54 protein-coding genes are annotated in these 50,264 nt (G+C 69.0%); 29 read left to right on the forward strand and 25 right to left on the reverse strand.

The features are described 5' to 3' along the window. Positions 1-321, reverse strand: a 321-nt coding sequence (locus ACRDSK_RS05715; RefSeq protein WP_431438874.1) for an AfsR/SARP family transcriptional regulator, incomplete at its 3' end; no start/stop codon positions are given. Positions 322-616: 295 nt separating this feature from the next. On the opposite strand from ACRDSK_RS05715, the gene ACRDSK_RS05720 reads away from it, so the two are divergent. Together ACRDSK_RS05720 and ACRDSK_RS05725 are read left to right on the forward strand one after the other, a co-directional pair. Next, positions 617-1,480 (forward strand): manganese catalase family protein, encoded by an 864-nt coding sequence (locus tag ACRDSK_RS05720; RefSeq protein ID WP_431438875.1) that lies wholly within the window; start codon positions 617-619, stop codon positions 1,478-1,480. Positions 1,481-1,546: 66 nt separating this feature from the next. Further along, positions 1,547-2,779, forward strand: a complete 1,233-nt coding sequence (locus ACRDSK_RS05725; protein ID WP_431438876.1) for an Nramp family divalent metal transporter — start codon at positions 1,547-1,549, stop codon at positions 2,777-2,779. An 11-nt stretch (positions 2,780-2,790) separates the two neighbouring features. Here ACRDSK_RS05725 and ACRDSK_RS05730 read toward each other — a convergent pair whose 3' ends face one another. Both ACRDSK_RS05730 and ACRDSK_RS05735 read right to left on the reverse strand, forming a co-directional pair. Beyond that, positions 2,791-3,210, reverse strand: coding sequence for an STAS domain-containing protein (locus ACRDSK_RS05730; protein ID WP_431438877.1), 420 nt, complete (start codon positions 3,208-3,210; stop codon positions 2,791-2,793). 188 nt (positions 3,211-3,398) lie between these two features. Further along, positions 3,399-3,887: a hypothetical protein gene (locus ACRDSK_RS05735; RefSeq protein ID WP_431438878.1), complete on the reverse strand. Its 489-nt coding sequence runs from the start codon at positions 3,885-3,887 to the stop codon at positions 3,399-3,401. Between the two features lie 247 nt (positions 3,888-4,134). On the opposite strand from ACRDSK_RS05735, the gene ACRDSK_RS05740 reads away from it, so the two are divergent. Further along, positions 4,135-5,346 (forward strand): low temperature requirement protein A, encoded by a 1,212-nt coding sequence (locus ACRDSK_RS05740; RefSeq protein WP_431438879.1) that lies wholly within the window; start codon positions 4,135-4,137, stop codon positions 5,344-5,346. Here ACRDSK_RS05740 and ACRDSK_RS05745 read toward each other — a convergent pair whose 3' ends face one another. Beyond that, positions 5,347-6,150: a GAF and ANTAR domain-containing protein gene (locus ACRDSK_RS05745; protein ID WP_431438880.1), complete on the reverse strand. Its 804-nt coding sequence runs from the start codon at positions 6,148-6,150 to the stop codon at positions 5,347-5,349. A gap of 365 nt (positions 6,151-6,515) precedes the next feature. Here ACRDSK_RS05745 and ACRDSK_RS05750 point away from each other — a divergent pair, with 365 nt between their 5' ends. The 3 genes from ACRDSK_RS05750 to ACRDSK_RS05760 all read left to right on the forward strand — a co-directional run bounded on the left by ACRDSK_RS05750 (position 6,516) and on the right by ACRDSK_RS05760 (position 8,735). Then, positions 6,516-7,343, forward strand: coding sequence for a YsnF/AvaK domain-containing protein (locus ACRDSK_RS05750; RefSeq protein ID WP_431438881.1), 828 nt, complete (start codon positions 6,516-6,518; stop codon positions 7,341-7,343). A 79-nt stretch (positions 7,344-7,422) separates the two neighbouring features. After that, complete coding sequence (locus tag ACRDSK_RS05755; RefSeq protein WP_431438882.1) at positions 7,423-7,992, forward strand: hypothetical protein; 570 nt, start codon at positions 7,423-7,425, stop codon at positions 7,990-7,992. A 302-nt stretch (positions 7,993-8,294) separates the two neighbouring features. Then, positions 8,295-8,735, forward strand: coding sequence for a hypothetical protein (locus tag ACRDSK_RS05760; RefSeq protein ID WP_431438883.1), 441 nt, complete (start codon positions 8,295-8,297; stop codon positions 8,733-8,735). 171 nt (positions 8,736-8,906) lie between these two features. Here ACRDSK_RS05760 and ACRDSK_RS05765 read toward each other — a convergent pair whose 3' ends face one another. From ACRDSK_RS05765 to ACRDSK_RS05775, 3 genes are all read right to left on the reverse strand, one after another. Next, the gene (locus ACRDSK_RS05765; RefSeq protein ID WP_431438884.1) at positions 8,907-9,425 is read right to left on the reverse strand and encodes a hypothetical protein; all 519 of its coding nucleotides are present in this window, start codon (positions 9,423-9,425) and stop codon (positions 8,907-8,909) included. 229 nt (positions 9,426-9,654) lie between these two features. Further along, complete coding sequence (locus ACRDSK_RS05770; protein ID WP_431438885.1) at positions 9,655-11,304, reverse strand: glycoside hydrolase family 43 protein; 1,650 nt, start codon at positions 11,302-11,304, stop codon at positions 9,655-9,657. Between the two features lie 114 nt (positions 11,305-11,418). Further along, entirely contained in the window at positions 11,419-11,865 is a 447-nt protein-coding gene (locus tag ACRDSK_RS05775) for a hypothetical protein (protein ID WP_431438886.1), read from the reverse strand. A 99-nt stretch (positions 11,866-11,964) separates the two neighbouring features. On the opposite strand from ACRDSK_RS05775, the gene ACRDSK_RS05780 reads away from it, so the two are divergent. Next, positions 11,965-12,357 (forward strand): MerR family transcriptional regulator, encoded by a 393-nt coding sequence (locus ACRDSK_RS05780; RefSeq protein ID WP_431438887.1) that lies wholly within the window; start codon positions 11,965-11,967, stop codon positions 12,355-12,357. Positions 12,358-12,427: 70 nt separating this feature from the next. Here the strand turns inward: ACRDSK_RS05780 and ACRDSK_RS05785 are convergent, their stop codons facing one another. The 3 genes from ACRDSK_RS05785 to ACRDSK_RS05795 all read right to left on the reverse strand — a co-directional run bounded on the left by ACRDSK_RS05785 (position 12,428) and on the right by ACRDSK_RS05795 (position 14,942). Beyond that, the gene (locus ACRDSK_RS05785; RefSeq protein WP_431438888.1) at positions 12,428-13,549 is read right to left on the reverse strand and encodes an MFS transporter; all 1,122 of its coding nucleotides are present in this window, start codon (positions 13,547-13,549) and stop codon (positions 12,428-12,430) included. Positions 13,550-13,612: 63 nt separating this feature from the next. Beyond that, positions 13,613-14,068 carry a GNAT family N-acetyltransferase gene (locus tag ACRDSK_RS05790; RefSeq protein WP_431438889.1) on the reverse strand — a complete coding sequence of 152 codons (456 nt, stop codon included), beginning with the start codon at positions 14,066-14,068 and terminating at the stop codon, positions 13,613-13,615. A gap of 16 nt (positions 14,069-14,084) precedes the next feature. Next, positions 14,085-14,942, reverse strand: coding sequence for a helix-turn-helix domain-containing GNAT family N-acetyltransferase (locus ACRDSK_RS05795; protein ID WP_431438890.1), 858 nt, complete (start codon positions 14,940-14,942; stop codon positions 14,085-14,087). Between the two features lie 540 nt (positions 14,943-15,482). On the opposite strand from ACRDSK_RS05795, the gene ACRDSK_RS05800 reads away from it, so the two are divergent. Both ACRDSK_RS05800 and ACRDSK_RS05805 read left to right on the forward strand, forming a co-directional pair. Then, entirely contained in the window at positions 15,483-16,838 is a 1,356-nt protein-coding gene (locus ACRDSK_RS05800) for an FAD-dependent oxidoreductase (RefSeq protein ID WP_431438891.1), read from the forward strand. Next, the gene (locus ACRDSK_RS05805; protein ID WP_431438892.1) at positions 16,835-18,061 is read left to right on the forward strand and encodes an MFS transporter; all 1,227 of its coding nucleotides are present in this window, start codon (positions 16,835-16,837) and stop codon (positions 18,059-18,061) included. The genes ACRDSK_RS05800 and ACRDSK_RS05805 overlap by 4 nt, the downstream gene beginning before the upstream one ends. 32 nt (positions 18,062-18,093) lie before the next feature. Here ACRDSK_RS05805 and ACRDSK_RS05810 read toward each other — a convergent pair whose 3' ends face one another. Both ACRDSK_RS05810 and arsM read right to left on the reverse strand, forming a co-directional pair. Continuing rightward, positions 18,094-18,822 (reverse strand): helix-turn-helix domain-containing protein, encoded by a 729-nt coding sequence (locus ACRDSK_RS05810; RefSeq protein WP_431438893.1) that lies wholly within the window; start codon positions 18,820-18,822, stop codon positions 18,094-18,096. 40 nt (positions 18,823-18,862) lie between these two features. After that, on the reverse strand, positions 18,863-19,612 hold the full coding sequence (arsM, locus tag ACRDSK_RS05815) for an arsenite methyltransferase (protein ID WP_431438894.1): 750 nt from the start codon (positions 19,610-19,612) through the stop codon (positions 18,863-18,865). Between the two features lie 70 nt (positions 19,613-19,682). Here arsM and ACRDSK_RS05820 point away from each other — a divergent pair, with 70 nt between their 5' ends. Further along, positions 19,683-20,045, forward strand: a complete 363-nt coding sequence (locus ACRDSK_RS05820) for an ArsR/SmtB family transcription factor (protein ID WP_431438895.1) — start codon at positions 19,683-19,685, stop codon at positions 20,043-20,045. Between the two features lie 45 nt (positions 20,046-20,090). On the opposite strand, the gene ACRDSK_RS05825 is transcribed toward ACRDSK_RS05820, so the two are convergent. Both ACRDSK_RS05825 and ACRDSK_RS05830 read right to left on the reverse strand, forming a co-directional pair. Next, positions 20,091-20,495, reverse strand: coding sequence for an arsenate reductase ArsC (locus ACRDSK_RS05825; protein WP_431438896.1), 405 nt, complete (start codon positions 20,493-20,495; stop codon positions 20,091-20,093). 129 nt (positions 20,496-20,624) lie between these two features. Beyond that, positions 20,625-21,266 (reverse strand): arsenate reductase ArsC, encoded by a 642-nt coding sequence (locus ACRDSK_RS05830; protein WP_431438897.1) that lies wholly within the window; start codon positions 21,264-21,266, stop codon positions 20,625-20,627. Positions 21,267-21,385: 119 nt separating this feature from the next. Here ACRDSK_RS05830 and ACRDSK_RS05835 point away from each other — a divergent pair, with 119 nt between their 5' ends. The 8 genes from ACRDSK_RS05835 (at position 21,386) to ACRDSK_RS05870 (ending at position 27,885) form a co-directional block, all read left to right on the forward strand. Then, positions 21,386-21,760: an ArsR/SmtB family transcription factor gene (locus tag ACRDSK_RS05835; protein WP_431438898.1), complete on the forward strand. Its 375-nt coding sequence runs from the start codon at positions 21,386-21,388 to the stop codon at positions 21,758-21,760. A 218-nt stretch (positions 21,761-21,978) separates the two neighbouring features. Further along, the gene (locus tag ACRDSK_RS05840) at positions 21,979-22,920 is read left to right on the forward strand and encodes a PstS family phosphate ABC transporter substrate-binding protein (protein ID WP_431438925.1); all 942 of its coding nucleotides are present in this window, start codon (positions 21,979-21,981) and stop codon (positions 22,918-22,920) included. After that, entirely contained in the window at positions 22,917-23,891 is a 975-nt protein-coding gene (gene pstC / locus ACRDSK_RS05845) for a phosphate ABC transporter permease subunit PstC (protein WP_431438899.1), read from the forward strand. Before ACRDSK_RS05840 ends, pstC begins: the two co-directional genes overlap by 4 nt. Continuing rightward, entirely contained in the window at positions 23,891-24,790 is a 900-nt protein-coding gene (gene pstA / locus ACRDSK_RS05850; protein ID WP_431438900.1) for a phosphate ABC transporter permease PstA, read from the forward strand. Before pstC ends, pstA begins: the two co-directional genes overlap by 1 nt. A 142-nt stretch (positions 24,791-24,932) precedes the next feature. Further along, positions 24,933-25,727: a phosphate ABC transporter ATP-binding protein PstB gene (gene pstB, locus ACRDSK_RS05855; protein ID WP_431438926.1), complete on the forward strand. Its 795-nt coding sequence runs from the start codon at positions 24,933-24,935 to the stop codon at positions 25,725-25,727. A gap of 75 nt (positions 25,728-25,802) precedes the next feature. After that, positions 25,803-26,600, forward strand: coding sequence for a response regulator transcription factor (locus ACRDSK_RS05860; protein ID WP_431438901.1), 798 nt, complete (start codon positions 25,803-25,805; stop codon positions 26,598-26,600). Positions 26,601-26,630: 30 nt separating this feature from the next. Further along, positions 26,631-27,020 (forward strand): ArsR/SmtB family transcription factor, encoded by a 390-nt coding sequence (locus ACRDSK_RS05865; protein ID WP_431438902.1) that lies wholly within the window; start codon positions 26,631-26,633, stop codon positions 27,018-27,020. 112 nt (positions 27,021-27,132) lie between these two features. Next, positions 27,133-27,885 carry an aquaporin gene (locus tag ACRDSK_RS05870; RefSeq protein WP_431438903.1) on the forward strand — a complete coding sequence of 251 codons (753 nt, stop codon included), beginning with the start codon at positions 27,133-27,135 and terminating at the stop codon, positions 27,883-27,885. An 81-nt stretch (positions 27,886-27,966) separates the two neighbouring features. Here ACRDSK_RS05870 and nhaA read toward each other — a convergent pair whose 3' ends face one another. The 5 genes from nhaA to ACRDSK_RS05895 form a co-directional block, all read right to left on the reverse strand. After that, positions 27,967-29,283, reverse strand: a complete 1,317-nt coding sequence (gene nhaA, locus ACRDSK_RS05875) for a Na+/H+ antiporter NhaA (protein WP_431438904.1) — start codon at positions 29,281-29,283, stop codon at positions 27,967-27,969. Between the two features lie 221 nt (positions 29,284-29,504). Continuing rightward, positions 29,505-30,461, reverse strand: a complete 957-nt coding sequence (locus tag ACRDSK_RS05880; protein WP_431438905.1) for an anti-sigma factor RsbA family regulatory protein — start codon at positions 30,459-30,461, stop codon at positions 29,505-29,507. Further along, positions 30,458-30,754 carry an STAS domain-containing protein gene (locus ACRDSK_RS05885; protein ID WP_431438906.1) on the reverse strand — a complete coding sequence of 99 codons (297 nt, stop codon included), beginning with the start codon at positions 30,752-30,754 and terminating at the stop codon, positions 30,458-30,460. Before ACRDSK_RS05885 ends, ACRDSK_RS05880 begins: the two co-directional genes overlap by 4 nt. Before the next feature lie 562 nt (positions 30,755-31,316). After that, positions 31,317-31,850 carry a hypothetical protein gene (locus ACRDSK_RS05890; protein ID WP_431438907.1) on the reverse strand — a complete coding sequence of 178 codons (534 nt, stop codon included), beginning with the start codon at positions 31,848-31,850 and terminating at the stop codon, positions 31,317-31,319. Further along, positions 31,847-33,265 carry a LuxR C-terminal-related transcriptional regulator gene (locus ACRDSK_RS05895; protein ID WP_431438908.1) on the reverse strand — a complete coding sequence of 473 codons (1,419 nt, stop codon included), beginning with the start codon at positions 33,263-33,265 and terminating at the stop codon, positions 31,847-31,849. The genes ACRDSK_RS05890 and ACRDSK_RS05895 overlap by 4 nt, the downstream gene beginning before the upstream one ends. A gap of 280 nt (positions 33,266-33,545) precedes the next feature. On the opposite strand from ACRDSK_RS05895, the gene ACRDSK_RS05900 reads away from it, so the two are divergent. Beyond that, a complete protein-coding gene (locus ACRDSK_RS05900; protein ID WP_431438909.1) occupies positions 33,546-35,156 on the forward strand; it encodes a peroxidase family protein in 1,611 nt (536 codons plus the stop codon). On the opposite strand, the gene ACRDSK_RS05905 is transcribed toward ACRDSK_RS05900, so the two are convergent. Next, positions 35,134-35,829 carry a hypothetical protein gene (locus ACRDSK_RS05905; RefSeq protein ID WP_431438910.1) on the reverse strand — a complete coding sequence of 232 codons (696 nt, stop codon included), beginning with the start codon at positions 35,827-35,829 and terminating at the stop codon, positions 35,134-35,136. The genes ACRDSK_RS05900 and ACRDSK_RS05905 overlap by 23 nt on opposite strands. Before the next feature lie 225 nt (positions 35,830-36,054). Between ACRDSK_RS05905 and ACRDSK_RS05910 the strand changes: the two genes are divergently transcribed. Both ACRDSK_RS05910 and ACRDSK_RS05915 read left to right on the forward strand, forming a co-directional pair. Then, complete coding sequence (locus ACRDSK_RS05910; protein WP_431438911.1) at positions 36,055-36,483, forward strand: GlcG/HbpS family heme-binding protein; 429 nt, start codon at positions 36,055-36,057, stop codon at positions 36,481-36,483. Between the two features lie 19 nt (positions 36,484-36,502). Further along, positions 36,503-37,081 carry a TetR/AcrR family transcriptional regulator gene (locus ACRDSK_RS05915; RefSeq protein WP_431438912.1) on the forward strand — a complete coding sequence of 193 codons (579 nt, stop codon included), beginning with the start codon at positions 36,503-36,505 and terminating at the stop codon, positions 37,079-37,081. A gap of 141 nt (positions 37,082-37,222) precedes the next feature. Here the strand turns inward: ACRDSK_RS05915 and ACRDSK_RS05920 are convergent, their stop codons facing one another. Further along, entirely contained in the window at positions 37,223-37,987 is a 765-nt protein-coding gene (locus ACRDSK_RS05920) for a hypothetical protein (protein WP_431438913.1), read from the reverse strand. Further along, complete coding sequence (locus ACRDSK_RS05925; RefSeq protein WP_431438914.1) at positions 37,984-38,895, reverse strand: ABC transporter ATP-binding protein; 912 nt, start codon at positions 38,893-38,895, stop codon at positions 37,984-37,986. The genes ACRDSK_RS05920 and ACRDSK_RS05925 overlap by 4 nt, the downstream gene beginning before the upstream one ends. A gap of 109 nt (positions 38,896-39,004) precedes the next feature. On the opposite strand from ACRDSK_RS05925, the gene ACRDSK_RS05930 reads away from it, so the two are divergent. The 4 genes from ACRDSK_RS05930 to ACRDSK_RS05945 all read left to right on the forward strand — a co-directional run bounded on the left by ACRDSK_RS05930 (position 39,005) and on the right by ACRDSK_RS05945 (position 42,150). Continuing rightward, positions 39,005-40,381: a sensor histidine kinase gene (locus tag ACRDSK_RS05930; RefSeq protein ID WP_431438915.1), complete on the forward strand. Its 1,377-nt coding sequence runs from the start codon at positions 39,005-39,007 to the stop codon at positions 40,379-40,381. 4 nt (positions 40,382-40,385) lie between these two features. Continuing rightward, positions 40,386-41,030, forward strand: coding sequence for a response regulator (locus ACRDSK_RS05935; protein WP_431438916.1), 645 nt, complete (start codon positions 40,386-40,388; stop codon positions 41,028-41,030). Between the two features lie 134 nt (positions 41,031-41,164). Then, complete coding sequence (locus tag ACRDSK_RS05940; protein ID WP_431438927.1) at positions 41,165-41,404, forward strand: D-arabinono-1,4-lactone oxidase; 240 nt, start codon at positions 41,165-41,167, stop codon at positions 41,402-41,404. A gap of 65 nt (positions 41,405-41,469) precedes the next feature. Next, on the forward strand, positions 41,470-42,150 hold the full coding sequence (locus ACRDSK_RS05945; protein WP_431438917.1) for an SGNH/GDSL hydrolase family protein: 681 nt from the start codon (positions 41,470-41,472) through the stop codon (positions 42,148-42,150). 16 nt (positions 42,151-42,166) lie between these two features. Here the strand turns inward: ACRDSK_RS05945 and ACRDSK_RS05950 are convergent, their stop codons facing one another. Continuing rightward, positions 42,167-42,889, reverse strand: a complete 723-nt coding sequence (locus ACRDSK_RS05950) for an AfsR/SARP family transcriptional regulator (RefSeq protein ID WP_431438918.1) — start codon at positions 42,887-42,889, stop codon at positions 42,167-42,169. 632 nt (positions 42,890-43,521) lie between these two features. Here ACRDSK_RS05950 and ACRDSK_RS05955 point away from each other — a divergent pair. Next, positions 43,522-44,184: a TetR/AcrR family transcriptional regulator gene (locus tag ACRDSK_RS05955; protein ID WP_431438919.1), complete on the forward strand. Its 663-nt coding sequence runs from the start codon at positions 43,522-43,524 to the stop codon at positions 44,182-44,184. Between the two features lie 6 nt (positions 44,185-44,190). On the opposite strand, the gene ACRDSK_RS05960 is transcribed toward ACRDSK_RS05955, so the two are convergent. Then, positions 44,191-45,546 carry an MFS transporter gene (locus ACRDSK_RS05960; RefSeq protein ID WP_431438920.1) on the reverse strand — a complete coding sequence of 452 codons (1,356 nt, stop codon included), beginning with the start codon at positions 45,544-45,546 and terminating at the stop codon, positions 44,191-44,193. 224 nt (positions 45,547-45,770) lie between these two features. Next, positions 45,771-47,276: a flavin-containing monooxygenase gene (locus ACRDSK_RS05965; protein WP_431438921.1), complete on the reverse strand. Its 1,506-nt coding sequence runs from the start codon at positions 47,274-47,276 to the stop codon at positions 45,771-45,773. A gap of 169 nt (positions 47,277-47,445) precedes the next feature. Between ACRDSK_RS05965 and ACRDSK_RS05970 the strand changes: the two genes are divergently transcribed. From ACRDSK_RS05970 to ACRDSK_RS05980, 3 genes are all read left to right on the forward strand, one after another. Beyond that, a complete protein-coding gene (locus ACRDSK_RS05970; protein ID WP_431438922.1) occupies positions 47,446-48,936 on the forward strand; it encodes a flavin-containing monooxygenase in 1,491 nt (496 codons plus the stop codon). Beyond that, on the forward strand, positions 48,933-49,778 hold the full coding sequence (locus ACRDSK_RS05975; protein ID WP_431438923.1) for an SDR family NAD(P)-dependent oxidoreductase: 846 nt from the start codon (positions 48,933-48,935) through the stop codon (positions 49,776-49,778). The genes ACRDSK_RS05970 and ACRDSK_RS05975 overlap by 4 nt, the downstream gene beginning before the upstream one ends. After that, on the forward strand, positions 49,775-50,264 hold a 490-nt coding region (locus ACRDSK_RS05980; RefSeq protein ID WP_431438924.1), incomplete at its 3' end, for an alpha/beta hydrolase fold domain-containing protein. The genes ACRDSK_RS05975 and ACRDSK_RS05980, both read left to right, overlap by 4 nt.

Here is a 50,264-nt window from a genome sequence, read left to right on the forward strand (position 1 = left end):
GAGCTCGGCCGCGTATCGGTGCACCGACACGACGTCTACGTGCACCGTCGTCGCGATGCGCAGCAGGCCCTGGCCGGCTTCGACGAGCGCGTGCGGCGGCTTCACCAGCCGCCACAACGACGAGCGCAAGCATGCCGCTGCCCGCCGGTCCGGGGTATCGGGCCACAGCGCCGCGGCGAGCGTGTTACGGGTCACCGGCCCGTTGTGCAGCGCGAGATAGGCGAGCAGACGCTGTGAACCAGGCGGGACGGGCACGCCCCGGTCGTCGACCAGGAGCTCGAAACCGGCCAACAGCCGGACGGAGATCAACGGCGCGGTCATGTGCGGTCCCCCCGCAGTTCAGTGATGTCGGAACGCCAACAGGCGTATTCCCCGATAACGCGAGCCCCAACGTGCCCGGCCAAGGTTTTCTGGGACGGTTCCACTATCGGGTTCCGAGCACGGCTGCCTGCAGCGGTAACCCGGCGGTCACGCGGCCGTGACACACCCCTTGCACGAATTCGTGATCGCGGTACGCGCGTGGTGGCAGTCCCCTCACAGCCTGTTCCTAGCGTTCCCGTCACCGCGTCGGGGCCGGCCCGAACCAGCCCCGACCCAGACCGAACGGGAGGCGTGGATGTTCACCCACACGAGCCGGCTGCAGTTCGAGGCGAAACCCGAGAAGCCGGACGCGCACTACGCGCGCAAGCTTCAGGAGCTGATCGGCGGCGCCTGGGGCGAGATGACCGTGACGATGCAGTACCTGTTCCAGGGCTGGAACTGCCGTATGGAGGGCAAGTACAAGGACCTGATCATGGACGTGGCGACCGAGGAGATCGGCCACGTGGAGATGCTCGCGACGATGGTGGCGCGGTTGCTGGAGGGGGCGCCCGCGCAGACGACGGCGGCGATGGTCGACAACGACCCGGTGATCGCCGCGGTGATCGGGGGGATGGATCCGCAGCAGGCGATCGTCAGCGGTGGCGGGCCGACCCTGTCGGACGCCAACGGGGTGCCGTGGAACGGCCGCTACATCGTGGCGAGCGGGAACCTGCTGGCCGACTTCCGGGCGAACGTGGCGGCCGAGGCGCAGGGTCGACTGCAGACGGCGCGGTTGTACAACATGACCGACGACCCGGGCGTACGGGACATGCTGAAGTTCAACCTCGCCCGCGACACGGTGCACCAGAACATGTGGCTCGCGGCGATCGAGGAGTTGCAGGAGGACGGTCTGGAGAGCGCGATCGCGCCGAGCGCGCTGTTCGACGAGGAGTACGCCGAGCACGCGGGCACGATCTGGCACCTGTCGGACGGTAAGGCCGGCGCGGAGGGGCGATGGGCGTCGGGCCCGGCACCGGACGGTATGCACGAGTTCGAGTATGTGCAGAAGCCGAAGCCGTTGGGCGGCAAGGCTTCCGCGCCCAAGCCAGACCCGATGCTGTACGCGACCAGCCCGGCGAACCTCGGGCTGATCGAGAAGGCGATCAAGAAGCTCACCTGATTCCCTCGTGCCCGCCGGCCACCGAGTGGCCGGCGGGCACATCCGTTTCGCCCCGGGAGATTCTTCATGGTCAGCTCCGTCGCCCTGCGCCCGCCGCTGCGGATGCCGCGACTGCGCGCGCTGGCCGGGCTCATGGGCCCGGCGTTCGTGGTCGCCGTCGCCTACGTCGACCCCGGCAACTTCGCCACCAACATGGCCGGCGGCGCCGGCTACGGCTACCTGCTGCTGTGGGTGATCGTCGCCGCCAGCCTGATGGCCATGTTCATCCAGTACCTGTCCGCCAAGCTCGGCATCGCGACCGGGCAGAACCTGCCGCAGCTGTGCCGCGAGCACTACTCCCGGCCGGCCACCGCCATGCTCTGGGTCCAGGCGGAGCTCGTCACGATGGCCACCGACCTCGCCGAGTTCGTCGGCGCCGCGGTCGCGCTGAACCTGCTGTTCGGCATCCCGCTGCTGCCCGCCGCGGGCATCACCGCCGTCGTCTCGTTCGGCATCCTGCTGTTGGCCCCGTTGCGCCGCAGGCGCTTCGAGAGCGTCATCGTCGGCCTGCTCGCCATCATCCTGCTCGGCTTCCTCTACCAGACCCTCCAGGTCGGCCCGCTCACCGGCGCGGGCGCGGGCCTCGTACCCGGCTTCGCCGGCACCGACAGCGTGCTGCTGGCGACCGGCATGCTCGGCGCGACCGTCATGCCGCACGTGATCTACCTGCACTCGGCACTCAGCCGCCGCCACGGCGACATCGCCGAGCGCCGGCGTGCGCTGCGGAGCACGCGCGTGGACATCGGTGTCGCGCTCGGCGTGGCCGGGTTGGTCAACGTCAGCATGCTCGTCGTCGCGGCGGGCGCCCTGCACGGCACCGCCGCGCCGGCGGAGTCGCTCGAGGACATGCACGGCAGCCTGGGCGCGCTGCTCGGTCCGGGCGCGGCGCTCGCATTCGCGCTCGCACTGCTCGCGTCCGGGTTAGCCGCGTCCAGCGTCGGGACGATGTCCGGGCAGGTCGTCATGGAGGGGTTTCTGCGCCGCCGGATCCCGCTGACGCTGCGCCGGCTCGTCACGATGGTGCCCGCGCTGGCGATTCTCGCCACCGGCGTCGACCCCACCCGGGCACTCGTGCTGTCCCAGGTGGTGCTCTCTTTCGGCATCCCGTTCGCGCTCGTGCCGCTCGTCCTGCTGTCCCGGCGCCGCGCTGTCATGGGCACATTCGTCAACCGTCGCGCCACTACCGTCGCGGGCGCCGTGATCGCCCTGCTGGTGTCGGGGCTCAACGTGTTCCTGCTGGCGCGCACACTGATGGGCTGACGGCGCGTGACTCATGCGCTGTCGTCTCCCGGAGTCGCCATGGTGACCGCGGCGAGCGCCGAAGCGACGGTGCCGAAGACGTGGAGATGGTCGGTGAGCCCGGACACGTCGAGTGACCGGGCGGTGGCCATCGAGTTGGAGACAACCCTCACCGAGGTCTTGCCCGCGGACTGGTGGGCCATGAGCAGCGCCTCGAGGCCACGCGAGGCGATGAACTCGACGGCGGACAGGTCGATCACCAGGACGGTGGGCTCTGCTCGCATCGCGCCCGTGATGGCATCGGTCAGCGTTGGCGTGGTGAGCAGGTCCAGCTCCCCGCTCACGTGAAGCACCACGCCGTCCCCGTGATGCTCGACTCCTACGGCGGCGCGGCCGGATGGTTCGTCGACGGTCTCATCGCGGGTCTCGTCGACGGTCTCATCGTGGGTCATGACCACAATCCTGCCCACCTCGGCACGACTTGAACAGAGCACTCCCACCCAGGTCACAGATGCCTCGGTCGGTCTCGCAGCGCATCCAGGTCACCGACGACGAGCTCGCCGCGCCCGACGAGTTCGGCCACGAGGGCCGGCGCGCGGACCACGTTCGCCGAGGTGTTGGCCCTGGCCCGCCTGTGATGTCAATCCGCTGTGGCGGCGAAGGCTTCGGTGCCGGCGCGGACGCGGAGGGGCTCGACCTCGGCACGCTGTAGCTCGGCGCGACCGATGAGCTCGTCGAAGTCGATGTCGGGCAGGCGGGCGGCGAGGCCGGCGAGATCGCGCAGAGTCGTCCAGAGCTGCTTCTTGCCGTCGATGCCCATGGCGAGGAACTCGAGTTCTTCGAACCGGCTCAGCGGCGAGTAGGACCGCAGGTTCCCGTTGGGCTTGAGCCGTCCGATGCGCTCGGCGCCCCACGCGAGAACCGGCTTGACCGGACTGATCCGCACGCCCAGCCCCCGCATGATGTCGCGGAAGGTTTCGACATCCTCGGTGATGCCGTTGGCTACCCGCTCGAGCGCGACGCCGAGCTCCGTGCCGCGGTTGCTGCCTGCCGACCGCCGCGCCAGCTCGCGCCAGCCGACGCCGAGTGCGAGCTGATCGTTGAGATAGATGTCCAGGAACTTCTTCATGCCCCGGAGGTACCCCTGCGGCGCAGGAGTATCCCCGCTCCGTGCGTGGTCAACCGACCCCGCGCGACCAGCTGACCGGTCCACCGCGCACGCTCGGCACTAGGTTGGCGACGGTGGCGCTGGGTATGCCTGGGTCGGCAAGTGGAGCGCGCCCGTCAGGCCGCGCAGCAGCTTCGCCGCAAGCGTCGATAGGTCATCACCGCGAACACAGCCGAAGGATTCGGGCCGGTCAATGACAGGAGCTCTCGTGAGTGCGGGCACTGAACGCGAGCCGATGATCCGCCCACCCGCCCTACGTACCGGTTGGGCGGCGTCGGCCAGCAGACTCGAGCTGTTCTTCGACCTCGCCTACGTCCTGGTCGTCTACGAGCTCGCCGCCACCTTCCTCAAGGATATGACTTGGTCCGGGTTCGGGACGTTCGTGTCCCTGTTCGTCGCCATCTGGATGTCCTGGGTCGGGTACACCCTCTACGCCAACCGATTCGACACCGACGACGTCGTGTTCCGAATCGCCAAGCTGGCCGCGACTCTGTCCATCGCCGGATGCGCCGCGGCCGCTTCGGCTGCGACTTCGTCGTTCTCGACGCCGTTCGCCATGAGCTTTCTCGCCGGCCGGCTGATCCTGCTGCTGCTCCACGCTCGCGCATGGCGGCACATTCCCGATGCCCGCCCGACCATCGGCGTCTACCTCACCACCATCGCGGTGAGTTCGGTGCTGTGGGCGGTGTCGTTGGCCGTCGTTGGACCCGCCCGGTACTGGTTGTGGGCCGTCGCTGTCGCCGCCGATGCGGCCGGACCCGTCATCGCCACCTGGCGCGACAATCATCTCCCGTTGCATATGGAACATCTCCCGGAGCGGTTCGGGCTTCTCGTCATCCTGGTTCTCGGGGAGGCCGTGGGTGGCGCGGCGACTGGCGTGCACGACACCATGTGGGTCGCTCCCGCGGTCGCCGTCGGCGTTGCGGGGTTCGTCATCGCCGCCGCGATGTGGTGGAACTACTTCGACGTCACCGCCGCCAGCAGCGCCGCTTCCCTGCAGCGGCGCGACGACGATGAGCGAGGCGGGAAAGCTGCCGACGAACGGCACGATCTGTTCGTTTACGGCCACCTGCCCCTCGCCCTGGGCATCGTCATGGCCGGAGTCGGCGTTGAGGACCTCGTCCTGCACCCGGATGCGCTTCCCTCAGCTGGCGGCTGGACCCTCGCCGCTGGTCTCGTCTTGTTCCTGGCAGGGTGCGCGCTCATCCTCGGCGGCAGCAGGCGCTCCTGGCGGGCGACCTGGCCGTGGCCCACCGCCGCGATCCCGATCGTGCTGGCCGTTGCCGCGGTCGGGCAATGGAACGCGCTGTTGCTCGTCGCGGGATTCGCGCTGTTGTGCCTCGCCCTGGCCGTGCGAGGAACTCTCAGCCGTCGCAGCGACACGGAGGGTCGCGCGTCCTGTGAGGACGGGGCGCGCTAGCTAGCTGGTGCCGTGTGTGGTGATGGCGGCGATGTCGGCGGTACCGTCGATGACCTTGCGGGCCAGGGCGGACAGACGTTCGTGGTTGGCGCGGGCGTAGTTGCGGAGCGCGGTGAAGGCGGCTTCTGGGGTGAGGGTGCCGCTGTGGGCGGCGAGCATGCCCTTGGCCTGTTCGATGACGACTCGAGCGGTGAGGGCGGCCTGCAGTTGTTCGGCGAGGGTTTCGCGCTGGACGATGCTGCGTCGCTGCAGGATGCCGATGGTGGCTACGTCGGCGAGTGACTGACCGAGTTCGGTGGACTTGGAGTCCGCACGGGCGGGCCCGGTGTTGAGCAGTGACAGTGCTCCGATCACGCTGCGGCGCAGCCGCAGCGGCAGTGCGTGTACGGCGCGGTAGCCGCAGAGTTCGGCCGCGGCGGCGTACCTCGGCCACCTGTCGGTGTCGGCGGCCAGGTCGTGGCTGAACACGGGTTGCGCGGTGAGCACGCATTCCACGCATGGCCCGCCCTCGGTGTCGGCGGCGAACAGCTCCAGCAGTTCGGCTCTCTCCGACGAAGCGGCCGCCATCCGCACGCCGCCGCGTTGATCGGCGAGCAGGACCCCGGCGGCGTCCACCTCGAGTAGGTCCACGCAGTGGTCGACGAGCATGTGCAGGAAGTCGGTGAGGTCGAATTCGTCGATCATCGTGTCCGCGAGGCTCACGAACGCCCGGGCTACCCGACGCTCGCGCAACGCTCCCACGCCGTCGGCGGGTGCGCTCGACGCGGCCGTGTGGATGGACGTTTCTCGTGGCTGGTGTTTCATCCTGGTCACTCCCCGTGTCCGCGGATGCGGTTCACCGACGCCAGTTACCCCCCGAACTCCTCTCGACACCTCCGCGATCCCCGTCGACGCGTCGCAGCGCGTCACCTCGATAACCGGTATTCCGCGGGTGTGTAAGCCGAGTTGGGGAGGGTAGTCCGAGCGAACGGAGCTGCCGAGCTCCCACGGCCGCGACGCAGCGGCCGTTTCCGGCAAGTTTGTCGCCCCAGATCCCGGTGACACTTTGTGAGAGCACCATCACCAAAGTATGTCGCTGACTTGAATTGCCGCCACGTCAAGAACTTCGCAGCGAAATCCGATAACGCACGCCTGCTCGGGCGTGCATGCACGTCGAAGGAAAGAACATCATGACTCTCGCGAACATGAGTAACCCGGACGAGATGACCGGCGCTTCGGTAAACGGCCGAGACGGCTCGTCGCTCGGCAAGGTCGACGCCATCTACTACGCCAACGACACGAACAAGCCTGAATGGGCGGCGGTGAAGAGCGGTCTCTTCGGCGGACACGTCTCTCTCGTTCCGCTCCAGGACGGTAGCTGGGACGGCAACGCGTTGACCGTGCCGTTCGACAAGGAAGCCTTGAAGTCGGCGCCACACCGTGATCCGGACTCGGAGTTGTCGCCGACCGACGAGGAGGAGCTCTACAGCCACTACGGCATGTCGAGTTCCGGCGGCTCACCGACCTCGGCCGACGACGCGCAAAACGCCTCCGGGGACCGCCGGCGCGACCGGGCCGGTGAGCCCGGCGTTCGGGGCCATGACACCTCGGGTCCGACCACCGACGACGCGATGACCCGTTCTGAGGAGCGGCTGCGGGTCGGCACCGAAGAACGTGAGGCCGGCCGGGCAAGGCTGCGCAAGCACATCGTGACCGAGAACGTCACCACGACGATCCCTGTGTCGCGCGAGGAAGTCACCCTCGAGCGGGAGCCGATCACCGAGACCAATCGTGGTGCCGCGCTCACGGGGGAGGATCTGTCCGAAGAGACCCACGAGGTCACCCTTACCGAACAGCGACCCGTGGTCGAAAAGCAGACCGTCCCGGTCGAGCGTGTCCGGTTGGGCACCGAGACCGTCACTGACGACCAGCAGGTCGATGAGACCGTGCGCAAGGAAGTCATCGACACCGAGGGCGCCCACCCCGCCGGCAGGCGTCGCCGCGGCAAGAAGAACTAGTCGCCGCGAAGAAACTCGGACGTCGACAACTGGAACCGCGAACATCACTCGCCATTCGACACGAACGGGAGTACATCCAATGTCTGATCGCAACACGACTATCCGCACGATGCATGACCTCGGGCTCGCCGCCTGGTTCGGCGGCTCGCTCGCCGGAGCGGTCGCCGTGAACGGCGCAGCCGCTGACGTTCCCGACCCGAAACAGCGGCTCATCGTGGCCAACGCGGGCTGGGCGCGCTGGGCTCCGGTCAACGCGGCGGCGATCGGCGCCCACCTCCTCGGCGGCGCCGGGCTGCTTCGTGCCAACCGGGACCGGGTGGCGGGACAGCGTGGTGTCGCCGCCATGACGGCCGCCAAGCTCACGCTTACCGGGGCCGCACTCGCGATCACCGCCTACAGCGGCGCGCTGGGTAGGAAGCTGCGCGCGGCGGGCGGAGTCGTGGTCGAAGGTGGTACCGACCCGGCTCCGAGCACCCCGGACGAGGTTGCGCGTGTGCAGCAACAGCTTGGTCTCTGCCAGTGGCTCATCCCGGCGCTGACTGGGGGGATCTCGGTACTCACCGCCTTGGCGGGCGAACAGCAACGTCCTGCCCAGCAGTTTGTCGGAATCGTGACAAGACCAGTGAAGTGGTTGCGTTCCGCCGGCTGAGGTAACTCACGAAACACACCCCAACAGGAGTCAACATGAACGGCACACCAAGTGGCGCCCATCGTGGCCGGTCGGACACCACAACCGACGACCGTCCCTCCCGCGAGCAGACACCTCAGACGCCGGCGCCTCCGACGTCGGCGCCGGACACCCTCCCAGAGCGTGGACCCGACCACGGGGAGGTCACCGACCGGCAGAAGGAGCGATTCGGCGGAATCAAGTGGGGATCCGCGTTCTTCGGCTGGCTGACCGCGATCGGCACCGCGGTCCTGCTGACCGCGCTCGTCGCTGCCGCGGCCGCCGTGTTCGGACTGTCGTGGGCCGGTGGCCCAGGACAGACCGCGGAGCAACTCGACCAGGCCGGCGAGACCGTTGGCATCACCGGCGCGATCATCGCGGCGGTCGTCATCTTCATCGCGTACTACTGCGGTGGCTATGTGGCCGGCCGAATGGCGCGATTCAGCGGTGTCAAGCAAGGCATCGCGGTATGGATCTGGACGATCATCATGACCGTTCTGGTCGCGATACTCGTCGCGGTCACCGGAGCCCAGTTCGACATCCCCGACGGACTGCCCCAGCTGCCGATGGAGGACGGGACCCTCACTGCCGCTGGCATCGTCTCCGCGCTGATCGTGCTCGCCGTGAGCCTCGTCGGCGCCATTCTCGGTGGTCTGGCCGGCATGCGATTCCACCGCAAGGTCGACCGCACCGGCTATGAAACCCGTACGGACAACGACAGCTGACCGACTACGTCCAGCGAACGCGGAAGCGCCGACGCCCTGGACTCGACCGCCTGACTCCGACAGGCGGTCGAGTCCAGGCATCCAACGTCGTCCAGACATGCGCCGAGCAACGGCGGCGAGCGATCAAGTCCGGACCTACGCGGGGTACCGGGCGCCGGCGCGTCGGGAGCGTCAGCTGACCTTCAGTGAGGAGATCTTGTTGTTGAACGCGGTCAGTTCGATGTCGTGGTCCTGGTAGCCGGCGAAGTGCGCGCCGGACAACCGCAGCCCGTCGTAGGCCTTGATGTCGCAGTTGTTGTGCGTGGTGAACGAGCCGGCCCAGTTGGACCGCTGGCCGAGGTCGGGGATCTGGTAGTCAGGCCGGCCGGTGCCTACCGAGCAGTTCTCCTTGCTGAAGCTGCCGATCAGGTAGGCGTTGCCGTCGTAGCCGGTCCGGGGGAACAGCCGGACGTGGATGTGGAACGGGATGCCGCCGGTCGACCGGAAGCCGGCGACCTCCGTCGTGCTGTTGAAGCAGGTCTCCTTGCCGTCGTCGACGTTGAGGACACACTGCTCCCCGGACGCCTTCGCCGTGCCGTCGGACGCCGTCGCGGCTACCGCGCCACCGACGCTGAACGCGACCGCACCACCGACGCTGACTGCGGCCACGGCGGCGGTGGCGATGCCGGCCTTCCAGAACGCCTTGCGCATGTGTCGAACCCCTCTCGTTACCGGTGCCTTCTGCACCGCGCACCGCCTTCGACACCCCACGGCCCAGATCGGATCGCCGCACAGCACCTCGGTAAGAACCCCGTAACCACGTGCCGGAACCAGCAGTGGAATGGCACGGAGCCGACGATTGGCCACTTCGTCCGGCTCGGCCTTCACCGGCGCCGGCGCCGGGCGCGGATACACCGGCCGCGAACGCGGCCGGCCCGCACTACCTCCCGGCCAGCACCGGGATCGTGACGCGGACCGGGAGCCGCACGCCCGAACGTGTGTTGGCGACGTCGCGATAGCCACCCGCGGCCCGGTGTCGCTGGTACACCACCGTCAGCAGGGCCGGGCGATGGGCGGTCACCGCCACCGAGGCACCGTTCACCGTTACCGTGCCGGCGCCGGCCGGGCGGAGCGTGGCGCGCAGCCGGTTCTGCGGGTTCGTCAGGTCGAACTCGCCGCCGGGTGCGGCTCGCACGTGGACGGTGGTCGACGCCGGAGCATGCAGCACCCGGTCCGAGGCATGGATCCGCAGCGGGCCGACGCCGGACGGCACCGGCTCGTCCGATGTGGACGAGGTGATCGACAGGCCGCCGGGGTCGATGTTCATCGTGGACGTGTACAGCGCGCGCGGTGACGTGGTGGATGGGCGGCCGTGGTGCACGTAGTAGGTCTGGCGTCCGTCGGGCGAGTCCACGATGCTGCCGTGCCCGGTCGAGTACAGGCTCTTCGCCGGGTCCTGCGACAGGACCGGGTTCGCCGGGCTCTTGCGCCACGGTCCGAGCGGACCGCGGGCGGTGGCGTAGCCGACCCCGTAGTACTCGTTCTCGAAGTTGTTCGCCGAGTAGGTCAGGTAGTACAGCGGCCGGCCCTGGGCGTCGACGGTTCGGACCGTGGTCGAGCCCTCGGCCCAGCGGCGGTCCTTCTTCTCGCCGCCGCTGTTCGCGTAATCGTCGACGTGCGCGTTCTCCCATGCCTGTTTGTCCGAGCCGTAGTTCAGGATCGGCACGAAGCCGTCCTTGCGGGTCCCCGGCGGGTCGTCCGGCGCGAGGTTCGCGTTGCGGTACGCGGGCGCGATGGCCGGCATCGTGGTGCCGGCCGGGTCGTGCCACCAGTCGCCGGTCAGCTCGACGGCGTAGATGTTGGACTCCTCGATGTACTTGCCGAGGTCGTGGTCCCACACCCAGTTCCGGTAGGCGTTGCGCGAGTAGTACAGGTAGATCCGGCCGTCCACGTCGAAGAACACGTTCGGGTCGATGAACGGGATGTAGGTGCCCAGCGGGGCCGTCTGCCCCTCCTCGAGGGTCGCCGGCGGCTTCTTCTGCGTGGCGTCCATGATCAGGTTGACGTCGTGGTAGGCGGGGTCGAACGGGTAGTAGTCCAGCGGGGCCTCGACGATGTCGCGGAACGGCCCGGCCGGCGAGCGCGACACGGCCACGCCGACCTTGCTCGCCTCCTCGAAGTCCGGGTAGCGGAAGTGCTCGGCCACGTTCCGGTTCATCCGGCCCGCGTAGAACAGGAAGTACAGGCCCGTGCGCGGGTTGTGGTAGACCTCCGGCGCCCAGAACCAGTCGTTGGCCCAGTCGCCGTCCTGGCCCGCCCGCAGCGCGCCGCCGGGCAGGTGTTCCCACGTGGCGAGATCGGGCGAGCGGTAGATCGCGAAGTGGTGACCGGGGTCGGCACCCTCGGTGGAGTAGGCGTAGTAGTAGCCGCTGGCCCGGTCGAACATCACGAACGGATCGGCGCCCGGGGTGGCGGCGTCGTTGTGGTAGGTCGCGTCGGTCGACCAGCCGGGGTGAGCGGAGGCGGCCCCGGGCAGCAGGGCCCAGACCAGGACACAGGCAAAGGTGACGAGCAGGGCGTCGCGTCGCATGTTCCCATCTTGCCGCCCGCGCGCCCGCGACGATTAGTGCCGTGAGTCGTTAGTCCGAGGCGTGCGGCTTCGGTGCGACGGCCGGCAGGTGCGACTCGACGTCAAGCCTCGACGTCATGCCGTTGCTTCGGACTGGCGCTGATCCTGACGCTGATCCTGTCGCTGGTCGTCGAGGAACATGCCGGTGGCGATCGTCCGGTCGCGCAGTGCGTCGATGCCGCCGAACGCCGTCTGGGGCAACTGGACGTACTCGTCGAGGAACACGCGGGCGTTCGCCGGTCCGAGGACGTCCCACACCACCGTGCCGTCGGTGACGGTGATCGCCATCCGCAGGAACGCACAGCACCGCTGCTCGGACGCTGCCTGCGCCCGCACTCGCTCCTCGACCCCCTCCTTGGCCTGGAAGGTCCACCGCACGCCCCAGTCGGTGCGCTCCCCGGTGACGAAGACCTCCTCGGCGAACAGCGCGCGGTAGGTCTCCATCATCGCCTGCTCGTCGTCGCCCGGTCGGATCGTGCACACGATGGGTGCGTCCGGCGGAATCTCATAGGTCTCGGTCATCGGTGTCCTCCTCGTGCTCAGGGTGCTGGTGCACCATCACCGATAACCGTAAACTCTTGACTCTGGTCCAGAGTCAAGGCTTATCGCGGAGGTGTGTGGATGAAGATCGGCCAAGTCGCCCAGCAAGCCGGTGTCACCGTCGACACGGTCCGCTTCTACGAACGCCGTGGCGTACTACCTGCGGCGCAGCGCCGACCCTCCGGCTACCGCATGTTCAGTGAGTCCACAGTAGAACGAATCCGCACGGCCAAAGCCCTACAGGACATGGGCTTCACCCTGGACGAAGTCATCGACGCGCTGCACGCCCACGACGCCGGCGGCACCACCTGCGACAGCGAACGCTGGCGCCTCGAAGCCGTCGTCGACCGCATCGACACCAAGATCGCCCACCTGAACCGAGCCCGGCGCCACGCACAGACCATCCTCGACGACTGCCGAACCGGCCACTGCCAACTCACACCCAACCACGACACAAACCCTCACCACCGCTGAGCGGGACGCCAGTAAGGGCGGCTGGCAACACCCCTGCTCCGGCCTCGACCCCGGTCAGCGGGCTCACCTGTCAGCGTGGCGGGGTGTCGCGGCGCCTTTTGTTGACCACGGCGAGAAGTGCGAGGGTTGCGGTGGGAAGCAGGCCGAGGGCGGCGAAGCCGAGGTGTTGGGCGAGGAGGCCGCCGAGTGCGGGGCCGGCCAGGTAGCCGAAGATGCCGAGTTGAGACCAGACGATCATGGCGGTGACGATGCGCGTGGTCGGGACCGCGTTGAGGAGCAGACCGGTAGCGCCGGTTTGGGCGGCGCCGATACCGAGGCCGATGAGCAGGAGGGCGGCGGCCCAGGGGAGGTAGGCGTTGGTGGCGCCGGCGAGGGTGAGGCCAACCGTGATGGCGACGGCTCCGGTGACGAGCATGCGGGCGGGCGCCTGGTGGCCCGCAGCGGCGGAGCCGATCGCGATGAGGGCTCCGACGGCGAGGTAGGCCAGGCCGATGCCGGCTTGGGAGAGGCGGCCTGCGAAGTGCAGGGGGAGGACGCCATCGAGTGCACCGGTGGCGAGGATGGCGAGCATGATGCCGACGGCGGCGATCCAGAATCCTCGGGTGCGTAGAGCGCTGCGGTCGGAGCGGAACTGGTCGGCTGCGGGACTGGGGAGCGCGGCCGCGGCGGGGGCGATGAGGGCGAGCAGCAGGGCGTAGGTGAGGAAGGGGGCCGTGGTGCCGCCGAGCGCGCCGAGTAGCGGGCCGAGGAGAGCGCCGGCGGAGTAGGCGGCGTAGATGCGGCTCATGCACAGGTATTCCTGGCCGGGCCAGTAGGCGAGCGTGGCGAAGGTGACGCCGATCCAGAGTCCGCCGGATCCGAGGCCCATCAGGGCGCGCGCGGCGAACAGCAGGGGAAGCCCGGACGCGGTGGCGAACAGCACGGCGCCGACGGCGGCCACAGTGACGGCGGCGAGCAGGGTGGCGCGGGTGCGGCCGGCGCGGACGAGGCGCCCGGCCGCGGCGAATCCGGCCATCATGGCGAGGGGGAAGGTGCTGGCGAGCGCGCCGATGAGGGCGGGGCCCGCGTCGTGGCGTTCGGCGAGGGTGGGCAGGGTCGGTGCGATCACGCTGTAGCCGGCGGAGTCGATCGCGGCGAGGGCGAGCAGGATGGGGTAGGCGAGCGAGCGGGCCCGGGTGTTGCGTAGCCACACGGAATTCCACCGCCGCCAGGGGCCTGCGGCGGCGTCGTCTCCGTGTGCCGACACCATCGCCGGTTACACCTGTCTGGTCATGAAGGTGTTGTGCGGGCTGGGTTGGTAGTCGGCGAAGGGGGCGCAGTAGTCGAAGGCGAACTTCTCGTACAGCCTGCGTGCGGGAAGGAAGAACTCGTCCGCGCCGGTTTCGAGGCTGAGGCGGGTGAAGCCAAGGCGCTGGGCTTCGGTGATGATGTGGTCGAGCAGCAGGGCGGCGATCCCGCTGCGCTGGCGGGTTGGGCTGGTGCGCATCGACTTCACCTCGGCGTGGTCCGGGGCCAGTCGTTTGAGCGCGCCGCAGCCCACCAGGGCGTTGCCGTCCCGTACGGACCAGAACGTGATGTCCGGTGCGCGGAGTGCGTCGAGGTCCAGGGCGTACTTGCTCTCCAGCGGGGTGATGGCGCGCAGCTGCCGGATGTGCTCGTCGAGGAACGCGGCGATCTCCGGTCCGGAGAGGTCGTCCACCACGATCTCCATACGCGCTCCCGCGGGGTCAGCTCGTGACAGGGTCGGTGACGGTGTCGGCACGGCGTTCGATGACAACGGTGTCGTGCCAGGTGCCGTGGAGTTGGGCGATGCGTTCGCGGACGCCGACGATGCGGTAGCCGGCGGAGTGGTGCAGGGCGATGCTGGCGCGGTTCTCGGTGAAGATCGCGGTCTGTAGCGTCCACAGCCCGGCCGCGTCGGCGGCCACGACCTGCTGGCGGATGAGGGCCTTGCCGACTCCGCGGCCGCGCCGTCGTTCGGTGACGTAGATGGAGCTTTCGGCGACGCCGGAGTAGCACTCGCGGGTGGACACGGGGCCGAGCGCGGTCCAGCCGGCGACCTCGCCGTCGACCTCGGCTACCCAGCGGTGGCCGAGTAGCCATTTCGCCTCGAGGCTGGCGCGGTTGGGGACGGTGGTCTCGAAGGTGGCGATGCCGGTGGCGATGCCCTCGGCGTAGATGCGCCGCACGGCGGGCCAGTCACGCGGTTCGAGCGCGCGGACGGTGACGTCCTCGGGCACGTCGGCCGGGCAGCAGGGGCGCGGCGCGAGTAGTCCCATCACGGCGTCCGCTGCGTGCGGCAGGCCGACGCAGCAGGCCTGGTTCACCGTCACCCGGGTGCTGGCGCCTTCCTTGTGCAGTAGCAGGAACCCGACGTCGGCGAGTTTGCGGACGTGGTGGGAGCAGGTGGACTGGCTGATGCCGAGCGTCTCGGTCAGGGCGCCCACGCTGATCCCGCCCGGCGCGATGGCGACCGTGTGCAGCAGCCGCACCCGGTTCGGTTCGGACAGGCAGGCGAACCATTCGGCGTAGGTCGCCGCCTCCGCGTCCGGGAGGACTTGCGCGGGCGGGACGGTCGACGTCATGACGCATGATTATCGACGTAGGTCGATGGTAGGTCAACTTGTTCAGGTGGTCAGAGGCGATGGCGTCAGCTGTCGCCGACGTTATCCGCAGCATCCGCGACCGGCGTCGATGGCTTGCGCCCGGTCGGTCGGGGTGCAGCACCGCCCTGCGGCAGTGGCCTCAGCGCTGCCGCAACATCCGCGAACCGCCGGGTCGGTCTCAGTGGTCTCGGCCGTGACGGTGTCGTGGCAGCAGTCGGTCGTGACGGGCGTGACGTTGCCGACTGTGGCGTACGTGCTCATGTCGTGCTCCTTGGTTAGATAGCTGTCTAAATCTTCTGGGCGACAGCTTGCAGGTTGATTCGACAAGTGTCAATATAGAAGTGTGTCTAATCAGCTGTCGTCGAGATCCCTGCGGCGCGGGGGCTGTCACCCGCGGTCGGCTTGCCGGTCGCGGACCGTGACTCAATGATCGATCCTGATCGATGGTTGTGTTCGTCGAGTCAGGTCGATAGCCTCTGCCGCAGTCGATCGAGCGGCATCGATGAATGGGAGTGGGAGATGTCGGCGTTGCCGGTGATCGTGGTCGGTGCCGGGCCGGTGGGTTTGGCCGCGGCGGCCGAGCTGGCCGCACGTGGCCTGGAGCCGCTGGTGCTGGAGAAGGCGGATCGGGCCGGCGCGGCGGTCGCCGCGTGGCACCACGTGCGGTTGTTCTCGCCGTGGTCGGAGCTCGTCGGCCCGGCCGCCGGTCGGCTACTCGAGCCGACGGGGTGGGAGCGGCCCGTCGGGGCGGAGTATCCGACGGGGGAGGAGTGGGCGAGTCGCTATCTGCGACCGCTGGCCGACGTGCTGGGCGCGCGAGTCCGGTTCGGCGCGGAGGTGGTCGGCGTGGCCCGCCGCGGGCGCGACCGGGTTGTCGACGTCGGCCGCGAGACCGAGCCGTTGACGGTGCACGTCCGGCATCGTGACGGTCGGGAGGAGCGGATCACCGCCCGCGCGGTGATCGATGCCTCGGGGACCTGGGAGCTGCCGAACCCGCTCGGCGGTGACGGGCTGCCCGCGCTCGGCGAGCACGACGCCGCCGACCGGATCTCCTACCGGGTGCCCGATCTCACCGACGAGGCCGTGCGGGCACGGTACGTCGGCCAGCACGTCGCCGTTGTCGGCAGTGGACACTCGGCGCTGACCGCGCTGGTCGCGCTCACCGGTCTCGCGGACACCGGGACGCGGGTCAGCTGGGTGCTGCGCCGCGGCACGGTGGGTGACGTCTTCGGCGGCGGCGATGCCGATCAGCTGCCTGCGCGCGGTGCGCTGGGGTTGCGCGCGAAGCAGTCGGTGGCCGCGGGCCACGTCGAGGTGGTGACCGGATTCCGCACCGAGACAGTGGAGCGCGACGCCGAGGGGCACCTGACACTGGTGTCCGGCGCCGGGCATCGGGTGTCCGGTGTGGACGCGGTGGTCGTGCTGACCGGCTTCCGGCCGGACCTGTCGTGGCTCTCGGAGCTGCGGCTGGAACTGGATGCGACGCTGCAGGCGCCGGTCGCGCTGGCACCGCTCATCGACCCGAACGTGCATTCCTGCGGCACCGTGTACCCGCACGGTGTCAAGGAACTCGGCCACCCGGAGCCGAACGTCTACCTGGCCGGTATGAAGAGCTACGGCCGCGCGCCGACGTTCCTGGCGATGACCGGCTACGAGCAGGTCCGCTCGATCGCCGCCAGTCTCGCCGGTGACCGCGCGGCGGCGGAGCGGGTGGAGCTCGTGCTCCCGGAGACCGGGGTGTGCGGCGGCGCCGGGGTGTTCGACGAGCCGGCACAGGACCAGGCCCAGGACCAGGCGGGTGGCTGCTGCGGCCCCGTCACCGTCCTGGAGACCGCACCCGAGATGCTGACCTTGGCCGCGCCGCCGGCGCGGTGACCGGTCCGCGCGACGCCACGACGCCTGCCGCGTCGGGGGAGGTGTCGCGCACGGGGAAGCGGGTGGTGCTCGCGACCCTGTGCGCGACACAGATCACCAGCTGGGGCGTGCTCTACTACGCGTTCCCGGTGCTGGCAGGTGACATCACCGCGGCGACCGGCTGGTCGACGGCGGCGATCACCGCCGCGCTGTCGGCCAGCCAGCTGGTGGCCGCGCTCGTCGGGATCCCGGTCGGCCGCCGGATCGACCGACACGGCCCGCGCACTGTGATGACGGCGGGCTCGGTGCTCGCCGTGCCGGCCGTGGTTCTGGTCGCCACGGCGCAGAACCTGCTGTGGTTCGTCGCGGCCTGGCTGGTGGCCGGAATGGCGATGGGTGCCGTGCTGTATCCGCCCGCGTTCGCCGCACTGACCCGCTGGCACGGCCCGGACCCGGTGCGGGCGCTGACGATCCTGACCCTGGCCGGCGGTCTGGCGAGCACTGTGTTCGCCCCACTGACCGCCGCGCTCGTCGCGCACCTGGACTGGCGGACCACCTATCTCGTGCTCGCCGCGATCCTGGCGACCATCACCGTCCCGGCGCATTGGTTCGGCCTGCGCCAGCCCTGGCCGCCGCGGCCCGAACCCGGTCGCGTGGACACCGACCCGCGGCACACCGCGCGCAGCGGCACGTTTCTCGCGTTGGCGGTGGTGATGAGCCTGGCCGCGCTCGCGACGTTCGCCGCGGTCATCAACCTCGTGCCGCTGCTCACCGAGCGGGGCATCTCGACTGGCGTCGCCGCGGTCGCCCTCGGGCTCGGCGGCGCCGGGCAGGTTGTCGGCCGCCTCGGCTACGCCGCGATCGTGCGCCACACCAGCGTCCTGGCGCGCACCGTGGCGATCCTCGCAGCGCTGGCACTGACCACGGCCGCGCTCGGCGTGCTCGCGACCGTCGTGGCTCTGACCGTCGGGGCGGTGGTGGCGGGCATGGCCCGTGGCGTGTTCACCCTGCTGCAGGCGACCGCCGTCACCGACCGTTGGGGCCGCCGCTACTACGGCCACCTCACCGGGCTGCTCTCCGCGCCGATGACGATCACGATGGCGACGGCGCCGTTCGCCGGTGCCGCGCTGGCCGATGTGCTCGGCAGCTACCACACCATGTTCCTGGTCCTCGGTGGACTTGCTGCAGCTGCGGCAGTGCTGTCCGTGCTGACAATCCCCAGACCCGCGAGCGCGCTCTCATGACTGACGTTCGCTGAGTCGCGCTGCGCCGACCGTCATGCCGGCCGGTTCTGACGTGTCCTTCGGGCCGGTGTCGAGCGCGGAACTCGCCTGACGGTCGGGGAGAGGCGGAGTACCCGTTCGGTCAGGGAGTCCACGGTCTGGTCGAACGCCTCGTCGGTGCCGGCGGCGGCGGGATCCGCGATCGACCAGTGCAGGCGGCGCAGCCCGGTGTCCAGCGCCTCGTGCGCTGCGTCGCACACCGCGACGACCAGATCGTCCGGACGAAGCACCTCGCCCACCCGGCGTGGCGCGGAGGTACGGATGGGCAGCTGGTGACGCCGTGCCGCGGCGATCGCGCCGGGGTGGATCCGCGGCGCCGGGTCGGTGCCCGCGGAGGTCGCCGGTACCTCGCTGTGCCGGCGCCACAGCGCAGCCGCCAGCTGAGAGCGGGCCGAGTTGTGCGTGCAGACGAACACCAGCCGCGGCGCGGTGCGCGCCGGAGCCGGGGCCGGGGTCAACGGTCCCAGCTTGGTATCGACCGCGCTGAGGTAGATCCGCCGCTGGTCACCCGCCGACCGCGATCGGCGGATCAGTCCCACCTTCTCGAGCACGCCAAGGTGGTGTGCCACCAGGTTCGACGGCATCGACAACAGTGTCGCCAGCTCTGAGGGCGCCGCATCGGCGACCTGCAGTAGGTCCATGATGGACAGACGCGCGGGGTCGGCCAGGGCGGCATGGATCGCCACCCGGCGTTGCAGATCCGCGCTTGTCTCAGCTGTCACTGAGCCAATATCTACTGAGGCGGGTGCGTGCTTGTCAACGTCAACCGGTCGGTGGCTTACGGGCATGGACGATCGCCGAGTGCATCGCGTCCGCGGCCGCGTGGGTCGGCGTGATGTCGATGGCGGTGAAACCGGCCGCGGCCAGGCCGGTCCGGTACTCGGAGAAGGACGCGGCACCCGCTAGACAGCTGACGTACGCGCCGCGTTCGGCGCGCTGGGCTGGGGTCAGGTGGTCCTCGGCAAGGATGTCGCTGACGCCGAAACGTCCGCCGGGGCGCAGGACGCGGAAGGCCTCGGTGAACACGGCGGGCTTGTCGGTGGACAGGTTGATCACGCAGTTGGAGATGATCACGTCGACGGTGTTCGCGGGGAGCGGGACGGCTTCGATCGTGCCCTTGAGGAACTCGACGTTGGTGGCGCCGGCCTCGCGTGCGTTGGCGACGGCGAGCGCGAGCATCTCGTCGGTCATGTCCAGCCCGTAGACCTTGCCGCTCGGGCCGACCCGCCTCGCGGAGAGCAGTACGTCGATGCCGCCGCCCGAGCCCAGGTCGAGCACCGTTTCGCCCTCGCGGAGCTCGGCTACGGCCAGCGGGTTGCCGCAGCCGAGACTGGCGGCGAGCGCGTCAGCGGGCAGGGCCGTCCGGTCGCTGAGCTCGTAGGCGGTACCGGCCGGCGAACAGGAGTCGCCACACGAACTGTCGCAGCAGCTCGCATCGGAGCCGGTGCTCACGGCGATGGCCGCCGCCGCGTAGCGGTCGCGGACCTGTTCGCGCAGCTCGCTGTCGTTCATGCGGCACCGCCTTGTTTAGATGGTTGTCTAACAGCTTGCCGGTTGATTCGACGTACGTCAAGATAGAGGTGTGTCGAATCGAGAACTGATCGACCAGCAGCTGGATGCGTGCTGCGCGCCACTGGACCACGAGCCGCTCACACCCGGCCAGGCGGATGTACTGTCCCGCGGGTTCAAGGCAGTGGGCGATCCGATCCGGCTCCGGCTGCTGTCGCTGATCGCGTCCACCGAGGGTGGCGAGGCGTGCGTGTGTGACCTGACCGGCGCCTTCGCGCTGACCGGGCCGACGATCTCCCATCACCTCAAGGTGCTGCGCGAGGCCGGCCTGATCACCGGCGAACGTCGGGGCACCTGGGTGTACTACCGCGCGGTCCCGGACGCCATGCGCCGGCTCGCGGCCGTGCTGATGCCCGCCGAGGAAGCAGTCGCCTGAGGCACCGTCTCAGCGTCGTCGAACTCGTGACTGGTATGTGAGAGCTCAGGTGTCGAGAAGTTCGGCGAGGAGGCCGCGGATGCGGCGGTCGATGTCGTCTCGGATCGGGCGCACGGCCCCGACGCTCTTGCCGGCCGGATCCACGAGGTCCCAGTCGAGGTAGCGCTTGCCGGGGAAGATCGGGCAGGCGTCGCCGCAGCCCATGGTGATCACCACGTCGGCCGCCTCCACATCCGCCGTGGACAGCTTGGCGGGGATCTCGGCGGCGATGTCCAGGCCCCACTCGGCGAGGGCCTCGGCCGCGGCCGGGTTGACCTTCTCGGCGGGCTCGGAGCCGGCGGAGCGGACCGCGACCCGGCCGAGCGCGTGGTGCTGCAGCAGGGCGGCGGCCATCTGCGAGCGCCCGGCGTTGTGAACGCAGACGAACAGGACCTCGGGCGTGTGGGCCACCGTGTACTCCTCGGATCGGCGCGGGCTCCTGTTTCGATAGTGCCCGATCGAAGTGAACACTGTGGAACTCCGGTGGTGGCATTCCGGTGGTGGCATTCCGGTGGTGGAGCTCAGGAGGTGGTGGCGCCCTCAGCCGTCGAGGAGCTCGGTGAGCAGACTGCGCACCCGCCTGTCGAGGTCGTCCCGGATGGGCCGGACCTGCTCCAGCGGCCTGCCGAGTGGATCGGCGACCTGCCAGTCGAGGTAGCGCTTGCCGGGGTAGACCGGGCAGGTATCGCCGCACCCCATGGTGACCACGACGTCGGCGGCCCGCACCACCTCGTCGGTCAGCGGCTTGGGGTAGGCCTCGGCCAGACCGACACCGAGCTCGGCGAGGGCGGTCGTGACGGTTTCCGGGATGGCGCCCTGGGGCTGGGAGCCGGCCGAGCGGACGGTGACCTTGCCGAAGGCGTGGTGGTCCAGCAGCGCGGCGGCCATCTGCGAGCGGCCGACGTTGTGCACGCAGACGAACAGCACCTGGGGCACGGTGACCCTGGTCAGACCCTGCTGGTGGCCGTAGTCGGTGAGCCGCTGCTTGGCGAACCGGCCGGTGAGAGTCACGAGATGGGTTTTGATCGTCGCGTGCTCGTCGAGCAGGGCGTGGGTCTCGTAGACGAACCTGGTCACCGTGTCCGATGCGAACACGCCGCGAAACGTGTCGGCGAGCTCGTCGGCGATACGGTCCAACTGGTCTGCCACGTGGCGGTGCGGCACATGCGGGGCGCTGGTCATCGGGGACCCCCTGCGGACATCCGACTGTATCGGCATCTTCCGATATAGCGAATCAGTCGGTCTGACCGCGTGTCAACGCTCGCATCGACTTCGACTGGTCGATGACCTACCCTGGCGTCGTGACGACCCCGACCGGGCGCGGGCTCGACCTCGTCGAGAGCTGTGGGACCCGGCCGCGCATGCCGTTGAGCTGCGCAATCCCGGATTCGGAGGCCGTTGCGATCGCCGCCGTGTGCAGGGCCATGAGTAGCCGGGTCCGGCTGCGGCTGCTCGCGGCGATGCACGCCGCTCCGGCAGGCGAGGCGTGCGTGTGCGACCTCGTCGACGTGGTCGGGTTGAGTCAGTCGACGATGAGTCATCATCTTGCCGTGCTGGTCGACAGCGGACTCGTGCGCCGGAAGCGAAGCGGCACCTGGGCCTGGTACGCGCTCGTGCCCGAGCAGTTCGACGCCGCGCACGCGTTGCTCGCGAGACCGAGTGCGCTGGTCGACTGACCGACCCGCCGCTGGAGCGAGATTCTTCAATCCGAGTCGTCAGCTTCACCTCGCGTTCACGCGGCGTTTAGAACGAAACTATTGGATTCAGTCGTTCCTTGACCGAGGGGCACCCGAACGTCCCGACCGCGGTCGGGGTTCCTACGCAGGAGGCAATCCAAGTGACCATCCGCCAACTCTCGCGGGCGCGTGCCGCGGCCGGTGTTTTCGCCACTGTTGTGGCAGCCGGACTGACCTTGTCCGCCTGCGGTGGCTCCGATGACGGCGGTAGCGGTGGCTCCGGTGGTGGCGAGGGCGAGACCGTCTCGGGGGCGGTCGTGATCGACGGGTCCAGCACGGTCGAGCCGCTGTCCTCGGCGGCCGCGGAGCTGTTCATGGAGGAGAACCCGGACGCCAACGTCACCGTCGGCACGTCCGGAACCGGTGGTGGGTTCGAGAAGTTCTGCGCCGGGGAGACCGACATCTCCGACGCGTCGCGCCCGATCAAGGACTCCGAGATCGCCATCTGCAAGGAGAACAACATCGCCTACACCGAGCTGTTGGTGGGCAACGACGCGCTCAGCGTCGTGGTGAACAACGAGAACGACTGGGCCAACTGCCTGACCGTCGAACAGCTCAAGAAGATCTGGGAACCGGACTCCAAGGTGAAGAACTGGAACCAGGTGGACCCGTCGTTCCCGAACGAGCCGCTGGAACTGTTCGGCGCAGGCTCGGACTCGGGCACCTTCGACTACTTCACCGAGAAGGTCAACGGCGAGGAGGGCGCCAGCCGCACCGACTACAACCCCACCGAGGACGACAACGTCACGGTGCAGGGTGTGTCGGCGACCAAGGGCGCGCTGGGCTACTTCGGCTACTCCTACCTCGAGGCGAACGCGGACAAGCTCAAGGCGGTCGAGATCGACGGGGGCGGCGGCTGCGTCGCGCCGTCGGCTGAGACGGCCCAGGACCAGAGCTACACGCCGCTGTTCCGGCCGCTGTTCATCTACGTCTCCGACGCCGGCTTGAAGAAGCCGCAGGTGGTTTCCTTCGCGGAGTTCTACCTGGAGAACAACCCCGACATCGTCGAGGTCGCGAAGTTCATCCCGCTTACCGACGACCAGATCAAGACCGCGCAGTCCGAGCTCGCCGACCTGAAGTCGAAGGCCGGCAGCAAGTGACCACTGGTCCAGTCACGGCGGGCTCCCCCGGAGCGGGGGGCCCGCCGCCGCCCGACACCCCGCTCGACCTGAGCACACAACGCAGCCGGATCGGCGAGCGGATCATCAAGGTCCTGCTGGCCGCCTCGGCGTTGTTGTCCGTGGTGATCACGGCGGGCATCGTGGTGTCGCTGCTGGCCCCGTTGGGCACGTTCTTCAGCAACGTCGGCATCGGCGAGTTCCTCTCCGGCACCAGCTGGACCGCCGGGTTCGGCGACAAGGCGTCGTGGACCGACAAGGACTGGGGCGTGCTGCCGCTGGTGCTCGGGACGCTGACCACGACCGTGATCGCGTTGCTGGTCGCGGTGCCGCTCGGCCTCGGCGCGGCGATCTACCTCTCCGAGTACGCCAACCGGCGGGTGCGCAGGGTCCTCAAACCCATCCTGGAGATCCTCGCTGGCGTGCCGACGGTGGTCTACGGCGTGTTCGCGCTGCTGTTCTTGACCCCGATCCTGCGGGACCTGCTGGGCGCGGGCATCTTCAACAACCTCTCGCCGGGCATCGTGATGGGCTTCATGATCATCCCCACGGTGGCGTCGCTGTCCGAGGACGCGATGTCCGCGGTGCCGGCAGCGCTGCGCGAGGGCTCCTACGCGCTAGGTGCCAACCGTATGCAGACCACGCTGCGAGTGGTGTTCCCGGCGGCGCTGTCGGGAATCGTCGCCGCGATCGTGCTCGGCATCTCCCGCGCGGTCGGCGAGACGATGATCGTCGCGATCGCGGCTGGCAACCAACCGCAGTTCACTCTGGATCCGCTGGTGGGTGCGCAGACGATGACCGGGTTCATCGCGCAGGTCGCGAGCGGTGACGCACCGCAGGGCAGCCCGGTGTACTACTCGCTGTTCGCGGTCGGCGCGCTGCTGTTCATCCTCACGCTGTTGATCAACGCGATCAGCATCTGGCTGGTCCGCAAGTTCAGGCAGGCCTACTGATGAGCCTCACCCTCTCCCCGCCGGCCGGCACCGAGCGACTCACCCGCGGCAGCCGAACCGACGTGCGGTCCGCGGTGTTCGCGGCCCTGCTGTGGCTGTGCCTCACCGTCGCGTGCGTGTTCCTGCTCATCGTGCTCGCGGTGATCGTCTCCGAGGGTTGGCACCGGTTCGACGCCAACCTGATCGGTAACCAGCCCTCGCGGCTGCGCCCGGAGACCGCTGGAGTGCAGTCGGCGATCCTCGGCACCTTGTGGGTGATGGGCGGCACCATCGTCCTCGCCCTGCCGCTGGGCATCGGCGCGGCGATCTACCTGGAGGAGTACGCCGACGACACGAAGTGGTGGAACAGGCTCGTCGAGCTGAACATCCAGAACCTGGTCGCCGTGCCGTCGATCATCTACGGCATCCTCACGCTCGCGTTCGTGGTCCGCGGCCCGGTCTCCGTCGGCGCGGTCATCATCGCCGCGTCGGTCGCACTCGCCCTGCTCATCCTTCCCGTGGTGATCATCACCACGCGGGAAGCGCTGCGTGCCGTGCCTCGGGAGATCCGCGACGCGTCGCTCGCACTCGGTGCGACCCAGTGGCAGACCACGTGGCGACAGGTTCTGCCCGCCGCCGTGTCCGGCATCGCCACCGGCGTGATCCTCGCGCTGTCCCGCGCCATCGGCGAGGCCGCACCGCTGATCCTGGTCGGTGCCACGGTGTTCGTCACCGTCAATCCCGAAGGAGTGCTCGACCGCTACACGGTGTTGCCGGTGCAGATCTACCGCTTCGTGTCACTGCCCGGCATCGAGATGGAGCAGCTCCTCTGGTCCACGATCCTGCTGCTGATGATCATCCTGCTCGTGATGAACGGGCTCGCGATCTGGCTGCGCAACCGATTCCAGCGACGCTGGTGACCACCGTGACAAATCCCGAGAGGACCCCAGCCCGATGAGCCGAGCGGAGCACACACGCGTGACCGACGATCAGCGAGCATCCGAAGTAGACGATCAGGGCGAGCGGCTGTTCGTCGAGATTGCCCACCACCAGACGCCCCGGATGCCGATCTCCGAGCCGGACGGGGTGATCACCACGCACGAACTCGGTGTCAGCTACGGCGACTTCCTCGCCGTCAGCGACGTAGAACTCGCGTTCGGCAGCAAGGAGATCACCGCGCTCATCGGCCCGTCCGGGTGCGGTAAGTCCACAGTGCTGCGCTGCCTGAACCGGATGAACGACCTCATCCCCGGCGCACGGGTGCACGGCCGGATCACCTACCACGGCATCGACATGTACGGCCCGGACGTCGACGTGATCGAGCTGCGCCGCCGTGTCGGCATGGTGTTCCAGAAGCCCAACCCCTTCCCCAAGTCCATCTACGACAACGTCGCCTACGGCCCGCGGGTCACCGGGATGAACGTCGAGAGCATGGACGCCGTCGTCGAGCAGGCGCTGCGCGGCGCCGCCCTGTGGGAGGAGGTCAAGGACAAGCTCAAGCAGAACGCCTACGGACTGTCCGGCGGCCAGCAACAGCGGCTGTGCATCGCCCGTGCCATCGCCACCTCCCCCGAGGTGATCCTCATGGACGAGCCCTGCTCAGCGCTCGACCCGATCGCCACCGCCAAGATCGAGGACCTGATGAACGACCTGGCCACCTGGTTCACGATCATCATCGTCACGCACAACATGCAACAAGCCGCCCGCGTCTCCCAGCGCACCGCCTTCTTCACCGCTGAGGCCGACGAACAGGGCAACCGCATCGGGCGCCTGGTCGAGTTCGACACCACCGAACACATCTTCGCCAACCCGAGCGACCGGCGGACCGAGGCCTATATCACCGGTCGATTCGGCTGAACCGCCATGCCGGGGACCCTCACCCAGGGGTGGGAATCGGACAACACCCAGTTCCACGCGCGGCGACGTGGCTGCATGGCGGCCCGCGCGCGTACGCAGGACCGGCTCGCCGTGCTGCTCGTCGAGCACGACACCGACATCGCGCACGAGCTGATCGACGCGTTCGTCGGGCAGCCGGTCGAGGTGCACCTGTGCACCGACCCAGCCGTGGCGTTGCTGCAGGTCGGCCGCACCTGCCCGGACGCCGTCGTGCTCGGGCCCGCGTCGGGTCGGCTGGGCGCCGCGGAGTTCCTGTCCATCGTCCGCGAGGTCGACCGCGAGCTGCCGATCATCGTGGGCGCCGGCGCCGGATCCGGTGACCTCGCCGCCCAAGCCGCGGAGCTGGGGGCCACCGCCGTCGTCCAGCGTCCGTACCCGGCGCGACGGTTGCTCGGCCTGCTCCGTTCGTTCGCGCGGGAACCCGACGAGGTGGAACTGCGACCGATGGTGATCGACCTCGGCCGGCTCCGGATCGACGGCGCCGTGCCCCAGTTCTGGTTGGACGGACGCCTCGTGCAACTCCCGCCGCAGGAGTTCCTCCTCCTCCGCTACTTCGCCGAACGCGTCGGCGCCGTGCTGACACGCACGGAACTGAATCGGGCCGTGTGGGGCGACAAGCACGGCGTGAGCAGCAACAGCCTGACCGTGCACGTGATGCGACTGCGCAAGCGTCTCGGCGACCACGACCACGACCCGCGATGGATCAAGGTCATCCGAGGTCTCGGCTACCAGTTCACCGTCCCCTCCGCCGACACGCCAGACGACCAAGAGACCCGCAGCGTTCCTGCTCAGGCCACACCCGCCAAGCGTTCACCGGACGTTCATACTGGTTGAGCACCATGTCATCATGACGCAGGCGAGGCCGTGCTCGAGCGCAGGAACGGGGTGGTACTGCTGGATGCGTTGCCCGGTGAGGACAACCCCGCCCACCCCGACGCCCACCTCGACGCTCTTGCCGACGCCGCGCCCCTGTTCAAGGCCCTGTCCGACCCGATCCGGGTCAAGCTGCTCGCCCTCGTCCGTCAGACCCCGACCGGCGAAGCCTGCTTCTGCGACCTCGCAGACGAGTTCGACATGCCGCAGTCCACGCTCTCGCACCACCTGAAGATCCTCGTCCAGGCTGGCCTGCTCTCCCGCGAACGACGTGGCACCTGGAGCTGGTACCGCGTCCGCCCCGAACCCCTGGACCTCATCTCCGCCCTACTCCAGCCCGGCGGTCCGTTCCGTGACGACCCCCACCGCGCCGCCCCCTGAGTACTGCGGGTAGCGACATCACCACCATGAACGATGGGCAGCCGCGCCCTCGTCCGCCTGTCCTGACACGATTCGCAGCATCCGTCCACGTTCGTGCACAAATGGAGAGTCCATGGGCCGATTGGCTCGCAAAACGTTCGCCGAGTTCCTCGGCAGCCTGCTGCTCGCGACACTGGTCATCGGCTCCGGCATCGCGGCCCGACGCCTCTCACCCGGTGATGTCGGCCTGCAGCTGCTGGAGAACGCCGCCGCGACCGCCGTCGGTCTCTACGCACTGATCCTGATGTTCGGTCCGGTCAGCGGTGGGCACTTCAACCCGGTGGTGTCACTGGTAGACGCCGTGCTCGGTGGACTGTCCTGGCGAGAGCTGGCGGCCTACGCACCGGCCCAGCTCAGTGGCTGCGTCGCCGGCGCGGTACTGGCCAACGCCATGTTCGAGCTCGATCCGGTCAGCATCAGCACCACCCACCGGGCCAGCGCCGCACACGGACTGTCCGAGTTCGTCGCGACTCTCGGACTCGTCCTACTGATCTTCGCCCTCGTCCGCACCGGTCGCGTCGAGCGAGCCCCCGCCGCGGTCGGCGCCTACATCGGCGCGGCCTACTGGTTCACCTCCTCCACCAGCTTCGCCAACCCCGCGATCACCACAGGCCGCATGTTCAGCGACACCTTCGCCGGCATCGCCCCGTCCTCGGCACCGCTGTTCATCCTCACCCAACTCGCCGGCGGGGCAGCGGCGATCCTCCTGCTGCTCGTGCTCTACCCACACACCACACCAGCCCAGGCCGAGACCGCCGTGCTGCCACACCCGCACCTCGACGACACCCCGGCAGGCCCGGGCCTCGTCCGAGACCCCGGCCGGTGATCTCCATCAGCCTCCGAGACACATCGGCCAGGTGTCCGTGGCGGTTGGCTGCTCTGGCGGCCGAGCGGGCGGTCTGAGCGCTCAGGTTCGTTGGTACACGTCGGGAATTCCGTCCTGGTCGGTGTCGCGTTCCTCTTCGGCGCACACGCGGCGGTAGACGCGGTTGCGGGTGCGGAGCACCACGGCGGCGAGCAGTGCCGCGGTCGCCGACCCGAGCAGTACGCCGATCTTCACGTCGGCGTCCCAGTCCGAGCCGGTGCCGAAGGCCAGTTCGCCGATCAGCAGTGAGACGGTGAACCCGATGCCGGACAGTAACGCGAGGCCGAGCACGTCCCACCAGCTGAGTCCGTCGGCGAGTTGGGCGCGGGTGAAGCGATGGACCAGGAAGGTGGCGCCGAACACTCCGAGGGCTTTGCCCAGCACCAGGCCGGCGATGACGCCGATGGTCACCGGCTGGCCGAGCGCGGCGCCCAGCCCGCCGGAGTCGGCGATCGACACTCCGGCGGCGAAGAACGCGAACACCGGCACGGCCACGCCCGCCGACAGCGGCCGCCACCGGTGCTCGAAATGCTCGGCAAGACCCGGGCCCTCTCCCTCGGCGCGCCGTCGCACCGGCACGGCGAACCCGAGCAGTACGCCGGCCACCGTGGCATGCACGCCGGACTCGTGCACCAGTACCCAGGTCAGCAGGGCCAGCGGCAGCAACAGCCACCACGACCGCACCCGCTTCTGCACCAGAACGGTGAGCAACGCCAACGGCACCAGGGCGAGCAGCAGCGGCAGCACCGCGAGGTCGGCGGTGTAGACCACGGCGATGACCACGATGGCGACCAGGTCGTCGACCACCGCCAGGGTGAGCAGGAAGACGCGCAGCGCCGCGGGCAGGTGCGTGCCGATCAGTGCCAGTACGGCCAGCGCGAACGCGATGTCGGTTGCCGTTGGTATCGCCCAGCCCGTCAACGTCTCGGGCGAGCCGAGGTTCACCACGGCATAGGCCACGGCCGGCAGCGCCATGCCACCCACCGCGGCGGACACCGGCAGCACCGCTTGACGTAGGTGCCGCAGGTCACCGGCGACGAACTCGCGTTTGACCTCGAGCCCGGCCACGAAGAAGAAGATCGCCAGCAGCCCGTCGGCGGACCACTGCGCCAGCGTCAGGTCCAGGTGCAGCGCAGCAGGACCCACCCGCACATCGCCGAGCGCGAAATACGCCGCCCGCCATGGCGAGTTCGCCCATACCAGCGCCGCGACCGCGGCCACCGCGAGCAATACGCCGCCGACCGTCTCCGCGCGGAGGATGTCGCCGATGCGTCGTACTTCCGGCCAGGAGCCGCGACCGAGCAGCAACCGGCGCGACGACGAGGCGGGCTGCTGAGCAGAGTGACGAGAGTTGCGCACGAGACTCCAGCGGTCGACAACACGGACTGCCGACCAGACTTCCCGGCTCTCCCACGTCTCACGCTGCCTCAATCACCAGCCCGACGCAAGTCACATCGGACGCCGCTCGCGCCCTCGCGGTCACCGTCATCGATCCTCGGCGCAGTCCAGTCTGCTGAACCTGGTCGGCTTCTTGTCCCCGTCGGCCGTGCCACGACCGGGTCGTGCCATGGGCGGGTGGTTCAGATGTGGAAGTGGGCGCGCAGGGTCGTGCCGTCGTTGTGGGTGTGCACTCGGACGAGGTCGGCGAGGTGGTTGACGAGCAGCAGGCCGCGGCCGCGGGTTTGGCCGGGGCGAGCGGGACGGCGTCCGGCCAGGGGGTCGGTGAGCAAGCCGTGGTCGCGGACCTCGAGGACGAGTTGACCGTCGCTGGTCCAGAGCCGCATCGTGCCCGAGCCGCCGCCGTGATCGATGCTGTTGGCGAGCAACTCGGTGACCACTAGCTCTACGTCGACGATGCGGTCGTCCGGCATGCCGGCGTCGCCGGCACGGGTGCGGGCCAGCCGTCGACCCTGCGCGACGTCCGCGGCGGTCGCGACCTCGACAACCAGGGGCGACTCGGCCGGTTCGGGCAGGGTTCGGTTGTAGGTGGCGACGATCTGGTCGGGGGAGTATGCGCGGCTGTCCCGTTGCCCGTTGCCGTCGATGAGGACCGGGTGGGTCGCTTCGGCATCCGCCAGCACGGTCGGGGTGAGCCGGTCGGCGTCGTAGGGGCACAGGATCGTCACATCTCGGCCCGTGAACGCCATGTTGATCAGCGCCTCGTGCTGGACACAGGCCGGATACTCCAGTTCCGATCGCATCGGCCAGATCGGCTCCCCGATGATGCGTACCGGCTGATCGGCGTGAGCGTCGGCGAAGGTCCGCAGCACGCCAGGGATGATCCGGCCGGGATTGCGGCCCGCCTGAGTCATGTCCAACAGCCGTATCCGTTCGGCGTCCGGCCCGAGCTCGGCGCGCAGCAGCTCGAGGTTGCCACCGGGTACGGCCACCGCCACCGCGTCGCCGGCGGCGAGCCCGTCCCGCACGAACGGCACGGTCCCAGCCAGGTACTCCGCCTTGCCCCGGTAGAACAACGCCGGGTGCACGAACGGCTCGGCCGGGGACACCTCAGCCGGAGCAGGGGCGGCTGCGCTCATTCCGCCTCCTCGTCCTCGATGGTGATCACGGGCAGCTCGCCCGGCCACAACATGTCCAGTATGCGCCGCAGGCACAGCGGCGGCCGGTACAACGTCAAAGTCGTGTCGGACGTCATCCGCTGCGCGGCAGCGACCAACGCGGCCGCTCCGTACGCGTCGATGAACGACAGTCCGGACAGATCCAGCCGCGCGGAGGTGTCGGCGGCGAGCAGCGACTCCAACGCGCGCTCCCACCTGCGGTGGGTCGTCAGGTCGACCTCGCCGAGCACGCTCAGCCCCTGCCGACCGGGCAACCGAACGACCTGCAGAAAAGGATCACCGAGGTGAGCCGTGTCGGCAGGCCCACCCGGATGGACGTGCCTGATGTTCCCCGACTCGGCCATCACCGCAGCCTACTGCCCTCGTACTGCCTAGGGCCGAGGATCCGGCCGGACCCGGCTCGAGTCCGGAAGATCGCCAGCGGCGCCGCCACCTGCAGGCGCATGGCATCCGCGTGCCGCCGCGTGCGAACGGTATGCCGATGGGCGTTCACGGTCAGGACGACGACACGAGACGTTTCGAGGATCAGGCCGTCGCGGCTCGTCGGCGTGCGGACGAGGCCGGGAACCGGGTGGTCGAGTTACGGGCTTGGCTGGCACGGGTGCCCGGACCGACTGGCTCACCTTCCGCAGCCCGGCCGGGCGACCGCGAACTGGCTGGTGATGCCGTCGTCAACGCCCGTGAGCGGGCGGACGTGGCGGCGCGTCGTTTGCGGCATGCGATCGCGAGGCATCGGACGTGGTCGGGTGAACCTTCCCCGAGCTCGGACGGGACGTCTTCTGAACACGTCGGACTAGTTCTCCGGCCGCGGCGGAGTCAGTACGTCGGATCCAGTGTGGGCGTGCTGAGGTCCGGGTTCGTTGACGGGGCCGGCGTCGTCCCGGTACCGGTCGGGTCCTCTGTGGACGTCGTGGTCGAGTCCGGCGTGCAGACGGCGGCCGCGTCGCCGAGCGAGGTGAGTAGGTCGTTCGCGGCCGTCCGCAGCCCGGCGGTGTCGACCGGCCGCGCGGCGAGCGCGTCACGCGCCCGTGCGAGAGCCTGCCCGGCCTCGTCCAGGTCCGCGGCGGCGTCGGGTCCCACGGCCGCCTTGACCTCGTCGAACGAGTCGGACAGGCCGTCCGCCGCGGCGCGCAACTGTCGGGCAGTCGAGTCGCCGTCGGCCAGCCGGACGACCCGGCTGAGGAACTCGTTCGCCTTGTCCGCGACGTCGACGCACTCCGGCCTGACGGTAACCGGAGCGGCGTGCTCAGTCGCCGTGGTCTCCTTGTTCGGCCGGTCGTTCGCGCTCGAGGTGCAGCCGGCGAGGAACAGCCCCGCGCAGAGCACCGCGACGAGAAGTCGACTGGTCATGATGACCCTGATGCTTGCGGTACCAGTGGAGGACGACTAGGTCGAGGGCTCGGCACAGGCGGGCGGCCGGCGTCGAGCAGGCCCAGCCGGTTGGCGACGGTCAGAGCTTCGGCCCGGTTGCGCACGCCCAACTTCCGGAACAACCGGGACTGCGTGTTCTCCACCGTCTTCGCCGCGATACCCAGCTCCCTGGCGGTCTGCCGAACGGTGTGACCGCACGCGATCGAGCCGAGGACGTCGGCCTCGCGGGTGGTCAGCGCCGCCGGCACGGTCGGACCGTCGGAGAGCCGCGTGGCCATCCAGCCGGTCATGTTCTCCAGGTGCGCGGCGTCCATCGCGACGTAGCCGCGCACCACCGCGGACAGCACCGACGCCAGATCGTCGATGTGATCGAGATGGACGACCGCGCGCGCACCATGCGACAGCATGTCCACGAGAGTCGGCAGATCGGGATGCCTGGCGAGCACCACGACGATGTACGCGCCGGCAATCGGCGGCACCGCCCAGGCTTCGTGCGTTGGGTCGACCAGCACCCACACCATCGGCCCCCGCTGCCAGCGCGCCCAGTGCTCCTCCTCGAGCGACTCCGGTATCGGGTTGTGCACCCACGGGATCCTCGCCAGAAGGAGCCTGCACAGCACCCCGTCGGTGCTGGGACCCTGCCCGTGCACCACCGTGAGCAGGGCGCGGCCCCGCTCCCTGCGGTCGACGATCCGGTGCGGACCGCCCGCCGGCGGGTCGATCAGGCCGAGCGCGCTGGCCCGGAAGACGGCGTGGCGCGAGCTGCCGACATTGAGCTTCAGGTACAGCCGCCGCTTGTGGTTCTCCATGGTTCTCGGGCTGATTCCCAGTAGGCCGGCCATCTCCGCGACGCTGTGCCCGCAGCTCATCAGCGACACGATCCGCATGTCGTACTCGGTGAGCGCGCGGGCGTCCGGCTGCAAGTGGTCGACGGGATCGGCACGTTCAGACAGCGGACGCAGCACGGCGTGCAAACCGCGAGAGGAGGGCACGAGCATCGTGATGTCGGCACGCACCGCGGCCTCCAGCGCCGAAGGCGCCGCCTCGGCGTAGGTGACGACGATCTCGGTGGCCGGCGCGGCCAGCCGTGCCCGGCGCAGTGCCTCCACCGCCGGTAGGTTCAGCTCAACCACGTCCACCAGTGCGGCGTCCGGCCGGCGGAGCACGCACAGCTCGGCGAGTTCCTCGATACGACCGGTCTGTCCGACCACGATGAACTCCGGTCGCCCGGCGAGATAAGCACAGAGCACGTCACGCACCAGCCGGCGGCGTGCCTTCACGACGATGCGAATCGCTGTGGTCCTCATGCGACCCCATTTCAGGGAACCGGAACCTACTGCGTCGCTCCCCGAAACGGCCGCGAAACGTACAAAGTGTACGACCGGGCCGGTCATGTGGTCGACACCTGACGTTTACCAACTAGCTGAGTACTGCTGCACTTGCATCCGGCTCGGCGAATGCACGAGCCGCCTCTGGGCCGACTGGAGCCGTCGGCGCCCGTCGCAAACTTCGCTCCCCCCAAGGGAATTTGACAAAATCGATTCAAGCTTGCGCGACTCCAGGGTGCTCTCCAAGATGTCAGTGGAGGAGTGACGCAAAGCCGTGCCAAACCCTCCTCTTCCCCCTGCTCTTTCTGTTTCATTTGCCCTCTACCAAATGGAGTTGAGGGAACTCATGCCTGCATCGAACCCAGAAGTCGAGAACCACTCAACGACGTTGGACCGCCGCCGCTTCCTCGGTGGTGTCGGCGTCGGCGTCGCCGGCGCGGCGAGCTCCCTGTTCCTCAAGGACGTCGAGGCACGTGCCGAACAGGTCGAAGGCCCCACCGTCACCGCGGCACCGGATCCGCGGTTCAGTCGCATGTTCCAGCTCCCCGCGTTCGCCGATCCGCGGTCGAGCGCGGTCCGCGCCGCGATGTCCGACATCGGCAAGCTCGGCGGGCTGATGGACGCCCGGGATCCGTTGAACGAGGGCCCGGTGCGGCTGATCACCATGCCTGAGCTGAGCCCGCGCAACATCGACCAGAACATCGCCAACATGACGGCCGGCACCACGTTCGTCGGCCAGTTCCTCGACCACGACATCACGTTCGACAACAGCTCGCCGCTCGGCACGCCGGCGGAACCGACCGCGACGCCCAATGTGCGCGACGCCCGGCTCGACCTGGACTCGGTGTACGGTGGCGGTCCGTCAGTCACCCCGGAGATCTACAACTCCAGCGACCGGGCGAAGTTCCTGGTCAGCAGCGGCGGGCGGTTCGAGGATCTGCCGCGCTACGCCAGCAACCTGTCTGCGGCCATCGTCGATCCGCGCAACGACGAGCACCTGATCATCGCCGGGCTGCACGCGGCGTTCCTGCTGGCGCACAACAGGACCGTCGACCACCGCCGGGCCAACAACCTGCCGGGAGACGTCTGGTTCTACTCCCGGCGCACGATGATCCACCACTGGCAGTGGATCGTGGTCAACGAGTTCCTGCCGCAGATCGTCGGCCGGCCGCTGGTCGACGACATCCTGCGCAACGGCCGGCGCTGGTACCGGTTCAGCAGGCCCGCGATGCCGGTGGAGTTCCAGACCGGTTCGTACCGGTTCGGGCACAGCCTCGTGCGGCCCTCCTACCGGGCGAACCGGGACGGGGATCCGGGTGGCAACCCCGACACCGGTGCGCCCGCGTTCTTCGGGTTCATCTTCGACCCGGCAGGGGAAGGGCAGTCCGACCCGGTCGACCTCCGTGGTGGCGCACGGGCACGCCGTCGGTTCATCGGCTGGGAGACGTTCTTCAACTTCGGCGGCGCGTTCACCCAGCACGTGCGGCCGAACAAGCTGATCGACACCAACATCTCGTCGCCGCTGTTCCGGCTGCCGCTCGGGGCGATCCCCAGCCGTGACGCGCCGATTTCCTTGGCGCAGCGCAATCTTCTGCGGCACCTGACCTGGTCCCTGCCCTCGGGACAGCGGATCGCGGCGGCGACCGGGTCCCCGGTGCTCAGCTCCGCCAACTTCCAGGAACTGCGCACGTACAACCTGGGCCTCGATGCCAGCACGCCGTTGTGGTACTACGTCCTGCGCGAGGCTCAGGTGGTCAACAACGGCGTGCGGCTGGGCCCGGTCGGCGGGCGCATCGTCGCGGAGACGATCATCGGCCTCCTGCAGCTGGACGAGTTCTCCTACCTCAACAGCGGGTTCCGGCCGACCCTGCCGAGCCAGACGTCCGGCACCTTCAGAATGACCGACCTGTTGCGCTGGGCCCGGGTCGATCCGATCAGCCGCGGGACGGCACCATGATCCCGCCTGACTGACGAACGTCGTCGACTTCGATCGTCCCGAAAGGACGGATACGCCGACGGTCCACTCGCGCACCGGGACAACCGTCGACGCGGGGTGCGGCACCTGCGCGGTCCGCACCGGGTCGTCGAGCTGCTCGGCCACCTGCCGCCTGCGGTCCGCCGCGAAGCGAGGGCATGCCGTCGCCGGATTCGTCGCCGAGCAGGTCAGCCAGCGTGGCCATCGCCGCCCGGCGAGCCCCGCAGCCGCCGACAGGCTCAGGCCTCGCCAGTTTCGCAGTGGTGGTGAGTGCCCGCCTGGCGGCGGTGCGAATCTTCGCCACTCGCGGATCGGGAAGGGCATGGCGGACCGAATCCGACCCGGCGGCGCCGGTCGCGCCGAACACGGCGATGCGTAGACCGGTCACGGCCGGGGCGCCTCGGCTGGGCGGAATCGGTCCCGAATGGGTGCGGTACAGCGCGGTGAGCAGGATCGCGTAGGTGAGGTACTCGAGGCTCATGTCGACGAAGCGAGATTCGTTGGTCAGATAGCCGAATGTCTCGATCGCGCACATCGTGGCCAGCGTGGCGTAGGACGTGGCCATCGCGGTCGGGGTGGTCGGCCAGCGGCGCAGGTAGCCGGCCAGGAATACCGACCCGGTGCCGAGCATGAGTAGCCAGTGGACGACGAGCACGCCTGCGGGTAGGTCGGGGTTGGCGACTGCGGGCCACGGCCAGGAGGGACGTGTCAGTTCGACCAGGCCGACGACCGCCCACAGCGCGACTGTCGTGTGTACCGCCAGCAGCAGGGCGCCGAGCAGGGCGTGTGTGCGAGCTCTCACGACAGTGGACACGGAACGAGCATTACAGGAATAATCGTTCCGGTCAACACGCGAACTCCGATGTGGAAGGTCGTTCCGATGAACGCTGTCGTCACCAAACCGAGTATCAGCCAGGACGCCGCGGCGAGCATGATGCTCGCCGCGGTCGCCAAGGCCAGGGAGTTGAGCATCGCGCAGGCGGTCGCGGTCCTGGACGACAGCGGGGTGCTCAAGGCGTTCGTCCGGATGGACGGGGCCGCACTGGTCGCCGTAGACGTCGCCCAGCGCAAGGCGTTCACCGCGCTGTATGGCCTGCCTTCGCACGCGCTGTTCGACGCGATCAAGGGCGACCCGGCGCTGCTCACCTCGATGCCGCTCGTGCCGCGGTTCACCATGATCGGTGGCGGATTCCCGATCACCGTCGACGATGTCATCGTCGGCGCCATCGGCGTGAGCGGCGGCACCGTCGATCAGGACATCGAGTGCGCCCGAGCCGCCCTGCACGCGCTCGACGCGGCGGCCAGCTGACCGGCGGTACTGTGCTGCCGTGGTGAGGCCCCGTTCCCGCGAGAAGGACGAGCAGATTCTGCTCGCCGCGACGGCGTTGTTCGCCGAGCACGGCTACCCGCTGGTGGCCGTGGCGGACATCGCCGCGCGGGCCGGGGTCGGGCTGAGCACGCTCTACCTACGGTTCTCGAGCAAGGAGGCGCTCGGCAACGCGGTGTACCAGCACTGCAAGCGGACCTGGGCACGGTCGACGTTGGACAAGGTGCCAGCCGGCGCTCCGCCCGCCGACCAGTTCCGCGCCTACTGGGACCACCTGCACCGCTTCGCCAAGACCCACCGTGACGAGGCGTCCTACGCCGAACGCCGCCCCGCCGGACACGCGCTCGACGCCGAGACGACCGCCCTGCTCGAGGAGCTGCACGCCCGCTCCACACGGCTGGTCGACTCCTGGACCGTATCGTCGGCCGACCCGCTCAGCCACGAGGTCGTCGCCGCCCTCATCCACGGCACCTTCTGGCAGATCTACGCACTGCCGGTGCCGGCTCGCCGCCGCGCCACACTCCTGCGCCAGGCCCGCGACACGATCTGGAACGCCATCACCCACCAACAGCACCCATGACGTTCTCTTCGGTCGAACTACGCGTTTGGAACCCGCACTGTCCACTGTGGGAGCTCAGCACGTGATGCGGGGCACCTTCCCCTCGACAAGTACACCGAACGAACCCAGGGCAGCATCGGGCTGAAGGCGCGAAGCGCCGGGTCAGGCGTCGCGGTGGGTGAACGTCGTCCAGGCGGCCGCCAGGACGATTGCGACGAACGTCGCGAGAACACCGCCGGACACCCACCGCCCGAAGTACTCGGCGTAGACCTCGCCGCCGGTGTAGAGCAGCCGTTGACCGGCTGTGAACGGGAGGAACTTGATGGCGGGCCCCAGCCAGTGCAGCACCGGGACGTAGCTCAGGCTGGTGATCAGCTGTTCGACGATCAGCGGTACGACCAGGATCACCGCCAGCGCCACCGGCACGCTGCGGAAGAGCTGTGCCAGCGCCGCGCCCAGTATCGTCCACAGTGGAACCAGGACGACGTAGCCGGGTAGCGCCTCGTCGAGCGGCCAGTGTGTCAGCCCGGGGACCTCGCCCCAGACGGTCAGTACGGCGGCGATGTTGGCGAGCAGGGACACGACCGCCACGACCAGCGCCGTTGCGGCCAGCACGGCGACCTTGGCGGCGAGCACCGTCGAACGCCGTGGCACGGTGGTCAACGTCGGCTGGATCGTGCCGTACCGGTACTCGTGACCGGTGGCGAGGATGCCCACGACCGCAAGGAAAACCGCGGCGAACGGCACCGGCAGATCGCCGCCGCCGCCGGTCAGGGCCGCGCCGACGATCTCGTGGGTGAGCGGGTCGGTGGTGACGGCGACCGCGAACGCGCCGGTGAGGTTGAGGAGCAGTGCCGAGGCGATGAGCCAGTAGGTGGAGCGGAGGGTGCGGATGCGCACCCATTCGAACCGCAGTGCATCGCTCACTCGACACCTCCGGCCACGTACTCCTCGGCTGCCGCGGTGGCAGTGATGAACGCGGCTTCCAGGGACGCGGTCTGGGTGGTCAGCTCTCGCACCATGATGTTGTTGCGGTAGGCCACCTCGCCGACGTCGCCCATCGCCATGCCGGACACCCGCAGCGCACCGTCGCCGAGGGCGTCGACGGTGACGTCGCCCGCGCCACGCAGCGCTGCCGCGAGCCGGTCGGCCTGCGGGCAGCGGACCAGGACCGTTGACCGCGTGAACTCGCGAACGAATCCCTCGAGGTCGCCGTTGTAGATCATCGCGCCGCGACCGATGACGACGAGCTCGTCGGCCATCAGCGACATCTCCGACAGCAGGTGGCTTGAGACGAAGATGGTGCGGCCCTCGGCGGCCAGCGACTTGAGCACGTCGCGCAGCCAGTGGATGCCGTGCGGGTCGAGACCGTTGGCCGGTTCGTCGAGGATGAGCGTCGGCGGGTCACCCAGCAACGCCTGAGCCAGCCCGAGCCGCTGCGCCATGCCGAGCGAGAAACCCCTGGGCTTCTTGCGTTTCACCTCTGCCAGACCGACGAACTCGAGCACCTCGTCGGCCCGCGACGCGGCGATGCCGCTGCCCGCGGCGAGCATGCGCAAATGGTTTCGCGCCGATCGGGTGGGGTGGAAGGCCTTGGCCTCGAGCACCGCGCCGATCTCTCTCGTGGGGTGCCGGATGGCGGTGAAGCGGCGGCCGTCGAACAGCGTCTCGCCACCCCCGCGGTCAAGGTCGAGCATGAGCCGCATGGTGGTGGACTTGCCGGCCCCGTTCGGGCCGAGGAAGCCCGTCACCATGCCGGGACGGACCTCGAAGGACAGGTCGTCTACGGCGACCGTGTCGCCGTAACGTTTGTGCAGTGCCGTAGCGGTGATCACGGCGTCGACGCTAGGAAGCAGACCGTGCCGGGGCATCGGTCTTCCGTCAGGCAGGCACCCTGACTTTCGTCAGAGGCACCGCATCCGTCCCGGTTTGTATCGTGAGCCTGTGCGATACCGGCGTGCGAACCTGACCTGGGCGCCGCTGCTCGTCCTGTCAGCTGGGCTGTCCTTCTCGGCAGTGCTGACGTTCGACGGCGGCGGCTGGCTGTCGTTGCCGATGGCCGCTCTTGCGTATCCGGCGGGTCGGCGGATGGCGTCCCTCCCGCTCGCGTTGTGGGTCTTCACCGCCGTGACGTTCACCGGTCTCGTGTTGGCGTTCTGGCGCTCGACCGACCCGCTCTCGAACTGGCTGTCGGTGATGTTCGTGGAGTTCACCGCCGCGGTGCTGCCGTGGTGGTTCGGCCGCTACCGGCGTCTGCGCGCCGAGCAGCGGGAGCGCGAGCGGGACATCGTCGCCGAGCAGGCCCGGCTGCGCGAGCGGGCCCGGATCGCACAGGACATGCACGACTCGCTCGGCCACGAGCTGGCGCTGGTCGCGCTGCACGGTGGTGCACTGGAGCTCGCGACAGGTCTGACCGACGAGCAGCGCGTTGCCGCCGGTGAGCTGCGCGCCGGCGCTGTCCGGGCCACCAACCGGCTGCACGACATCGTCCAGGTGCTCGGCAGTGCGAACGCCACGGCCGGCCTGCAACCGGCGGACGAGAGCATCGACGACCTGATCCTGCGGTCCGCCGCGGCCGGCATGCGGGTGCGGCTTCGGCACGACGGGTCGCTCCCCACCTGGGCGCCGATGACGAGCCAGGCAGTTCACCGCGTGGTCCAGGAGTCGCTGACCAACGCTGCCCGACACGCGCCGGGGGCGCAGGTGACCGTCACGGTCACCCGGCAGGACACCGGCACCCGGATCGAGGTCGTGAACGACGCGGCGGTGCGACCGGGTGGTGGCACGGGAACCGGCCAAGGGCTGATCGGGTTGGACGAGCGGGTCCGGCTCGTCGGCGGCCGGCTGGACGCGGGTCCGTGGCCGGACGGCGGTTGGACGGTGACCGCGGTACTACCCGATGGCATGGCGCAGCCGTGGCGGGGCGAGGACAGCCAGTCCGGCTTCGAACTCGGGGCCAGCAAGCGGCAGACCCGTCGCCGGCTGCTCCAGACCGCGGCGCTGCCGGTCGGCGTCGGGCTCGCGCTGATCGCGGCGCTCGTCGCCGTGCAGGTAGCCACCGTGACGCGGACCGGGCTCGCGCACGACCAGTACGACAAGCTGCGACCCGGCCAACAGCTGACGGACATCGCGGAGCTGCTGCCGCCACGCGACATCGGCCGGGAGCCGAGGGTGATCGCCTCGCCGCCGCCACGGCCGGCCGACGCGAGCTGCGTCTACTACCAGGCCGGCGATGGCTTGCTGGACCTCGGCCCGGAGGTTTACCAGCTCTGCTTCGTGGACGGGATGCTGGTCTCGAAGAACCGACTGGAACGAGCGTAACGCGATGATCCAGGCACTGGTGGCCGACGACGAGGCCATGGTCCGCGCCGGCATCCGAGCGATACTGGCCACCGACGGCAGCATCGAGGTCGTCGCCGAGGCCGCCCACGGGCACCAGGCCGTCGAGCTGGTGTGCGCGCATCGCCCGCACGTGGCGCTGCTGGACATCCGGATGCCCGGCCTCGACGGCCTGGCCGCGGCTGACGAGATCGCCGCTGTCGCGCCGGCGACGAAGGTCATCATGCTCACCACGTTCGGACAGGACGACTACATCGCGCACGCACTCGGCAGCGGCGCGGCAGGCTTCCTGCTCAAAGCCTCCGACCCACGCGAGCTGATCACCGCCGTCCACGCCGTCGCCGCCGGGGCTGCGTTTCTGTCACCGGCCGTCGCCCACCGCGTCATCCGCAACTACCGCACCGTGGGTGTCTCGGCAACACAGGCACGGCAGCGAGTGGCGACACTGACCGAACGCGAACGCGACGTACTCGCACTGCTCGGCGCCGGGCGCTCCAACGCCGAGATCGCCAACACCCTCTACATCGTCGAGGGCACGGTGAAAGCCCACGTCAGCGCCATCCTCGACAAACTCGGCGCACGCAACCGGGTCCAGGCCGCCATCCTCGCCTACGAGGCCGGGCTGACCTGAGTCGCTTCGCGAGCCTGTCTATTGGAATGGTTGCACCGGTGATGCCGCCCGGTAGCAGGCTCAGCACGTGCACGCCGTGAGGTCCGTGTTCGTCAGCCAAGGTCTTGGCGACGCTGCGCCACCCGGTCGTTGGCATGCCGCGGACAGCTGCACGACGCAACTGGGCGTGTCGGGGAGCGGCTGGCGCCGTTCGGGTGTCCACCCACTGGGCCAAGATTTTCGCCATGGGACCGGAGCGGGTGCGTTCGTGCTACCCGCGGTTGCCCGACTTCCGTGAGCTGGTGCGGCAGTACGACCCCGGCGGGAAGTTCCGCAACCCGTTCGTTGACCGATACGTTTCGGAGCCCTCGTTCGATGCGATTCCAGCATCTTGATCACCTGGTGCTGTCCCTACCTCGGCTTGGTTGCTTCAGCATGCGGTCGCACGTATTCTTTTTCGATGAGCGTTCCGAACTCCCTGACCGAAGAGTCCGATCCGTTCTGCATGTCCGCCGAGGACGCGGCGGCGCTGCTCTTCGACGCGCCGTGGTCTCGGTTCGCCGTGATCGGGGACAGCTTGTCGGCGGGAACCGGCGACGCGAGCCCCGGCTACACCGACCTCGGCTGGGCCGACCGAGTGGCCGAGATCCTCCGCCGGGTGCGCCCAGACCTGCGCTACCTCAACGTGGCCGTGGTCGGCGCCAAGACGCCGGAGGTGCTGGAGCAGCAGATCGAGCGGATGCTGGAGTTCGCGCCGGATCTGCTGCACGTGCCGTGCGGCGCCAACGACATCGTGCGCCGCAGTCCGGACTACGCCGAGATCGAGCGCAGCCTGCGGCGGGTGTACGACATCGCCGCGCAGGTTGGTGCCCAGCTGATGTCGTTCACGCTCGGCAAGGCCTACGTCGTGCCCGTGTTCCCTGACTGGGACGAGCGGGTCCACACGATGAACGCGATCACCCGCCGGCTGGCATCCGAGTACGGCGCGATCGTCGTCGACATGTGGGATCACCCGGTCAACGCGAGGGCGGACCTGCTCAGTGCGGACCAGATCCACTTCTCGACCTCGGGTCAGGCGGTGATGGCCACCGAGATCGTCAAGCAGCTCGCCTACGTGCTGGGCCGCCTCACCCGCGCCTGAGCCGCACGGCCGGCCCTCATCTCGCGCGGATGAGCTGGTACCGGTCCGAAGCGGGGGTGTACCGCCGCACGCTGTCGTCGGAGCCGGTGATCGCGGACCGCAGCTCGAGCCCGGGCCGCACGCCCAACTCGTCCCGGAACACGCGTTCCGCGTCGCGGTAGGCCTCCGCTGCCTCGGCGTACCGCCCCATCTTGCGGAGGGCGATGATGTGGCGGGTGCGGATCGATTCGTTCAACGGGTTCTCCGCGATGAACTTGCGTGCGTTGAGGACCACCTTCTGGTTGTTGCCGAGCGCGATCCACGCGTCGATCAGTGTTTCCCGCGCCGCGGACCGCCACTGGTGCAGTTCATCGGCCGCGGTCGTGATCAGCGGGCCGTCGAGGGTGTCGAGCAGTGCTTGTCCGCGCCACAGCGAAAGCGCGTCCTCGAGAATGGCGGCGACCACCGTCGGGGTGCCCGGCGCCAGGTTCAGCGCGCGCTCGACGAGGTTGACGAAGCGGTGCGCGTCGACCGCGTTCCGCTCGATGTTCAGCCGATATCCGGAGTTGACCGTCTCCAGCACGTCGGTCCGCGCGCCGTTGGCGACGAGCCAACGGCGCAGCCGCGCGACGTGCGCATGCAGTGCGTTGATCGCATCCCCCGTGGTCCGGGCCAGGTCGAGCTCCTCGATCAGTTCGTCGCGCCGGACCTCGTCGTCAGCCTGGAACGCCAGCACCGCGAGTATGCTGCGGAGCTTCACGCCGCTCAGTGTCACCTCCGCATTTCCGAACCTGGGCCGCAACGGGCCGAGGATACCTATGTCGGCTAAGTTCATCGCCCTCGTTCCTTCTGCGGCAGAAACTGCCGCTGAACTTCCAGAAATAATCGCGAACGTCAGGCCTCATGCACCACTGAGCAGCTCCCCCAGAAACGCGACCCTTGGCATGGCGAACGGAAGCATAGCAAGTGGGTATTTGGTGGCGCAGCCACACATTCAGGTAGGTGCCACCCGCACGATCAGGTCCTTCGGGCGGAGTAGGGGCAATACGGCCAACTGGGCCACGATCTGGGCGCATGGATTTACGACACCAGGCGGTAAGGAAACCCGGTGCCCGAATTTGAATGATCCGCTAGTGCGGCACCGTCCGGCAAAAGGCCCGATTCGTGAGGTCTGCCCCTTGGGAACGGTTTATTTCACTCGATTGCCGGTTGTTTTTTTGTGGTCGTCACTCAATGCGTAAATTGGGTCGGCGAATGTTGCGACTCTTGGGGGTATCCGTCAGCGCACCTCCGTCGGACCGGCGTCCGCCCGAGACGAGCCGTACGCGATGGCCGTGACGCGACAGCCCTGTGACCAGGAGAAAACGGCGATGTGAGCGTATGATCGGTCGTATGGGAAGTGGTCCGGAGCAGCGCACTGCCTGGCACCCGGGTGCCGGAGCCGCGCTCGGTCGCGAACCGGGTGAGATCACGGACAAGCGTCTGCTGCGCGGCGCCCGGACCCGCCAGATCGTGCTGCGCGAGGCCGTCGACATCGCCTCGCTGGGAGGACTGGAGGGAGTCAGCTTCGGCAGGCTCGCCACCGCCACGGGCATCAGCAAGGCCGGGGTGCAGACGTTGTTCCGCACCAAGGAGGCCCTGCAGCTCTCGGCGATCGAGTACGCGCGCGAGCTGTTCACCGACGCCGTCGTGGCGCCGGCCCGCTCGGTCACGCACGGCGTCGACCGGCTGCGCGTGCTGATCGAGAACTGGATCGGCTACGCGGAGCGGCCGTTGTTCGCCGGCGGCTGCTTCTGGGTGGCCAACCTGGCTGACTACGACAGTAGGCCCGGCCCGATCCGCGACGCGCTCAGGCGCCAGCGACAGGAGTGGATCAGCGTCATCACCGCCGAACTGCGCCACGCGGTGGCGGCCAAGGAGATCGGGGACCTCGACGCGGAGCTGGCAGCGTTCCAGATCGACGCCGTGCTGTGCGCGACCAACACCGCGCTGCGCATGGGAGACGACGATGCGGCGGACAAGGTCCGCCGCATCGTCGAGGGGATCATCGGCTGAGGAGCCTCAGCGTGCCTCGGCCGTCGTTTTCGGCAGCAGGAACACCAGCGCGGCCACGATCACCGCGACGACGAACACGCCCATCGAGGCCATCGCGAAGCCGTGGCTCGCGGCCTCCACCCGCCCGTCCACGTCGGGGCGGAACGAGGTGAAGAACACCACGCCGATCACCGCGACGCCAAGCGCCGCGCCGACCTGCTGGGCGGTCGAGAGCGCACCGGAGGCCATGCCGACCGACTCCGGCTCGATCCGCGCCAGCACCGAGTTGAGCAGCGGCGTGATGAGCAGGCCGCCGCCGATGCTCTGCAACATCAGGGTCGGGATCACCATGCCCGGCGTCATGTCGCCGCCGGTGAACAGCACCACCGCGGTCGACAGGTAGCCGAGCGCGAGGATGACCGAGCCGACCTGGAGCACGCGCCTGCCGTATCTCGGCACGAGCTTGCCCGCGACCACGCCGAACACGAAGAACATCACGGCGGCCGGCGCGTACACCAGACCGGAAGCCAGCGCGGAGAGACCCAGGCCGTCCTGTAGCGACACCGACAGGGCCAGGTAGTACGACGTCAACAGCGCGTACACGCAGATGACGAGCACCAGGCCCAGCGAGAACGAACGCTGCCGGAACAAGGTGAGGTTCATCAGCGGGTCACCACCGCTCCGGGCCACCCGCCGCTCGATGGACACGAACGCGGCGAACGCGGCCAGGCTGGCTGCGAAACACGCCCAGGTCCACCACGGCCAGCCGTTCTCCCGGCCCTGGATGAGCGGGAATGTGAGCAGGAACAGCGCCACGCTCATGACCGCGACGCCCGGGATGTCGAGCCGTCGTGCGCCGGCCACCTTCGACTCCGGCACGTACTTCGCCGCGAGCGCGAAGGTGATGATGCCGATCGGCACGTTGACCCAGAACACCGAGCGCCAGTCGGAGCCGAACAGGTTCGCCCCGATCAGCAGGCCGCCGATCAGCTGCCCGCCGATGGTGCCCAGGCCGATCACCACGCCCAGAACGCCGAAGACGCGGTGCCTGCCCTCCGCCGGGACGAGCAGGGTGATCACGCCGAAGACCTGCGGCACGACCATGGCGGCTCCGAGGCCCTGCACGATGCGTGCGACGACCAGCATGCCGGGACTGGTCGCGACCGCGCACGCGACAGAGGCGAGCGTGAAGATCACGACACCGAGCATGAACATCCGCTTGCGCCCACGGAGGTCCGCGATGCGGCCCGCCGTGATCATGAAGACGGCGTAGCTGAGCTGGTAGCCGGCGAGCACCCACTGCAGCTCGCCCGCGGTCGTGTGGAGGTCGCTCTGGATCGCGGGGCCGGCCACGATCACGATGTAGGAGTCCAGGATCGCCATGAACATCCCGACCATGACGGTCGAGACGGCGGGCCACGGGATCGCGGAGGGCGTCTCGGGTGGGCTCGCGACCCCGCCTTCTCGGGTATTCGTCACGAAGGACTGATTCCCTTCTCGTCGAACGACTTCGAAAAAAGCATACACTCGACCGTATTGTTACTACAAGCAAACACGCGCCCGTTCCGACGCAGGTCGTGGGGCCGCAGGGGCGTGAGGGGGCCTGGTCAGCGGCTCACCGTGGCGCGGACGCTGGAGAAGGTGAACGCCTCCGGACGCGGGCGTCGGGTGGCTCGCCAGTAGCTCGTTCCGGTGCCCGGCCACGACTGGCGGTTCGCGCCGGTGTGGTCGAGGAACCAGCTGTGGCAGCCACCGGTGTTCCACACCGAGCGCGACAGCTTGCCGTGCAGCCAGGCGTTGAACTTCCGCTGCACGTTGGTGCGCACCTCGAGGCGGGTGGCGCGGCGCGCCTTCATCATGCGCAGGCACTCGACGATGTAGTGCAGCTGCGCCTCGATGACGAACAGGATCGACTGCGCGCCACCGCCGGAGTTCGGGCCCATGATCATGAACATGTTCGGGAACCCTGACACGTTCATCCCGAGGTAGGCGGTCATCCCGTCCCGCCAGGCCTCCTGGATGGTCTCGCCGCCGCGGCCGACGATGTGTTCGTGCGCGCAGCGGTTGTCGGTGCTGTAGCCGGTGCCGAGGATGACCACGTCGGCTCGGCGCAGCTCGCCATCGCCGTCCCGGATGCCGGTCTTGGTGAACTCGGCGACCCCGCTGGTGACGAGATCTACGTTGGGTTTCTGCATGGCCGGGTAGTAGTCGTTGGTCAGCAGGATCCGCTTGCAGCCGATCTGGTAGGTCGGCGTCAGCTTCTCGCGCAGCTCCGGGTCGGCGACCTGCTTCCGCAGCGTCCGCCGCGCGACGACCTCCAGGACCTTCACGAACCGCGGGTGCAGGAACGCGAGCACCGGCAGTTCGTGGGTCCAGTAGGCGACCAGCCGGTAGAGCCGCTGCACGAACGGCAGCCGTCGGAACGCCTTGTGCTCGAGCTCGGCGATCGGGCGGTCGGCCTTGGGCAGCACCCAATGGGCGTTGCGCTGGAAGACGTCCACGTGCGCGGCGGTGTCGACGATCTCGGGGATGAACTGCGCGGCGCTGGCGCCGGTGCCGATCACTGCGACCCGCTTGCCCTTGAGGTCCACCGAGTGGTCCCACTTCGCGGAGTGGAACAGCGCGCCGCCGAAGCGCTCCGCGCCGGGGAACTCCGGGACGTTCGGCAGGTGCAGCGCGCCGTGCGCCATCACGACGATCCGCGGCCGGTACTCCTCGCCCGAGCGGGTGCGCACGTGCCACCGGTCGGCGGCCTCGTCGAACTCGTAGGACACCGCCTCGGTGTTGAACCGGATGAACGGCTCCAGGTCGTGGTCCTTCACCACACGCCGGATGTAGTCGAGGATCTCCGGCTGCCCCGCGTACAACCGGCTCCAGTTCCGGTTCGGCGCGAAGGAGTACGAGTACATGACGCTGGCGACGTCGCACGCACAGCCTGGGTAGGTGTTCTCTCGCCAGGTGCCACCGACACTGTCGGCCTTCTCCAGGACCACGAAGTCCCGCTGCCCCGCCTGGAGCAGCTTGATCGCCATACCGAGCCCGGCCAGCCCGGTGCCCACGATGAGGACGTCCGGCGACTCGATCGCTCCTGGTTCGCTTGGGTTGGACCCCACGACCGTTCTCCTAACGTGTTCACGCCCGGGTGTGTCGTGCTCGGATCATCCGCGACGTGCCTGAAACCTCTCTGCCCGCCAGGTCCCCGTGAGGTCAGGGGCTCGTCAGATCGCTTTGCGAGGATCGCCGAATCGACCGTCGGACGGGCGCGATGGGAGTTCTGACCCCGTGAGTACTGCTGAGAAAACGCAGAGCCGGCACGTGCGCGTGACCGTGATCGGGGGTGGGATCGCCGGCGTCGCGGCCGCGGAGCGCCTCCGCCGCGACGGTCACGAGTTCCTGGTCCTCGAACGCGGTGGAGACGTCGGCGGCACGTGGCGCGACAACACCTACCCCGGCGCGGCCTGCGACGTGCCATCGCACCTCTACTCGTTCTCGTTCGCGCCGAACCCGAACTGGACGCGCTCGTTCTCGCCGCAGGGCGAGATCCAGGACTACCTCGTCGACGTGGTCCGAAGGCACCGGCTGCGGGACAACTACGTGTTCGGCTGCGACGTGCTGACCGCGACGTGGAACGACGCCGACGCGCGCTGGGAGCTGGAGACCACGAAGGGCCGCTTCACCGCGGACGTCGTGGTCGCCGCCTTTGGTGCGCTGTGTGAGCCGTCGCTGCCCGACATCGCCGGCATCGAGGACTTCGACGGTACGATCTTCCACTCCGCCCGCTGGGACCACGACACCGACCTCAGCGGCAAGCGGGTCGCGGTGATCGGGTCCGGCGCGTCGGCGATCCAGATCGTGCCCGGGATCGCCGACCGGGTCGGACAGCTGGAGGTGTACCAGCGGACAGCGCCGTGGATCCTGCCGCGGATGGACCGCCGCTACACCGCCTTCGAGCGCTTCGCCTGCCGGTACGTGCCGTTCTACCAACGACTCATGCGCACCGCGATCTACTGGTCGCGCGAGGCACAGGTGTTCGGGCTGGCGAAGAACCCGCTGCTGATGCGCCCGATGGAGCTGGCCGCGCGGGCGAAGATGCGCTTCGACGTGCGCGACCGTGCGCTGCGGCGCAAGTTCACCCCGGACTATCGCCTCGGCTGCAAGCGGATCCTGATCTCCAACGACTACTACCCGACCTTCGCCAAGGACCACGTCCGGCTGGTCACCGAGGGCATCCAGGAGGTCAAGGCGAACGCGCTGGTGACCGAGGACGGCGAGGTGCACGAGGCGGACGTCATCGTGCTGGCCACCGGGTTCCAGATCGCCGACTCGCCCGCGCACCGGCGGATCTTCGGCCGCGACGGCCGCAGCCTCGGCGACGTCTTCGACCAGGTCGGGAGGGAGTGCTACAAGGGCACCACGATCGCGGGCTTTCCCAACATGTTCTTCATGGTCGGCCCGAGCACCGGTCTCGGGCACAGCTCGATGATCTTCATGATCGAGGCGCAGGTGAACTATCTCGCCGATGCGCTGGCCACCATGCGCCGCCGACGGATCCGCACGATCGAGGTGCACAAGCCGGTCCAGGAGGCCTTCGCCCGCATGCTGCAGAACCGGATGGTGGGCAGTGTGTGGACCACCGGCGGCTGCGCCAGCTGGTACCGGGACAAACATGGCCGCAACACCACGCTCTGGCCAGGGTTCTCGTTCGAGTTCCGCCGGATCACGCGCAAGTTCGACCTCGACGCCTACGCAGTCTCGATGGAGGAAGCAGCATGAGCACGGGGTTCACGGGCAAGGTAGCGGTGATCACCGGGGCAGGCTCCGGCATCGGCCGCGCACTGGCGGTCAACCTCGCCGGCCGCGGCGCCCGGCTGGCCCTGTCCGACGTCGACAGGGACGGGCTCGAGGCGACCGCGGTGCGCTGCGAGGCGCGCGGTGCCGACGTGCGCGAGGACCTGCTCGACGTCACCGAGCGCGAGGCCGTGCTGGCCTACGCCGCGGAGGTCAAGGCGCACTTCGGCACTGTCCACCAGCTCTACAGCAACGCCGGCATCGCCTACTACGGCGAGGTTTGGCGGGAGGCGTTCAAGGACATCGAGCGCGTTCTCGACGTCAACTTCTGGGGCGTGGTCAACGCCACCAAGGCCTTCCTGCCGCACCTCATCGAGTCCGGCGACGGGCACGTGGTCAACGTGTCCAGCCTGTTCGGCCTGATCACCCTGCCCGCGCAGAGCTCCTACTCGGCATCGAAGTTCGCCGTGCGGGGGTTCACCGAGTCGTTGCGGCAGGAGATGCTCGTGGCGAGGCACCCGGTACGGGTCAGCTGCGTGCACCCGGGCGGGATCAAGACATCGGTGGCCCGCAACGCCATGGTCGCCGACGGACTCGACCCGGACTCGGTCGCGCGGATATTCGACCGGCGGATGGCGCTGCACAGCCCGGAGATGGCCGCGGAGACCATCGTCGAGGGCGTGCGCAGGCAGCGCGCGCGGATCCTGATCGGCGGCGAAGCCAAGCTCTTCGACCTGCTCAACCGCGTCGCGCCGACAGGCTCACAGCGGTTCTGGGCCTGGTACTCGCGGTTCCTGGCCGTCGCGCCACGCAAGGGGACGGCATGAGCCTGCCCAGGATCCCGGTGCCGCTGGCACGCGTCCTGCTGCACCCGTACTTCCGGCTGACCTTCCAGCGACGGCTGCCGTGGAAGGTGCAGCGCCTGCTCCTCGAGCTCGCCGCCTGGACGCAGCCGATGCCGGCCGGTGCCACCACTCGCACGCTCCTGCTGGGCGGGCGACGCGCCGAGGTCGTCTCCGCGGGCGAGGTCGACGGTCCCGGCGCGGTGCTGTATCTGCACGGCGGCGGGTACACCGTCGGCTCCACCGCCACCCACCGGTCGCTGGCCGCGCACCTCGCGCGCGAGGCGGCCCGGCCGGTGTACCTGCTCGACTACCGGCTCGCGCCGGAGCACCGCTACCCGGCACCGGTGCAGGACACGGTGGCCGCGTTCGACGCGCTCGGCCGGTCCGGCCACGCGCCAGGGTCGATCGCGCTGGCCGGTGACTCCGCCGGTGGCGGCATCGCGCTCGCCGCGGCGCAGGCGCTCGTGG

This window comes from Actinophytocola sp., from assembly GCF_050699915.1.
GTDB lineage: Bacteria > Actinomycetota > Actinomycetes > Mycobacteriales > Pseudonocardiaceae > Actinophytocola.

Coding starts and splice junctions, on each gene's coding strand:
- ACRDSK_RS05730 (WP_431438877.1), bottom strand. CDS start 3,210: ATGACCCACGATGAGACCGTCGACGAGACCCGCGATGAGACCGTCGAC.
- ACRDSK_RS05895 (WP_431438908.1), bottom strand. CDS start 33,265: ATGACCGGCCCGGTCGTACACTTTGTACGTTTCGCGGCCGTTTCGGGG.
- ACRDSK_RS05890 (WP_431438907.1), bottom strand. CDS start 31,850: ATGACCAGTCGACTTCTCGTCGCGGTGCTCTGCGCGGGGCTGTTCCTC.
- ACRDSK_RS05795 (WP_431438890.1), bottom strand. CDS start 14,942: ATGACGTCGACCGTCCCGCCCGCGCAAGTCCTCCCGGACGCGGAGGCG.
- ACRDSK_RS05910 (WP_431438911.1), top strand. CDS start 36,055: ATGAACGCTGTCGTCACCAAACCGAGTATCAGCCAGGACGCCGCGGCG.
- ACRDSK_RS05800 (WP_431438891.1), top strand. CDS start 15,483: ATGTCGGCGTTGCCGGTGATCGTGGTCGGTGCCGGGCCGGTGGGTTTG.
- ACRDSK_RS05860 (WP_431438901.1), top strand. CDS start 25,803: ATGGCGGCCCGCGCGCGTACGCAGGACCGGCTCGCCGTGCTGCTCGTC.
- ACRDSK_RS05960 (WP_431438920.1), bottom strand. CDS start 45,546: ATGGCGATCCTGGACTCCTACATCGTGATCGTGGCCGGCCCCGCGATC.
- ACRDSK_RS05945 (WP_431438917.1), top strand. CDS start 41,470: ATGAGCGTTCCGAACTCCCTGACCGAAGAGTCCGATCCGTTCTGCATG.
- ACRDSK_RS05745 (WP_431438880.1), bottom strand. CDS start 6,150: ATGAAACACCAGCCACGAGAAACGTCCATCCACACGGCCGCGTCGAGC.
- ACRDSK_RS05955 (WP_431438919.1), top strand. CDS start 43,522: ATGGGAAGTGGTCCGGAGCAGCGCACTGCCTGGCACCCGGGTGCCGGA.
- ACRDSK_RS05830 (WP_431438897.1), bottom strand. CDS start 21,266: ATGACCAGCGCCCCGCATGTGCCGCACCGCCACGTGGCAGACCAGTTG.
- ACRDSK_RS05880 (WP_431438905.1), bottom strand. CDS start 30,461: ATGAGCGCAGCCGCCCCTGCTCCGGCTGAGGTGTCCCCGGCCGAGCCG.
- ACRDSK_RS05735 (WP_431438878.1), bottom strand. CDS start 3,887: ATGAAGAAGTTCCTGGACATCTATCTCAACGATCAGCTCGCACTCGGC.
- ACRDSK_RS05940 (WP_431438927.1), top strand. CDS start 41,165: ATGCCGCGGACAGCTGCACGACGCAACTGGGCGTGTCGGGGAGCGGCT.
- ACRDSK_RS05775 (WP_431438886.1), bottom strand. CDS start 11,865: ATGACCGAGACCTATGAGATTCCGCCGGACGCACCCATCGTGTGCACG.
- arsM (WP_431438894.1), bottom strand. CDS start 19,612: ATGAACGACAGCGAGCTGCGCGAACAGGTCCGCGACCGCTACGCGGCG.
- ACRDSK_RS05770 (WP_431438885.1), bottom strand. CDS start 11,304: ATGCGACGCGACGCCCTGCTCGTCACCTTTGCCTGTGTCCTGGTCTGG.
- ACRDSK_RS05755 (WP_431438882.1), top strand. CDS start 7,423: ATGTCTGATCGCAACACGACTATCCGCACGATGCATGACCTCGGGCTC.
- ACRDSK_RS05720 (WP_431438875.1), top strand. CDS start 617: ATGTTCACCCACACGAGCCGGCTGCAGTTCGAGGCGAAACCCGAGAAG.
- ACRDSK_RS05750 (WP_431438881.1), top strand. CDS start 6,516: ATGACTCTCGCGAACATGAGTAACCCGGACGAGATGACCGGCGCTTCG.
- ACRDSK_RS05975 (WP_431438923.1), top strand. CDS start 48,933: ATGAGCACGGGGTTCACGGGCAAGGTAGCGGTGATCACCGGGGCAGGC.
- ACRDSK_RS05935 (WP_431438916.1), top strand. CDS start 40,386: ATGATCCAGGCACTGGTGGCCGACGACGAGGCCATGGTCCGCGCCGGC.
- ACRDSK_RS05790 (WP_431438889.1), bottom strand. CDS start 14,068: ATGGAGATCGTGGTGGACGACCTCTCCGGACCGGAGATCGCCGCGTTC.
- ACRDSK_RS05780 (WP_431438887.1), top strand. CDS start 11,965: ATGAAGATCGGCCAAGTCGCCCAGCAAGCCGGTGTCACCGTCGACACG.
- pstA (WP_431438900.1), top strand. CDS start 23,891: ATGAGCCTCACCCTCTCCCCGCCGGCCGGCACCGAGCGACTCACCCGC.
- ACRDSK_RS05725 (WP_431438876.1), top strand. CDS start 1,547: ATGGTCAGCTCCGTCGCCCTGCGCCCGCCGCTGCGGATGCCGCGACTG.
- ACRDSK_RS05765 (WP_431438884.1), bottom strand. CDS start 9,425: ATGCGCAAGGCGTTCTGGAAGGCCGGCATCGCCACCGCCGCCGTGGCC.
- pstB (WP_431438926.1), top strand. CDS start 24,933: ATGCCGATCTCCGAGCCGGACGGGGTGATCACCACGCACGAACTCGGT.
- ACRDSK_RS05870 (WP_431438903.1), top strand. CDS start 27,133: ATGGGCCGATTGGCTCGCAAAACGTTCGCCGAGTTCCTCGGCAGCCTG.
- ACRDSK_RS05900 (WP_431438909.1), top strand. CDS start 33,546: ATGCCTGCATCGAACCCAGAAGTCGAGAACCACTCAACGACGTTGGAC.